Annotated in this window: 49 protein-coding genes and 1 pseudogene (1 of these 50 running past the window's edge); 23 read left to right on the top strand and 27 right to left on the bottom strand. The window is 32.0% G+C overall.

Annotation, left to right across the window (positions count from 1 at the left end; genetic code table 11):
- Window positions 1–750, bottom strand: partial view of an SPFH domain-containing protein gene (locus Q4Q35_RS05065; RefSeq protein ID WP_303276856.1) — the 5' portion only. It extends 174 nt beyond the left edge of the window; only the first 750 of its 924 coding nucleotides appear in the window; its start codon is at window positions 748–750; the stop codon falls past the left edge of the window.
- A gap of 77 nt (window positions 751–827) precedes the next feature.
- On the opposite strand from Q4Q35_RS05065, the gene Q4Q35_RS05060 reads away from it, so the two are divergent.
- The 4 genes from Q4Q35_RS05060 to Q4Q35_RS05045 all read left to right on the top strand — a co-directional run bounded on the left by Q4Q35_RS05060 (window position 828) and on the right by Q4Q35_RS05045 (window position 4,347).
- Complete coding sequence (locus Q4Q35_RS05060) at window positions 828–1,514, top strand: hypothetical protein (RefSeq protein ID WP_303276855.1); 687 nt, start codon at window positions 828–830, stop codon at window positions 1,512–1,514.
- Between the two features lie 24 nt (window positions 1,515–1,538).
- Window positions 1,539–2,657, top strand: coding sequence for a glycoside hydrolase family protein (locus Q4Q35_RS05055; protein WP_303276854.1), 1,119 nt, complete (start codon window positions 1,539–1,541; stop codon window positions 2,655–2,657).
- A gap of 169 nt (window positions 2,658–2,826) precedes the next feature.
- Window positions 2,827–3,528, top strand: a complete 702-nt coding sequence (locus tag Q4Q35_RS05050; protein ID WP_303276853.1) for a CoA transferase subunit A — start codon at window positions 2,827–2,829, stop codon at window positions 3,526–3,528.
- A gap of 165 nt (window positions 3,529–3,693) precedes the next feature.
- The gene (locus Q4Q35_RS05045) at window positions 3,694–4,347 is read left to right on the top strand and encodes a CoA transferase subunit B (RefSeq protein ID WP_303276852.1); all 654 of its coding nucleotides are present in this window, start codon (window positions 3,694–3,696) and stop codon (window positions 4,345–4,347) included.
- A gap of 469 nt (window positions 4,348–4,816) precedes the next feature.
- Here the strand turns inward: Q4Q35_RS05045 and Q4Q35_RS05040 are convergent, their stop codons facing one another.
- The 6 genes from Q4Q35_RS05040 to Q4Q35_RS05015 form a co-directional block, all read right to left on the bottom strand.
- Entirely contained in the window at window positions 4,817–6,496 is a 1,680-nt protein-coding gene (locus Q4Q35_RS05040) for an ABC transporter ATP-binding protein (RefSeq protein WP_303276851.1), read from the bottom strand.
- Complete coding sequence (locus tag Q4Q35_RS05035) at window positions 6,497–7,210, bottom strand: 3'-5' exonuclease (protein WP_303276850.1); 714 nt, start codon at window positions 7,208–7,210, stop codon at window positions 6,497–6,499.
- Between the two features lie 3 nt (window positions 7,211–7,213).
- Window positions 7,214–7,570: a hypothetical protein gene (locus Q4Q35_RS05030; RefSeq protein ID WP_303276849.1), complete on the bottom strand. Its 357-nt coding sequence runs from the start codon at window positions 7,568–7,570 to the stop codon at window positions 7,214–7,216.
- A complete protein-coding gene (locus Q4Q35_RS05025) occupies window positions 7,567–9,981 on the bottom strand; it encodes a penicillin acylase family protein (RefSeq protein WP_303276848.1) in 2,415 nt (804 codons plus the stop codon). The genes Q4Q35_RS05030 and Q4Q35_RS05025 overlap by 4 nt, the downstream gene beginning before the upstream one ends.
- 134 nt (window positions 9,982–10,115) lie before the next feature.
- Window positions 10,116–10,637, bottom strand: a complete 522-nt coding sequence (locus Q4Q35_RS05020; protein ID WP_303276847.1) for a DUF4442 domain-containing protein — start codon at window positions 10,635–10,637, stop codon at window positions 10,116–10,118.
- Window positions 10,638–10,639: 2 nt separating this feature from the next.
- Complete coding sequence (locus Q4Q35_RS05015; RefSeq protein ID WP_303276846.1) at window positions 10,640–11,113, bottom strand: methylated-DNA--[protein]-cysteine S-methyltransferase; 474 nt, start codon at window positions 11,111–11,113, stop codon at window positions 10,640–10,642.
- Between the two features lie 108 nt (window positions 11,114–11,221).
- Here Q4Q35_RS05015 and Q4Q35_RS05010 point away from each other — a divergent pair, with 108 nt between their 5' ends.
- Entirely contained in the window at window positions 11,222–13,960 is a 2,739-nt protein-coding gene (locus tag Q4Q35_RS05010) for a hypothetical protein (RefSeq protein WP_303276845.1), read from the top strand.
- 39 nt (window positions 13,961–13,999) lie between these two features.
- On the opposite strand, the gene Q4Q35_RS05005 is transcribed toward Q4Q35_RS05010, so the two are convergent.
- A complete protein-coding gene (locus Q4Q35_RS05005) occupies window positions 14,000–15,088 on the bottom strand; it encodes a CNNM domain-containing protein (protein ID WP_303276844.1) in 1,089 nt (362 codons plus the stop codon).
- Window positions 15,089–15,206: 118 nt separating this feature from the next.
- Between Q4Q35_RS05005 and Q4Q35_RS05000 the strand changes: the two genes are divergently transcribed.
- Window positions 15,207–15,446 (top strand): hypothetical protein, encoded by a 240-nt coding sequence (locus Q4Q35_RS05000; RefSeq protein ID WP_303276843.1) that lies wholly within the window; start codon window positions 15,207–15,209, stop codon window positions 15,444–15,446.
- Between the two features lie 68 nt (window positions 15,447–15,514).
- Here the strand turns inward: Q4Q35_RS05000 and hemB are convergent, their stop codons facing one another.
- The 9 genes and pseudogenes from hemB to hemA form a co-directional block, all read right to left on the bottom strand.
- On the bottom strand, window positions 15,515–16,504 hold the full coding sequence (hemB, locus tag Q4Q35_RS04995) for a porphobilinogen synthase (protein ID WP_303276842.1): 990 nt from the start codon (window positions 16,502–16,504) through the stop codon (window positions 15,515–15,517).
- Window positions 16,505–16,566: 62 nt separating this feature from the next.
- Window positions 16,567–17,469 carry an oxygen-dependent coproporphyrinogen oxidase gene (hemF, locus tag Q4Q35_RS04990; RefSeq protein ID WP_303276882.1) on the bottom strand — a complete coding sequence of 301 codons (903 nt, stop codon included), beginning with the start codon at window positions 17,467–17,469 and terminating at the stop codon, window positions 16,567–16,569.
- Window positions 17,470–17,775: 306 nt separating this feature from the next.
- Window positions 17,776–18,129, bottom strand: a pseudogene (locus Q4Q35_RS04985) (transposase); the annotation flags it as partial.
- 83 nt (window positions 18,130–18,212) lie between these two features.
- Window positions 18,213–18,755 carry a GNAT family N-acetyltransferase gene (locus tag Q4Q35_RS04980; protein ID WP_303276841.1) on the bottom strand — a complete coding sequence of 181 codons (543 nt, stop codon included), beginning with the start codon at window positions 18,753–18,755 and terminating at the stop codon, window positions 18,213–18,215.
- Entirely contained in the window at window positions 18,748–19,503 is a 756-nt protein-coding gene (locus Q4Q35_RS04975; protein ID WP_303276840.1) for an EI24 domain-containing protein, read from the bottom strand. Before Q4Q35_RS04975 ends, Q4Q35_RS04980 begins: the two co-directional genes overlap by 8 nt.
- Window positions 19,504–19,622: 119 nt before the next feature.
- The gene (gene hemE, locus Q4Q35_RS04970) at window positions 19,623–20,654 is read right to left on the bottom strand and encodes a uroporphyrinogen decarboxylase (protein WP_303276839.1); all 1,032 of its coding nucleotides are present in this window, start codon (window positions 20,652–20,654) and stop codon (window positions 19,623–19,625) included.
- A gap of 108 nt (window positions 20,655–20,762) precedes the next feature.
- Entirely contained in the window at window positions 20,763–21,065 is a 303-nt protein-coding gene (locus Q4Q35_RS04965; protein ID WP_303276838.1) for a hypothetical protein, read from the bottom strand.
- Window positions 21,062–22,642 (bottom strand): hydroxymethylbilane synthase, encoded by a 1,581-nt coding sequence (hemC, locus tag Q4Q35_RS04960; protein ID WP_303276837.1) that lies wholly within the window; start codon window positions 22,640–22,642, stop codon window positions 21,062–21,064. Before hemC ends, Q4Q35_RS04965 begins: the two co-directional genes overlap by 4 nt.
- Window positions 22,635–23,894: a glutamyl-tRNA reductase gene (hemA, locus tag Q4Q35_RS04955; RefSeq protein WP_303276836.1), complete on the bottom strand. Its 1,260-nt coding sequence runs from the start codon at window positions 23,892–23,894 to the stop codon at window positions 22,635–22,637. Before hemA ends, hemC begins: the two co-directional genes overlap by 8 nt.
- 189 nt (window positions 23,895–24,083) lie before the next feature.
- Here hemA and Q4Q35_RS04950 point away from each other — a divergent pair, with 189 nt between their 5' ends.
- The 6 genes from Q4Q35_RS04950 to Q4Q35_RS04925 all read left to right on the top strand — a co-directional run bounded on the left by Q4Q35_RS04950 (window position 24,084) and on the right by Q4Q35_RS04925 (window position 29,445).
- Window positions 24,084–24,983, top strand: a complete 900-nt coding sequence (locus Q4Q35_RS04950) for a helix-turn-helix transcriptional regulator (protein WP_303276835.1) — start codon at window positions 24,084–24,086, stop codon at window positions 24,981–24,983.
- Between the two features lie 10 nt (window positions 24,984–24,993).
- Window positions 24,994–26,025, top strand: coding sequence for a ferrochelatase (gene hemH / locus Q4Q35_RS04945; protein WP_303276834.1), 1,032 nt, complete (start codon window positions 24,994–24,996; stop codon window positions 26,023–26,025).
- Between the two features lie 3 nt (window positions 26,026–26,028).
- Window positions 26,029–26,574 (top strand): CopD family protein, encoded by a 546-nt coding sequence (locus Q4Q35_RS04940; RefSeq protein WP_303276833.1) that lies wholly within the window; start codon window positions 26,029–26,031, stop codon window positions 26,572–26,574.
- Between the two features lie 153 nt (window positions 26,575–26,727).
- Complete coding sequence (locus Q4Q35_RS04935; RefSeq protein ID WP_303276832.1) at window positions 26,728–28,188, top strand: sensor histidine kinase; 1,461 nt, start codon at window positions 26,728–26,730, stop codon at window positions 28,186–28,188.
- Window positions 28,189–28,208: 20 nt separating this feature from the next.
- The gene (locus Q4Q35_RS04930; RefSeq protein WP_303276831.1) at window positions 28,209–28,649 is read left to right on the top strand and encodes a protein-disulfide reductase DsbD domain-containing protein; all 441 of its coding nucleotides are present in this window, start codon (window positions 28,209–28,211) and stop codon (window positions 28,647–28,649) included.
- A gap of 13 nt (window positions 28,650–28,662) precedes the next feature.
- Window positions 28,663–29,445 (top strand): enoyl-CoA hydratase/isomerase family protein, encoded by a 783-nt coding sequence (locus tag Q4Q35_RS04925; protein ID WP_303276830.1) that lies wholly within the window; start codon window positions 28,663–28,665, stop codon window positions 29,443–29,445.
- A 207-nt stretch (window positions 29,446–29,652) separates the two neighbouring features.
- On the opposite strand, the gene gltX is transcribed toward Q4Q35_RS04925, so the two are convergent.
- Window positions 29,653–31,257: a glutamate--tRNA ligase gene (gene gltX / locus Q4Q35_RS04920; RefSeq protein WP_303276829.1), complete on the bottom strand. Its 1,605-nt coding sequence runs from the start codon at window positions 31,255–31,257 to the stop codon at window positions 29,653–29,655.
- A 594-nt stretch (window positions 31,258–31,851) separates the two neighbouring features.
- Here gltX and Q4Q35_RS04915 point away from each other — a divergent pair.
- The 8 genes from Q4Q35_RS04915 (at window position 31,852) to Q4Q35_RS04880 (ending at window position 42,366) form a co-directional block, all read left to right on the top strand.
- Complete coding sequence (locus tag Q4Q35_RS04915) at window positions 31,852–35,304, top strand: DUF4175 family protein (protein WP_303276828.1); 3,453 nt, start codon at window positions 31,852–31,854, stop codon at window positions 35,302–35,304.
- Entirely contained in the window at window positions 35,297–35,710 is a 414-nt protein-coding gene (ybeY, locus tag Q4Q35_RS04910) for an rRNA maturation RNase YbeY (protein WP_303276827.1), read from the top strand. Before Q4Q35_RS04915 ends, ybeY begins: the two co-directional genes overlap by 8 nt.
- Before the next feature lie 214 nt (window positions 35,711–35,924).
- Window positions 35,925–37,796, top strand: coding sequence for a tRNA uridine-5-carboxymethylaminomethyl(34) synthesis enzyme MnmG (mnmG, locus tag Q4Q35_RS04905; protein WP_303276826.1), 1,872 nt, complete (start codon window positions 35,925–35,927; stop codon window positions 37,794–37,796).
- Between the two features lie 79 nt (window positions 37,797–37,875).
- Window positions 37,876–38,727 (top strand): class I SAM-dependent methyltransferase, encoded by an 852-nt coding sequence (locus Q4Q35_RS04900; RefSeq protein ID WP_303276825.1) that lies wholly within the window; start codon window positions 37,876–37,878, stop codon window positions 38,725–38,727.
- Window positions 38,728–38,954: 227 nt separating this feature from the next.
- Window positions 38,955–39,470, top strand: a complete 516-nt coding sequence (locus Q4Q35_RS04895; RefSeq protein WP_303276824.1) for an OmpH/Skp family outer membrane protein — start codon at window positions 38,955–38,957, stop codon at window positions 39,468–39,470.
- Window positions 39,471–40,566: 1,096 nt separating this feature from the next.
- Entirely contained in the window at window positions 40,567–41,001 is a 435-nt protein-coding gene (rpiB, locus tag Q4Q35_RS04890; RefSeq protein WP_303276823.1) for a ribose 5-phosphate isomerase B, read from the top strand.
- A complete protein-coding gene (locus Q4Q35_RS04885) occupies window positions 41,002–41,919 on the top strand; it encodes a cation diffusion facilitator family transporter (RefSeq protein ID WP_303276822.1) in 918 nt (305 codons plus the stop codon).
- A 3-nt stretch (window positions 41,920–41,922) separates the two neighbouring features.
- Window positions 41,923–42,366, top strand: a complete 444-nt coding sequence (locus tag Q4Q35_RS04880; protein ID WP_303276821.1) for a GNAT family N-acetyltransferase — start codon at window positions 41,923–41,925, stop codon at window positions 42,364–42,366.
- 6 nt (window positions 42,367–42,372) lie between these two features.
- Here the strand turns inward: Q4Q35_RS04880 and Q4Q35_RS04875 are convergent, their stop codons facing one another.
- The 4 genes from Q4Q35_RS04875 to rnpA all read right to left on the bottom strand — a co-directional run bounded on the left by Q4Q35_RS04875 (window position 42,373) and on the right by rnpA (window position 46,649).
- Window positions 42,373–43,722, bottom strand: a complete 1,350-nt coding sequence (locus Q4Q35_RS04875) for a T9SS type B sorting domain-containing protein (RefSeq protein ID WP_303276820.1) — start codon at window positions 43,720–43,722, stop codon at window positions 42,373–42,375.
- Window positions 43,709–44,557 carry an OmpA family protein gene (locus Q4Q35_RS04870; protein WP_303276819.1) on the bottom strand — a complete coding sequence of 283 codons (849 nt, stop codon included), beginning with the start codon at window positions 44,555–44,557 and terminating at the stop codon, window positions 43,709–43,711. Before Q4Q35_RS04870 ends, Q4Q35_RS04875 begins: the two co-directional genes overlap by 14 nt.
- 67 nt (window positions 44,558–44,624) lie before the next feature.
- Window positions 44,625–46,259 (bottom strand): S41 family peptidase, encoded by a 1,635-nt coding sequence (locus Q4Q35_RS04865; protein WP_303276818.1) that lies wholly within the window; start codon window positions 46,257–46,259, stop codon window positions 44,625–44,627.
- 15 nt (window positions 46,260–46,274) lie between these two features.
- A complete protein-coding gene (gene rnpA / locus Q4Q35_RS04860) occupies window positions 46,275–46,649 on the bottom strand; it encodes a ribonuclease P protein component (RefSeq protein ID WP_303276881.1) in 375 nt (124 codons plus the stop codon).
- A 141-nt stretch (window positions 46,650–46,790) separates the two neighbouring features.
- Here rnpA and Q4Q35_RS04855 point away from each other — a divergent pair, with 141 nt between their 5' ends.
- Together Q4Q35_RS04855 and Q4Q35_RS04850 are read left to right on the top strand one after the other, a co-directional pair.
- Window positions 46,791–48,662, top strand: coding sequence for a glutamate-cysteine ligase family protein (locus Q4Q35_RS04855; protein WP_303276817.1), 1,872 nt, complete (start codon window positions 46,791–46,793; stop codon window positions 48,660–48,662).
- On the top strand, window positions 48,644–49,825 hold the full coding sequence (locus tag Q4Q35_RS04850) for a succinylglutamate desuccinylase/aspartoacylase family protein (protein WP_303276816.1): 1,182 nt from the start codon (window positions 48,644–48,646) through the stop codon (window positions 49,823–49,825). Before Q4Q35_RS04855 ends, Q4Q35_RS04850 begins: the two co-directional genes overlap by 19 nt.
- Window positions 49,826–49,902: 77 nt before the next feature.
- Here the strand turns inward: Q4Q35_RS04850 and Q4Q35_RS04845 are convergent, their stop codons facing one another.
- From Q4Q35_RS04845 to Q4Q35_RS04825, 5 genes are all read right to left on the bottom strand, one after another.
- On the bottom strand, window positions 49,903–50,661 hold the full coding sequence (locus Q4Q35_RS04845; RefSeq protein ID WP_303276815.1) for a thioredoxin family protein: 759 nt from the start codon (window positions 50,659–50,661) through the stop codon (window positions 49,903–49,905).
- A 12-nt stretch (window positions 50,662–50,673) separates the two neighbouring features.
- Entirely contained in the window at window positions 50,674–51,222 is a 549-nt protein-coding gene (locus Q4Q35_RS04840; protein WP_303276814.1) for a TlpA family protein disulfide reductase, read from the bottom strand.
- 206 nt (window positions 51,223–51,428) lie between these two features.
- The gene (locus Q4Q35_RS04835; RefSeq protein WP_303276813.1) at window positions 51,429–53,255 is read right to left on the bottom strand and encodes a M1 family metallopeptidase; all 1,827 of its coding nucleotides are present in this window, start codon (window positions 53,253–53,255) and stop codon (window positions 51,429–51,431) included.
- Between the two features lie 87 nt (window positions 53,256–53,342).
- Entirely contained in the window at window positions 53,343–54,950 is a 1,608-nt protein-coding gene (locus Q4Q35_RS04830) for a S8 family peptidase (protein ID WP_303276812.1), read from the bottom strand.
- Window positions 54,951–54,984: 34 nt separating this feature from the next.
- Window positions 54,985–55,845, bottom strand: a complete 861-nt coding sequence (locus tag Q4Q35_RS04825; protein WP_303276811.1) for an MBL fold metallo-hydrolase — start codon at window positions 55,843–55,845, stop codon at window positions 54,985–54,987.
- A 231-nt stretch (window positions 55,846–56,076) separates the two neighbouring features.
- Here Q4Q35_RS04825 and Q4Q35_RS04820 point away from each other — a divergent pair, with 231 nt between their 5' ends.
- Window positions 56,077–57,384 carry an erythromycin esterase family protein gene (locus Q4Q35_RS04820; protein ID WP_303276810.1) on the top strand — a complete coding sequence of 436 codons (1,308 nt, stop codon included), beginning with the start codon at window positions 56,077–56,079 and terminating at the stop codon, window positions 57,382–57,384.
- The last annotated feature ends 287 nt before the right edge of the window (window positions 57,385–57,671 follow it).

Raw genomic sequence — 57,671 nt, 5'->3', positions numbered from 1 at the left:
TGTTACAACAATAAGTGCCGATGCTTCTTGACTGTTTATACCAACTCTATTTAATACTTCAACAGACTCTTCTAAACCACGAGCAATTTCTCTTCTTTGATCTGCAATACCCTGACCTTGTAAACGCTTACTTTCTGCTTCTGCTTTTGCCTTTTCAACAATTAAAATACGCTGTGCATCACCCTCAAACTGTGCTGCAATTTTTTCACGTTCGGAAGCATTAATTCTGTTCATTGCTTCTTTTACCTGTCCATCAGGATCGATATCTGTTACCAGTGTTTTTATAATATCGTAACCATATTCCATCATGGCTTCGTTAAGTTCAGATTTAACAGCAATCGCAATATCATCTTTACGCAAAAACACATCATCAAGAATCATTTTTGGTACTTCGGCACGAACCACATCAAATACATAAGATGTAATTTGGTCATGTGGGTAATCCAGTTTATAAAACGCATCGTAAACTTTCTCTTTAATCACTTTATATTGAACAGACACTTTTAAACGTACAAATACATCATCTTTAGTTTTTGTTTCAACAATAACATCTAATTGTTGAATTTTTAAACTTAAGCGACCAGAAATGCGATCTATTAAAGGAATTTTAAATCGTAAACCAGATTGAGCAATTGTTTGAAATTTGCCAAAGCGTTCTATAATTGCCGCTGTTTGCTGTTTCACGGTAAAAACCATTGAGATTATAAATAATAATCCAAAAACAATAATAGGAATGTAATAGAAGTTCATAATAATTTTATTAAAATAGTTAGAAAATAACGAATTACTAATTTAAGCTATATTTGCACACCTAAGCCTAAAATAGCATGAAAAAACAACTTACTTTATTAGTAGTCATAATGACCTGTTTTGTTACAACTGGTTATGCACAAAAAGGAAATTATAGAATATCTAATGGCATTGGCATTAACGCAGCCATTACAAATTTTAATATAACTACCAACAATTTTATTACTTCTCAAGGCAATGGGTTTATGGGAGGATTTAGTACAATGGTTGATATTCCGCACAGATTTTATAATGTAAGTTTTGGTATGCAGATATCACAAAACAATATTGATATTTCTGCCAGGCCTTCTATGTTAAGCAATAGTGATCCTAATGCATTTATTGAATACAAAATGTTAGCAGCTCAAGTAGCCTTATTAGGACATATAAAATTGATTAAAAACTATGTTACCATTGATCTAGGCCCTATGTTGCAGTATAATGGAACATTGGAATTAAAAGACAAATCGCAAGCAAACTATTATATAAATAACTACAGTAATTTATTGGCTAGTGATATTAGCAACATCTCTCAATTCAACATTAACGGTACTATTGGTGCTTCTGCAGGGTATAAATTTATTAGACTAAAAGCGCAATATATTTATGGTTTTACCAATATATTAAGGAAATTAAATTCTCAAGATGTTGATAGTTCTGGAGGAAATTCAAGCTTTAAAGGAAACCAAAATATGTTGGTTTTTGGGGTTTTATTTCTACTTTAGCTTGGCAAATTAAAAGGGTATTTTATGAAAAGAAGAACATTTATTGAAACCTCTATAAAAGGGTCTGCAATTATAGCTACAACTGGTTTATGGTCATGTGTTTCTAATAGTCAACCTCCAAAAACAGCTTTTATAGATCGGATTTTACCTGCACCAGTTGGTGGTGGTTTTCGTGACGATGCTTATTGGATCTGGGGGTCGTCTGTAATTAAAGGAGAGGATGGTAAATACCATATGTTTGCTTCCAGATGGTCTAAAGATGTTGGTTTTGGTAATTGGGTTACAAATTCAGAAGTCGTTCGTGCGGTGGCAGATACTCCTGTTGGTCCATACAAATTTCAAGAAGTAGTACTTCCAGTTAGAGGGAAAGAGTTTTTTGATGGCATGTGCACACATAACCCTAGAATTATAAAATATAAAGACAAGTATTTATTATATCATTTTGGAACGACTTACGATTTTCCAATGCCAACAAAAGACAACCCAAAGGTTTCTGGTGAAAATTGGGATCAAGCTTGGTTGAACAAACGTGTAGGTTTAGCAATAAGTGATTCTGTTTTCGGTCCGTGGGAACGTGTCGATAAACCTGTAATAGAACCTAGACCTGGGCATTGGGATGCGTCAATTACATCCAATCCAGCTCCTGCTGTAGACCCTAAAACAGGAAAAATACTATTGATGTACAAATCTTCTGTTGATAGAAAGCCACCATTATTATTAGGTGTTGCTATGGCTTCTGGTCCTAGAGGAGAGTATAAAAGGCTAAGTGAAGAGCCCGTATTTCGTTTTGAAACCGAAGATAATAATAGAATAGATGTAGAAGATCCATACATTTGGTGGGCAGGTGACCGTTATGAAGCGGTTATAAAAGATCGGTCTGGAGAAATATGTGGAGAAGAAGGTGGAGGCATCCACGTTTGGTCTAAAGATGGTGTAAAATGGCATTTATTTGAACAGGTAAAAGCCTACAGCCGTCATATTTTATGGGACGATGGCACTAAATCATTTCAAAACCATTTTGAACGTCCTTTTGTTTTAATTGAAGACGGTAAACCAACCCATTTATTTGCTGCGGTTGGTAGCGGTCCTAAGGCCTGGAAATTTGAGAATACCTGGAATATGGTAATTCCTTTGAAACATTAATACGAAACTTTCCATAAAAGAGTACATTAAATAAATTCATAGTTTCAGTTAAATTGATAGGTTTTTTATATAAATACACAACAAATTATATGATTTAGTTTTATTGATAAATAAATTATTGTGTAATTGTTATTTATATGTAAATTTATGCAGTAAAAATTCAATAAAAATGATTAATAAAAAAGTCGCTAATGTTCAAGATGCTCTAAAAGGTGTATCAGATAACATGACACTTATGCTTGGAGGTTTTGGGCTTAGTGGTATTCCTGAAAATGCTATTTCAGAATTAATAAATATAGGAGCTAAAGGGCTAACATGTATCTCTAATAATGCCGGAGTTGACGATTTTGGATTGGGTTTACTACTTCAAAAAAAACAGATAAAAAAAATGGTGTCTTCTTATGTAGGAGAGAATGATGAATTTGAACGTCAGATGCTTTCAGGTGAGTTAGATGTAGAGCTTATCCCTCAAGGTACATTAGCAGAACGTTGTCGAGCAGCTCAAGCTGGTTTCCCTGCTGTTTACACACCTGCAGGTTATGGAACCGAAGTAGCAGAAGGTAAAGAAACCCGAGATTTTGATGGTAAGATGTATGTCTTAGAACATGCTTTTAAAGCCGATTTTGCATTTATAAAAGCTTGGAAAGGTGATACTGCAGGCAACTTAATTTTTAAAGGTACTTCCAGAAATTTCAACCCTAATATGTGTGGTGCGGCAAAAATAACAGTGGCTGAGGTTGAAGAATTAGTGCCTTTAGGAACTTTAGATCCTAACCAAATTCATATTCCCGGAATTTTTGTGCAACGTGTTTTTCAGGGAGCCCATTATGAAAAACGTATTGAACAGCGAACTGTAAGACCGAAAAGTTAAAGTGCTTGTCATTCCTGTGTGTCACACTGAGCTTAGTCGAAGTGAAGGCAGGAATTCACTTTTACAAATATTAAGTTTCAATTAAAAATTTTCGTATTCACGGGAATAACAAAAGAGGAAAAACATAATATTTCCGTCTTCGCGGAAATGAAAGAAGTATAATATATGTTAGACAAAACAGGAATAGCAAAGCGAATAGCAAAAGAAGTAAAAGATGGATATTATGTAAACCTAGGGATAGGGATACCAACTCTGGTGGCAAATTATGTGAGAAATGATATCGAAGTAGAGTTTCAAAGTGAAAATGGTGTCTTAGGTATGGGCCCGTTTCCGTTTGAAGGTGAAGAAGATGCCGATCTTATAAATGCAGGAAAGCAAACTATAACGACCTTACCGGGAGCCAGTTTTTTTGATTCGGCCATGAGCTTCTCTATGATACGCGGAAAACATGTAGATTTAACCATTTTAGGAGCTATGGAAGTTGCAGAAAATGGCGATATAGCAAATTGGAAAATCCCTGGTAAAATGGTAAAAGGCATGGGGGGAGCTATGGATTTAGTTGCCAGTGCAGAAAATATTATAGTTGCCATGATGCATACAAATAAAAAGGGGGAGTCTAAACTTTTAAAGCAATGCGTATTACCATTAACTGGTGTGGGTTGCGTAAAAAAGATAGTCACTAATATGGCAGTGCTAGAGGTAACAGATAAAGGTTTTAAACTTTTAGAGCGTGCTCCGGGAGTGTCTATTGAAGACATTAAGAAAGCAACCGAAGGAACTTTAATTATTGAAGGAGATATTCCTGAGATGGTATTGTAACTAATGCAGTCTGCTAAATAGTTTTATAATTCCAATAACAAAATTCTATAATCCAACTGTTTTCGAATAGTTGGATTTTGCTTTTTTATATGCCATATTAAGACCTCTCTATGGTTATAATAGACAAACGTCTCGATAGCTATTTGGACTCTTTAAGTAACTTTTAATTTTATATTGCAACCATAAGATGGTTTAATCGATGAAAAATGTTAAATAAAAATGTATTTCATCGATTTTTTGTGTTTTTAAACGACTATATTGAAAATAAATGTGATATTAGCTGTCCCCAAAAAAACCAAAATAAAAAAATATAGATTTCCCCAAATCTACCATAAATTAGAAACTTATGAAATTTGCAACAAATCTACCTGAACAACCTACATTAAATGAGAGTAAATTTAAAGAAACTCTTAAAGAGAACTTACGTTTTTTTAAAAGCCTACTATACTTAACAAAAAAAATATTTATGCTATAATCCTTTCGGGATAGCTTCAATTAATTTTTTAGTATACTCTTTTTTTGGTGCATTGTAAATAACATCTGCATCATCCAATTCTTCTATTTTACCTTTATTCATTACTAGTAATTGATCAGACATATATTTTACCACAGCTAAGTCGTGTGAAATAAAAATATAGGTAAATCCGAAGGTTTCTTTAAGTTCGTTTAAAAGGTTTAAAACTTGTGCCTGAACCGATATATCTAAAGCAGAAACAGATTCGTCGCATACTATTAGTTTAGGTTGCAATGCTATCGTTCTTGCAATTCCAATACGTTGTCTTTGTCCACCAGAAAACTCGTGAGGATAGCGATCAAAATAGTCTTGATATAAGCCAACACGATTTAAAATATCTATAGCTTTTTCCTTTCGTTCTTCATCCGAACTAAAAAGGTTATGAATTAACATAGGTTCCATGATGGCTTCTCCAACAGGGATTCTAGGGTTTAAAGATGAGTAAGGGTCTTGAAAAATAATTTGAATGTCTTTTCTAAGCTTTTTAATGCTAGAACCAGATAGTTTTGTAATATCAATTCCTTTATATAAAATGAGTCCAGCCGTTGCTTTATCTAGTTGAAGAATGGCATTTCCTAATGTCGATTTACCACAACCAGATTCCCCTACCAATCCCAATGTTTCTCCTTCATATAGCTTAAAGCTAACATTATTTACTGCCTTAAAAGACTGTGGTTTAGTAAACCAACCCGATTTAGTAATATATTCTTTTTCAACATTTATAACTTCTAGTAGAGGTGCTTTTTTGTATAGTTTTTCGTGTTGAATTTTACGCTGTTCTGTTGTTATAACCTCATTTGAGGTTGTACTATTTAAATAATCGTCTATAGTTGGCAATACTTTTAATCGCGTGTCTAACGAAGGGCGTGAATTAATAAGTGCCTTTGTATAAGCATGGTTAGGTGTTTTAAAAATGGTTGAAACATCTCCTTGTTCAACAATATTACCTTGGTACATTACCAGAACCCTATCGGCTATTTCAGAAATTAAAGCCAAATCATGTGTAATGAAAATAACACTCATTTTGGTTTCTGTCTGCAAGGTTTTTAGTAGTTTAATAATCTCTTTTTGAACCGTAACATCGAGTGCTGTGGTAGGTTCGTCTGCAATTAAAATATCAGGCTTACAAGCAATTGCCATGGCAATCATAACACGTTGTTTCTGGCCTCCAGAAATCTCATGCGGATATGCATTAAATACTCTTTTGGCGTCCGGAAGTTTTACTTTTTCAAATAATAAAACCGTTTCTTCTTTTGTGGCTTGTTTAGAAAGCTTAGTATGTTGTAATAAAATTTCCTGAACCTGTTTTCCACAGGTCATAGATGGGTTTAAAGAACTCATAGGTTCTTGAAAGATCATGGCAATTTTTTTTCCACGAATATTTTGAAACACTTTTGAAGAAAGCAGGGTTAAATCTTCATTATTATAATAAATACTTCCTGAAGTAATTTTTGAAATGTTTTTTGGTAATAAACCCAAAATAGCCAAAGATGATACAGATTTTCCCGAACCGGATTCTCCCACGATACCTAATATTTCATTTTTATTTAGATGGTATGAGATATTATGAATCACTTCGTTTTCTCCAAATGAAATGGAAAGGTCTTTAATATTTAAAATAGTGTTTTCTGTCATTTATATATGCATAATTTCATCCTCAGTTAAAAGCTCATCACCTCGCAATCTTAAAAATATCTGAGCCACAGCTATGGTATCTTTTTCACAATAAATAATAATTCTGTCGATATCATTATCTTCATAATAAACGCGATATACTTCGCTACCATCAATATCATCTTTTGGAGATGGAACCCCTAAAACATTCGTTAATAATTTTAATGATGTATAGGCTTTATAGTCTCCAAATTTCCATAACTCTAAAGTATCCAAATGAGGTACTTCCCAAGGTTTTTTTCCAAAAAGGTTTAGTTTGTAAGGTAACTCTATATTATTGATTATCATGCGACGTGCTATGTAAGGGAAGTCAAATTCTTTACCATTATGAGCACAAAGAAGGTGTTTTGTTTCACTAAAATGGGATATCAACAGGTTTTTAAAATCTTTTAAAATTTTAGTCTCATCTCCATAAAATGATGTTACTCTAAAGGTACGTACATCATTTAAAATATTAAAATAGCCAACCGAGATACAGATTATTTTTCCAAACTCTGCCCAAATACCTGCACGATCATAAAATGCTTCAGCGGTAAAATCATCTTTTCGCTGGTATTGAGATTTGTGTTCCCAAAGTACTTGTTTGCTTTCATCTAATTCAGAAAAATGTTGTGTTTCAGGAACCGTTTCAATGTCTAGAAATAAAATGTTTTCTAAATTTAATTTTGATATCATTAACTAAGACTTTCTTGTTAGTGCTAAACATTGTTTTCCAAAAATAGCCGCTATACCTGCAGCTAAACCTCCAATGACTCCTGAGAGTAATATTAAAAGGTATGGATTCCCATTTAAAGGAAGTAAAGTAGCTATTTTATTGGCCAATATAAAATCGTTTGTATTACTTAACCAAAAGGAATATACCATCCAAAAAAGGGCAATAGCTAAAAAAGGAATAAGGAATACGGAAAACCCTTTTAGACGAAAAAACAAACTTGACACAAAAGCAGCTGCCATAACAGACCACCAAGGCATAAATTGAGATAATATAAGTGCTATAATAATGGTTGCTATAAAATTGATACTATTTTTTTTCATTGTTTTGATGTTAAAGTTTGAGTAGCAATAATACCTTCTGTTTTATTCTGGTTTTGCATAAACAATACATTAAAATATTCTCCAGCTGCCCATTGATCTATAAAATTGTCGTAGTATTTACTTCCCGGATTTCCAGATTGACCGCCAGGGTAGATCCCTATAGCTTTTGGAGGGGAACTCATTTCCACAATCATGCGCCATGAAGGTCCCCAGTTTTTACCTGCTGCATTTACAGTATTTTTATCACCTCCTATAGGTAAATCAAACCTTGAAAAGGCTGGTAATGCTTGTAATAAATGTCCAACATAAGTGCCTTTATAGGCTTGCCAATTATAATCACCATGTTTTGCTTTCCAGTTTATTAATTTTTCTGCTGCATTTTTAAATGTGATTAAAAACAAATCGTTAGCCGTTTCTTTTTCGGGCGTATTTAATATATCCATAAAGGCATCATTTGGATGGTTTTTCAACATATAAATAGTTTGATATACATAAGGATAATCCATAGCTAAATTAGGGCCTTTAAATTCATCCCAAACGATTTGATATAGGTCTGTCCACCATGCATCCCAAATGCTAGGTGCCATTTTATCAATTTCGCTATAAAAATCCCATGACTTGATGATATTCAATACGTCTAACTCTTCTTTAGAAAGAGATGATATATCCATATGTTCAAACATATAGGGTAATAACTCAGATGCCTTAAGATTAAAGTTATTGTTTTGAAGGCTTTTAAAATCTTCAATCGTAAATGTTTCTTTCGACCTAAAGAAATTATTAATAACACGATTTCTATAGGTATCATATCCGTCATTAAATACATAAAACGGATAAGACGCATCGGTTGGGTATTGGTTAGATGAACTAATAAAACCGCGTTCTGGATTTTTTGTATGCGCATTAAATTCTTTTGGAATAAAACTTTGCCAATCATGTTTTGGGTTACTACCGTCCATTAAAAATTTCCCTTGACCTTTCCATTTATTCGGAAACTTCCCTTGGACCCATAATGCAATATCGCCACCAGTTGAAGCAAAAGCAAAATTTTGAGCTGGTGCTACATGATTCGAAATGGCATTTAGATAATCTTCATAATTTTTTCCATTGTTGAGTTTAAAGAATAGACGTGTAAAATTATGACCTATATGCCCTGCCCATTTCATGGCATAACCTTTTTTTTCATCATTGGCTTTAAATGTATGGTCGTAACTAACGGGACCATGATGTGTATAAATTACTGAATCTATGTAGGTTTTTTGTCCTTTTATTTTAATTTCTTCAAGCCTTACATGCGTATTTTTCCATGCCCCATCATATTTATATTGGGTTCGGTTTTTATCTTTAAATTCGATTTTATACCAATCTTTAACATCTCTGGTAGCATTAGTAACCCCCCAAGAAATATCATTATTAAATCCAATAATAATCCCTAATGCTCCTGGAAGTGTGGCTCCAAATGTATTTTGATTTGGAGAAGATAACTGCATTACGAACCAAATGGAAGGTAAATTGAGTCCAAGGTGGGGGTCGTTGGCTAAAATTGGGTTACCTGAATAGGATTTACTCCCTGATACAGCCCAATTATTACTTCCATTATGAGGGTTGGGTTTTACCATAGTTTCAGAAATGGAGTCTAAAGGCAATTCACTTTGAGGGGTTTCCGTAATTTCTTTATCAATAAAACTCCAATCTGTTTCTTTTGGAATTACAGGTTCGTCAAAATCAAAAAAATCTGGAAATAGTAAATCAAAACGGTCTTTGCCAAATTTGCGTAGCACATTTGTATACTCCAAATCGGTATCACCACCACATAGCATATCTGTCATATACATCAATAAATACATCGTTTTATTAATAGTCCAAGCTTCTGGTTTATAATCTAGAAGTTTATATTCAACAGGATAATCTTTAGGATTGAGTTGGTTTATGTAGGCATTAATACCATCTTTATAAGCTTCCAAATATGCCATAGATTCTTTATCTGCCTTAATAATCTCCAAGCTGTTTTCTGCTCCGAAAACCATGCCTTTTCTACGTTGGCCCCTATCATAGTTTAATGCTTTTTCACCTATTATTTCAGATAGTCGTCCGGCAGCAGCAAGGGTTTGAAATTCCATTTGCCATAAACGATGTTTTGCTGTTATATAACCTTGTGCTTTGTATAAATCTGTATTATTTTGAGCAAAGATGTGAGGGATAAGTTCTTTATCATAATGTACTGTAACATTATCCGAAAGACCTTCTATTTTATGGGTTCCAACAATAGATTCATCTTTTTCATTTTGCCAAATACCTCCAGAGGGGTCTAAAAACTTCCCTATGGGAGGGATTGCTCCCAGCTTTGTGTTAAAAGCATAAAAGATCACTATAGTAGCTATAAATGATACTATGAACTTTAAATATTTCATGTGATTATATATATAATTTTTAAATGTCACCTGTAGCATCCATACTATCATTGTTTTTAGGAATGACATTTTTAGTCATGGATGTTTCATGTTAAAAATAAAGATAAGAAAATTCGGTGCGAATAAAAACAACACTATTTTTGATTTGCTCTCAACTTCTGTTTTTCTTTATAAAAAGTTTTGGTTGCTACATAAATGGTTTTGGTTACCTCAGCAAAAACAATATTTTCTTTGTTTGTTATGTTAGATGTTTTTATCAAATTTAATTCACCATTTTTAGCTACTTGATTTTTAATATTTTCTATTTCTTCAAATGAAAACGAAAACACTGCATAAACATGTTCTTTAGCAGGGCGTTTATATTTTATAGTAGCCTCTTTATCCCAAACAATATAATTATCACCCAAAATATTCATAAGTTGAATCATATAAATAGGATCTGTAGCTGAAAACAAACTTCCTCCAAAGATTGATCCGACATAATTTTGGTTTCTGAAACTTAATGGAATTTTAATCTTAACATACATTAAATCCTCTGAAACTTCAATGATTTTTCCGGTAGATCTCCTGTACATAGGCGACCAATTAAATCCATATTTATAAATTTGAGCGTCTGTTAAAAAGACTTTAAATATTTTGGACAGCGTTTTGTACATGTTTAAAAAAGTGATTGTTGCTTATAGGGGCTTTCGTGTTGTAACAACCACTGTTTTCTATGTAGGCCTCCGGCATAGCCTGTTAGACTACCATCGGTTCCAATTACTCTATGGCATGGTACAACAATCCAAAGCGGGTTTTTACCATTGGCATTGGCTACTGCCCGAATGGCTTTTACATCTCCCAATTGTTTTGATAATTCTAAATATGAAAGTGTTTTATTATAAGGGATTTGTTCAAGCTGTTTCCAAACTTTTTTTTGAAATTCGGTGCCCTGCGGATTTAACTTAAGATCGAATTGTTTGCGTGAGCCTTCAAAATATTCGTTAAGTTGAATAACACAATCTTCTAATTCTATAGGAATAATATCTGTTGGGGTTTCCTTAGAGTTTAAAACAGTTATAGAGGCGACACCATCGATATCGCCAGTAATCTTGGTGTAACCTAAAGGCGAATTAATGATACAACTTTCCATGGAGATAATTTTATGATGACTAAATTACGAAATCAATCTTATAATCATCTATGTTAAAAGATTTTGAAATTAAGTTTTTTATACTAATTTAATGGTATAAAACGTGAAATGTTTAAAAACAAAGAAAAACGAATTTTTATACATATAAGTATATTTTTTTTAATATATACAGGATGTTATTCTCAAGTCTTACAAGACAGTCTTAATATAGTAAGATCTCATGCATCGTATGCAGAGAAAGTGTATTTACAATTAGACAAAACTCTATACACCTCAAACGAAACCATTTGGTTTAAAGCTATAGTTACAAGTGCCTCAAACCATATTCCAACAGATTTAAGTGGCGTATTGTATGTAGAGTTAATCGATCCGTATAAAAAAATTATTGACAAGCGTTTGCTAAAGCTTAACAATGGATTAGCGGAGGGTTCCTTCAGTCTTCAAAATTATAAATCAGGACAATATTTAATTAGAGCTTATACAAATTGGAATAGGAATTTTGATCAAGATTTTACATTCAATCAATATATTCAAATCCATACATTACAAGAAAAAGAAAGCCCTATAAAAACGGTTACATTAACTAAAACAGATGGCGAAGCGTCTAAACTTTCGGCACAATTAAATCCGCGATTATTAGATAATAAATACAGAGGGAAGTTAAAAGTCTATTTAACTTTAGATGGGAAAGAAGATTCGTTAGAAGTAAAAAAAGATAAAACAGGGTACTATAATTTGGATTATTCAATTCCTAAAGAAACTAAACTAACCACATTACAATTAAACTTAGACCGTTTTAAAACTTTTTCTAAAACCATCGCATTAAATAAAGATGATTTAGATATACAATTTTTCCCCGAAGGTGGGGAGTTAGTAAGTGGTTTAAAAAGTGTTGTAGGTTTTAAAGCTATAGATTATGCAGGTAAAGGAAAAGAAGTTACAGGGAACATTATTGATGAAGCTGGGCAGATAATTTCCACCTTTAAGAGCAATCTCTTAGGTATGGGAAAAGTACAATTTACACCTCAACTTAACAAACAATATTATGGAACTATAATAGGTAATCAAGGGACTGTTCTTAAATATCCTTTTCCTAAAGTTTCTTCCGTTGGTATGGTATTAAATGTTATTGAAGACGCTTCTAATATCAATGTTTTAGTAACTTCTAAAGGCTCTTTTGAAGGAGAATCAATCTCTATACGAGCACGACACAGAGGTATAACAGATTATTATTCCAATATTAAAACCAAAGGCAATACCGTTTATAAACAATTTGAAAAAGCCCTATTTCCAGAAGGTATTATAGAATTTACCATTTTTAATAGTAATCAATTGCCTGTATGCGAACGCTTATTTTTTAATAGGAACAAAGAACAACAACTAAATATTTTGGCTAAACCCAACCGAAGTATTTATGGACAACGTGACAAAATTAAGCTTGATATTGAAATAAAAGATTTTAATGACGAACCCGTAAATGCTAATTCATCAGTTCTGGTTATAAACAAAGAACAATTGGGAGATTTACAAGAATTGCGTCAAAATATACGGTCTTACTTTTTATTATCTTCTGAAATAAAAGGTGACATTGAAGATGCAGGACACTATTTTAGAGATGAAAGCAACCCTGAAGACCTAGATGTTTTGATGCTTACACAGGGGTGGCGAAAGTATCTCTATAAAAGCCCAAAAGGAGCCTTTGTGAATCAACCAGAAAAAGCACTTACTGTAAGTGGAAGAATAGGCGAAGTAATAAACGCTAAAAAACCATCAAAGCAATATGTAGAGCTAACCATGATGACTTTTGGTGATGCCGCTAAAGGTTTTTATACGCAACAAGTAGATAGTACAGGTATATTTAATTTTAGTATAGCTGACACCTATGAAGATAATTTAGAAATTGTCATTCAATCGAAAAACAAAAAAGGGAAGAATAAAGATTATACTATCAATTTAGATAAGAAAAGCACTCCTAAAGTTCATTACAATCCTAAAAAAAAGATAGAAGTTGTTGATACGATAATTGACACCTACATACAAAAAGCCATAGAAAATGAAAAAGTTGTAGAAGCTTTTAGGTTATCAGAAGGCACCATAGAGTTAGACGAGGTTTTATTGGATGGTTATAAATTAACTCCAGAACGTGAAAAAATAATGGAGCTACATGGCCCACCAGATGTAGTAATTGAAAATAAAGAATTAGTTAGCAAAATAAAAAAGTGGTCGTATGGTTTGTATAGTATTCTTCTTTTTAATTATCCAGAAGAGTTATCTGTACAAAGAACTGGCTCAGGTGGAGGGTTTTTATATGCAAATGTTCATGGTGCAGATTTTACGTTTGTTCTTATAGATGGTATACTTGTTAATCTTGATCAGTACCCATTACTTGAAAGTTTACCGACTGAAGAAATTAAAAGTTTAGAGATTCTTGAAAGCCCTAAAAATTGGTCAAAATATTTTTATGAACTTTTTCCGCCTCCAGCTTCACCTGGTATATCTTCTTTTTCAATTATTAGTATTTACACCTATGCAGGCAAAGGATTATTCAGTGTACAAAGAACCCCAGGTATGTCTAAAAAAACTATTCCTGTATTTTCTACACCTCGAGAATTTTATGCCCCAAAACATGAAAATTTAACAACTCAAGATTGGAAAATACCAGATTTAAGACCTCTGATTTATTGGAATGCTAATTTGCAAACCAATGCAGAAGGCCAAGCTATGGCTGAGTTCTATAATGCTGATAATACAGGCGATATGTTAGTTGTTATTGAAGCTATTACAGAAGATGGGAAAATAGGCTATCATGAAATGACTTATACTGTTGAAGGAAAGCTTGAAAAGTAGAGAAACAGAACTAAATTTCGAAATGAAAAATACTCTGTTTTAATCGGTGTTTTTATCTTTAAGAATACCCAACTTCTTTGCTCTGGATTCCCAGTTTTTTCTAGCTTGTACTTGTAAGTCTGAAACATTATCACTTTCGTCCATAATTTCTAAACCAAGTAATGTTTCTATAACATCTTCCATGGTTACCAAACCACTTACGGTACCATATTCATCAACAACTAAAGCCATATGATTTCTGGTTTCAACAAGATGTTCAAACAACTTTGGTATGGGCATATCACGATTTACAATAATAATATCGCGTTTTAGTTCCGATAGCTTTTTGTCACTATTATCAAGCCCCATTTCTTTAAAAACATCGTCTTTTAAAACAAGTCCTTTAATATTATCTTCGGTATCAGTGTAAACCGGAATTCTAGAAAAGCGAAGGTTGAGGTTTTTATTAAAAAAGTCTTCTACGGTAGTAGATTCGCTTTCTATTTTCATAACGGTACGTGGCGTCATGATATCCTTAGCCTTTACGTCTTTAAAAGTAAGTAGGTTTTTAATGACCTTACTTTCAGATTCTTTAAAAACACCTTCTTCATGTGCGATTTCTGCCATGGCATGAAAATCTTCTCTGCTTAAAACACTACCATGTGCTTTGCCTCCTATTAATTTTGTAGTTAGCTGTAATAGCCATAAAATACCTGTCCATTTTAAAGGAAATATTAAAAGTATTAAAGCTTTTGATGTAAAATTAGCTAAGCCTTTCCAATAGGTTGCTCCAATAGTTTTTGGAATAATTTCTGAAGCAATTAAAATTAATAACGTCATAATAGCTGAAATGATTCCAACGGTATTAATTCCAGCAAACTCTAATTTATAGGGTAGTGGTAGTTTTTCGGCTTGAATACCAACCATCATTGCTCCTAACGTATGCGCAATGGTATTTAAAGTAAGTATCGCAATTAGGGGTTTGTCGACATCTTTTTTTAAACGTTCTAAAATAAAGGCGTATTCCTTTCCTTCTTGTTTTTTAACATTGATGAATGTTGGTGTAACAGTTAATAAAACAGCTTCAAGAATAGAGCACAAAAAAGAAAAAAAAATAGAAATTGTTGCCCAAAAAATTAATGCACTCATTAAAAATTGATTTATAGCTAAAATAGTTAAAATTATTTTGTAACTTACGTAAGTAAATACCTCTAGCCGTTATAGTTTTTTTCCTTCTTTTAAATTTATATAATTTAAACAGTAAATTATGACAACTAAAAAACCATCCTATATATTCGTAAAAGTTATTTGTGAAAAAAAAGACTGTAATGAAACATATAGTGTTCTTATCTCTTCAGAATTTACTGTTGTTAACAGACCCGTTGGAGGGATAGAAGATTTATCAAAACAAAAAGAGGTTACTAAAACAAACATAATTGATGACTCTATAGACATTAAATGTAGTTGCGGACATAGCCAAAAAGTAGATTTAAAAAGAATAACATAATCCCTTTTAGTTTACCAAAGGCTAGGAAAGAGTTGCTCGTACATTTATTAATCTTCCTTTCTTTTTATTTACGAAATTAATTTCACAACATCCTTGGAAAAGTAACTGGCTATAATGTCAGCCCCAGCACGTTTAATGGCAGTAATTTGTTCCATCATTACTGCGTCGTGTTCCAACCACCCTTTTTCGGCAGCGGCTTTTAACATCGCATATTCACCAGAAACTTGATATACAGCAACAGGAACATCAACTTCATTTTTAATTTCTCTTACTATATCTAAATAGCATAGCCCAGGTTTTACCATAACTATATCTGCGCCTTCATCTATATCCATTTCGGTTTCTCTAATGGCTTCAAAGCGATTAGCATAATCCATTTGATACGTTTTTTTATCTTTTGGAATATCTATTAAATCTACAGGAGCAGAGTCTAATGCATCACGAAAAGGGCCGTAAAATGCAGAGGCGTACTTTGCTGAATAACTCATAATGCCTGTATTTATAAAACCTTCGTCTTCTAAAGCCTCACGAATAGCTAAAATGCGACCATCCATCATATCGCTAGGTGCAACGAAATTAGCACCGGCTTGGGCATGAGAGATACTCATTTCACTTAAAACATTAGCCGTTTCATCATTTAAAACCTGTCCGTTTTCAATAATACCATCATGTCCGTAAGCAGAATAAGGATCTAGTGCAACATCTGTCATAACTAACATATCGGGGCATGCATTTTTTACGGTTTTAATAGCCCGTTGCATGAGTCCGTTAGAATTTAAAGCTTCTGTGCCTTTATTGTCTTTTAAATTATCGGGTACTTTTACAAAAAGTAAAACCGATTTTAAACCGAGTTTCCAAAGTTCTTTTACTTCGCCTTCAAGTAAATCTAAGCTATAACGAAAGTAATTTGGCATGGATGGAATTTCATCTTTTACACCTTTACCTTCCACTACGAAAAGTGGTACTAAAAAATCGTTTGGAGATATAATGGTTTCGCGAACTAAAGAGCGAATGGCTTCATTAGTTCTTAGTCTTCTATTTCTTCTAAGTGGGAACATCTGAATTTATGTTTTTTATAGACCTGCCAGGTTTTTAAAACCTGGCAGGCCTTTTGATTATTTTAAACCCAATCTATGGGGTCTTTTAAAATTTTTATTAGTTTTTCTTCTTCACTTTTAGCTTCAGGATGATGGTCATACACCCACTGCACGTGTGGCGGTAAACTCATTAAAATGCTTTCTATACGTCCATTGGTTTTTAGTCCAAAAAGAGTGCCTTTATCATGTACTAAATTAAATTCTACATAGCGTCCGCGACGAATTTCCTGCCAATTACGCTGTGCTTTAGTATATTCTATATCTTTTCGTTTTTCAACAATTGGAGTGTAAGCGTCTAAAAAACTATCTCCAACTTCAGTTACAAAGTTATACCAATTTTCCATGCTCATGGTTTCTGAAGCTTTACAATAGTCGAAAAACAAACCACCAATACCTCTAGCTTCATTCCGGTGGGAATTGTAAAAATACGTATCGCAACGTGCTTTGTAGTTTTTATAAAATTCTGGATTATGATTGTCGCAAGCTGTTTTACAGGTTTGATGAAAGTGTTTAGCATCTTCTTCAAACAAATAGTAGGGGGTTAAATCTTGTCCGCCACCAAACCAACTGTCTATAATGTTACCTTGTTTATCATACATTTCAAAATAACGCCAATTAGCATGAACGGTTGGTACCATCGGGTTTTTAGGGTGTAAAACCAAACTTAATCCGCAGGCAAAAAAATCGACATCACCAACTTTAAAATAAGCTTGCATTGATTTTGGAAGTTTACCATGTACTCCAGAAATATTAACGCCTCCTTTTTCAAAAACATTCCCGTTTTCGATAACTCTGGTGCGGCCACCTCCACCTTCTGGGCGTTCCCATATATCTTGTTGGAATTTTGCTTTACCATCGATGGTCTCTAATTTGGACGTGATGGTGTCTTGTAAATCTTGTATGTATTGATAGAATTTGTCTTTCATGATGGATTTAGAGTCTAAACCTACAAGGTTCTTAAAACCTTGCAGGTTGGTGTGAGTTTCATGTCCTGCAAAGTTTTGAGAACCTTGTAGGTTGGTGTGAGTTTCTTGTCCTGCAAAGTTTTGAGAACCTTGTAGGTCTGAATTATGAGAGTAATTAAAATTATTTATATCGTCAAATAAGCTTAAAACATACTTTTTATTAGGAGAAATAAGTGTTCTCTCCTTGTTAAAATAACTATTATATGAGGAAAATTTGTAGGCTTTAAAACTTTTTGCCACTTTATGGTTTTCAGGGTTTTTATGAATGTACAAGATTAAATTCTTTAGATAATCTTCGTCTGCTATTTTTTTTCTTTTGTAATGTTTTTCAAATAAGCTTCCTGTTCTATTTTGCTGTTTATTGAACGCTTTTGCATAGGCATTAAATAAGTTGGAAAAGGCTTGGGTTACTTTAGTCTCGTCTTCAACTATTTTAACTATAAGATGAAAATGGTTGTTCATCAGGCAATAGGCAATAATATCTGCTTTTTGGGTTAAATATTTCTCAATCAATTTTAAAAAATAGCTCATATTATCTTCAGTCTTGAAGATAATACCACTATTAATTCCTCTGTTGAAGATATGATAATAATGGTCTTTTTCTATTTTTTCTTGTTTCATATTGATATTGTAATACTTTCTCTGTTTTCTAAGACCTGCCAGGTTTTAAAAACCTGGCAGGTCTTCTATGTATGTAGTATTGTTTAAGTTTCTATTTCTTTATACAATTCATATAATTCCATCTGTAAGAAGTTTTCTCCTAGAGGAGCATATTCATTTTTAAGTGTTTTAATCCATGTAAAATTACAGTTTTCGGCAACTGTTACACTGGCTATATTATCTTTATAAACAATAATTTGAAGGGTTTCTAAGCCTAAATGAATAAATGCATATTCGGATAAGGTATTAATTGCTTTAGTCATGATCCTTTTACCTTCAAAAGGATACCCAATGCAATAAGCAAACTCGCCTTGTTTTTTATCCCAGTCAAGTTCTTTTATGTAAACTAATCCAACTAATTCACCAGATTCGTCTTCTTTAATGGTAAACAGGAATACTTCTTTTAAAGCAAACTGTTTTACTTTTTTTTCTACAAAGAATTTTGATAAATCGGGTGTTAAATTTTGTTCTAATGTTTTAGGGAAATAACGTTTTATATGGTCTTCATTAGCAGCGACAAAATCACATAAACTCCAGGCATCTTTTAATTGAATGGGGTTTATATTATAACCTTTAAAACTAAGCATTTTGCAGGTTGTTTTTTAATTGCAATGCCTCTACTGTTTTAGTTGTAGCTGCTGTTACCGATAGGGGTAATACTAATATAACACCTATAACAGGTACTAATAAAAACAAAATAAACATAATACCATTACCAATGGCTAAACCACGATGTTTTTTAACAAACAACGTGCTTTCCTTATATTTAAAATGACGCTCTAGTGTATAATCCATATTACCAAACCCGGCATAATAAGCCTGAACTAAAAAGAGTAGTATGGTTGAAAATATATTAACAACGGGTATAAACTTTAACAGTAGTATTGGAATGGTTAAAACTAATTCCATAAGTAAGTTTCTTCCATTAATTCGTATGCCTCGCCAAAGTTGTTGTAGAAATGTTGTATTTCTGTGATTATGTTGTGATTTCCCTGTTAAATGGGCTTCTATTTTTTCGGATACGGGGCTCATAAATGGTGCAGATAGTGCCATTATGATGTGCTTGAAAAGGATTAATCCGATAACAATAATAACCAGCCCACCAATAACAGTACTAATTGTTGTAAAAGCATCTTTACCCCAATCCCAAATCCAGATCTTTGAAATAAATGTACCAACATTATCAGATAACCCATAAGCTGAGGCAAAAACAGCAATAGCGGTTATAAAACTTATAAGCATAGGAATTGCAAAATATTTCCAGAGTTTTAGTTTAGAGATTAAACTAAAAGCGCCAAAATATGCTTTGATTCCTAATATTATGTTTTTAATCATAAAGCCTCTCCCTAGCCCTCTCCTTTGGAAAGGGAAATTGTTTTATTTAGAATTATACTGCCTCTATTCATAAAAAAATATAATTTTGAAACCCGTATAGTTTCTCCCATTTGGGGAGATTAAGAGGGGCTTTTATACTCTTTTACAGCATCTATAAATGCCTTGGCGTGATCTAACGGAATGTTAGGTAAAATACCATGCCCAAGATTTACGATGTATTTATCTTTACCAAATTCGTTAATCATTTGGTGTACCATTTTCTTTATTTCTGAAGGAGGTGATAGTAAGCGTGACGGATCAAAATTACCTTGTAGGGTGATGTTTCCACCTGTTAAATAACGGGCATTTCTTGCCGAACACGTCCAATCTATACCTAAAGCTGATGCATTACTTTTTGCCATGTCACCAAGTGCAAACCAACAACCTTTACCAAAAGCAATTACTGGGGCATCGTCTTTTAAGGCCTCAATAATTTGGTTGATGTATTGCCAGGAAAATTCTTGATAATCGACAGGCGATAGCATGCCTCCCCAAGAATCGAATACTTGTACTGCATTAACGCCTGCTTTTACTTTTTCTTTTAAATACGCAATAGTAGTATCTGTGATTTTTTGAAGTAATTGATGTGCAGCGGTTGGGTTCGTAAAACAAAATTCCTTGGCCTTATCAAAGGTTTTACTACCTTGTCCTTGCACACAATAACATAAAATTGTCCATGGCGAACCTGCAAACCCAATTAAAGGAATCTCATTATTTAGCAATTCTTTAGTTGCTTTAATAGCTTGATAAACATAATCTAATTCTACGGTAACGTCCGGAACAACAACATTATCGACATCTTTTTGAGTACGCACAGGGTTTGGTAAGTACGGACCAAAATTAGGCTTCATCTGTACTTCAATATTCATAGCTTGTGGAATAACCAAAATATCACTAAATAAAATAGCTGCATCCATACCGTAACGTCTAATAGGTTGCACTGTAATTTCACTGGCTAATTCTGGAGTTCTGCAACGCGTAAAGAAATCGTATTTCTCACGAATGGCTATAAATTCTGGTAGATAACGCCCTGCTTGGCGCATCATCCAAACTGGTGGACGATTCACAGTTTCTCCTTTTAATGCTCTTAAAAATAAATCGTTCTTTATCATATTCTTCATTTCCCCAAATCCCGATAACTATCGGGAGGGATCTTTTTAATTGAAACTTAAATATTTTAAAAGTAGATTCCTGCCTATGCAGGAATGACAACTCTTATCTTATAATTTTTCACCTTTAACTATAAAACTAGATTTTATAGCTTCTTCTTTAAGGTTTTCAAAGCTTTTTCTTTTTTCATCATTTACAAACCTTATAAAGTCTTCATTTGTTTTGAATGATATAAAATGAATTTCATACGGTGTTTCTTCTGCTGCTGTTATATAACTTTTTTCGTTAGGTCTTATTCTATAGATTAATTTCCCACTGTAATTATTTAAAAGTGGAAGAACAAATGATTCATATTCGTTAAAAACTTCTTCTTTGCCTTCTTTTACAAACATTAGGGCCGTTAAATAAATCATGACACATAGTGTTTATTCACTAATTCAATCACACTCTCAACAGTTGGTACTTTAGCAACTCTAACGTCTTTAAATTTCTTTCTTGCTTCGGCAGCAGTCGTTTCTCCAATACAAAATGCAATGACATCTGCATCATTTTTTTTCAAATAACTCTGTACTGTTGAAGGGCTATAAAACATAACGCTTTCAATAGAATTATCAATTTTATAACTATCAAACTTCGTTTGGTAAGCTTCTACTTCATTAACCTTTATATTATTTTTTTCTAAAATATTAGGTAAGTCATCTAATCTTAAATCGCTACAAAAGTAGGTTACTTCGGTACCTTCTATATATTCAACCAAGTATTCTGCAAGTGCTTTAGCGTTCTTTTCGGCATGCGTTACTTTCCCTATTCTATTTTCTATTAGGCGTTTGGTTCTGCGACCAACACAGTATATGTTTTTGAATTGTAATTCGGAAACTGAATAGTTTGTCACTAAGGCTTCAACAGCATTTTTACTGGTGATAATTACATTTTGAATTTCATTTTTTAAAAACCTTGGATGAATTCTATTCTGGCTTATTTTTATAAAATCGTTACTTTTTGCAACTACTTTTTCATGAAATAATAAACGTTGATCTTCGGTAAACGATTTCGTGGAGAATACATTCGTTTTTTTATTAGAATGTTTTATGTTGTCCATTAAACGCTTACCACCACGTTCAATAACAAAATCGGCACAAAATTGCGCCATGTCACTATGCTCTCCTAATTTTTTAACTCTGGTAACATCTATTCTTTTAGAACCATCTTCACTTAAAAGAACACCTTTAAAGTTAATTTCTTCGTTTTTTATATAAGCGAGTGCTCCAATGGGTGCTGTACAACCACCTTCTAATTTATTTAAAAATTCGCGTTCAATTGTGGTGCATATTTCAGTTTCTTCATGATTCAATTCGGCACAGGCGGCTTTTACAAAATCGTCTTCTTCTAAAGCTGTTATCATAATAGCTCCTTGTGCAGGTGCCGGAATCATCCAATCTAAATTAATAGCTTCTTCTGGCCTTATCCCGATACGACCTATTCCAGCGGCAGCAAAAATAGCTCCGTTCCAGTGTTCGTTGTCTTCTAGTTTTTGTAAACGAGAGTTTACGTTTCCGCGTAAATCTACAATTGTATGCGTAGGGTATCTGTTAAGCCATTGTGCTTTTCTGCGTAAACTTCCTGTCGCTATTACAGCCTCTTTAGAGCTTAAAAACTCTTCATTGTTTTTAAAAACCAAGGTATCATTTACATTGCCACGTTTTAAAACGGCTGCTTGTATAATGCCTTTAGGCAAAACAGTTGGAACATCTTTTAGTGAATGGACTGCAATGTCAATCTCATGATTTAACATGGCAATATCCAGAGTTCTAGTAAAAATACCGGTAATTCCTAATTCGTATAAAGGCTTGTCCAAAACTAAATCGCCAGTAGATTTTACAGGAACTAATTGTGTTGTATGGCCTAAATTTTCAAGTTGTTGTTGTACTATTTTGGCTTGCCATAGTGCTAATTCACTATCGCGCGTACCTATTCTAATAATTTTAGACATGCGTAGTTGGTTCTAGCTGAAATACTTTTTTTATAAGTTCCAGACTCTCATCAGTAGAAGCATTATCATCTTTTAAATGATGTGCAAAGTGATTGGTTATTTTTTGAATGATGTTGTTGCTAATTAATTCGGCTTGTGCTTCATTAAAATCCGTATTCTTCTTGCGTTGCGTTTCTAATTCGGCAGCAGCAAAATGGGCTAGTTTATGTTTTAACGCTTTAATAGTTGGTGCAAATTTTCTGGTTTCTAACCAATCATTAAATTCCGTTTTTACTTCTTCTATAATAGATTCTGCCAGTGGAATATGTTTTTTTCGTTCTTCTAAAGTTTCATCTGTAATTTTAGATAAATGATCTAAATGAACTAAAGTAACATTATCTAATGCTTCAACATTCGCATCAACATTTTTTGGAATGGATAAGTCTAAAATTAAAAGCGGTTTTTTAGATTGGATTATGTGTTTATCTATAGTAGGTCGTTGTGCCCCTGTAGCAACAATTAAAATATCTGAGTGACTAATTTCTTCTTGTAAATTAGCATAATCTTTAACTATTAGATTAAACTTTCCGGCAATTACCTCAGCTTTATCTTTGGTTCTGTTAATTAAAGTAATTTGCTCATTTTTGGTATGTTTTACAAGGTTTTCACAGGTGTTTCTTCCAATTTTTCCGGTTCCGAAAAGCAAAATATTTTTGTTCGAAATATCTTCAACCGAATTAAAAATATATTGAACAGAGGCAAAAGATACCGAAGTAGCTCCAGACGAAATATCTGTTTCAGTTTTTATACGCTTACTGGCTTGAATAACAGCATTTACCAAACGTTCTGAAAAATGATTGAGTAACCCGTGTTTTTTTGAAGCACGTGCACTGGCTTTTAGCTGACTTATAATTTCAAAATCTCCAAGAATCTGGCTATCTAAACCGGAACCTACACGAAACATATGCGCAATAGCATCTTTGTTTTTGTAAACATAGGCTACTTCTTGAAACTCTTCAACCGTACCTCTGGTATTATCGCAAAGTAATTTTATTAACTGAAAAGGATGTTGTGCAAACCCATAAATTTCTGTTCGATTACAGGTCGATGTAACCACCAAACTCTCAATGTCATTTTCTTTGGCTTGTTCAAGTAAAGCTAATTTACCCTCGTCATCTAGACTAAAGCGCCCTCTTATATCTGCATCGGCTTTTTTATAACTCAAACCAATGGCATAAAAGTAATTACTTCTTGATATATTATATTTTTGCATGCTGATACCTGATATTTCAAAGCAAAAGTATATGGATGATCATAAAAAAAATAACGCTCAAAGAACTTTTAATATCGTTTGTGGTTTTTTCACGTTGTTTTTTCTAATTATATGATAAATGTCATACTTTTGTAGATTATTAGGCAGTTTTCACCTAGTTTATTTAGAACGAATCTAAATAAAATCATTATGAAAGACGAAATAAACAATAATAAAAATGTCGCTCAAAGTTCTTTTGACGAAACAAAAGTCGATGATGGTGCTTTGGTGCTTGTATTTAAAAATGAATCTAATGAAGTACAATCTCTTGCTAAAGAAATAGATAGCGATTATATCCAATTTCATTTTTGTGTAAAAGGAGCAAGTCGGTTTGTTTTTAATGAAGGAAGGTATATATTAAATATTCAGGAAGAGAATTCCTTATTATTATATAACCCGCAACGAGAGTTACCAATAAATTTACAAATAGATCCTAATTCTTGGATGGTTTCAGTTTTAATATCTATTAAAAATTTTCATGGGTTGTTTTCCCAAGAAGCGGGCTATATTACTTTTTTAAGTGATGATAATAAGGATAAAAAATATTATAAAGATGGTGCGATCTCTCCTTCTATGGCTATAGTTTTAAATCAGTTAATAAATTATAACCTGAATCAATCTATTAAAAACCTTTATTTTAAAGGAAAGGCATACGAGCTTTTAAGTTTATATTTTAATAGAAGTGAAGATGCAAACGTTGAACAATGCCCATTTTTGGTAGACGAAACTAATGTGATTAAAATTAGAAAAGCTAAAGAAATTGTTATTGCTCGCATGGCAGAGCCACCTAGCTTACAAGAACTAGCTGATGAAATAGGGTTGAATCTTAAAAAACTAAAAGAGGGCTTTAAACAAATTTATGGCGATTCGGTATTTAGTTTTTTATTTGATTATAAAATGGAAGTTGCCAGAAAACTATTGGAATCTGGTGATAATAACGTAAATGAGGTAGGGCTTAAAGTTGGTTATAGTACTTCCAGCCATTTTATCGCTGCTTTTAAAAAGAAATATGGAACAACGCCCAAGAAATACGTCATGTCGTTGACATAATAGGAATTATATGAAAGGAATTTTACTAGTAAACCTTGGGTCTCCGGATAGCCCCGAACCAAAAGATGTGAAAAAGTATTTAGGTGAGTTTTTAATGGATGAGCGTGTTATTGATATACCGTTTCTGGCCAGAACAGCTTTGGTAAAAGGCATTATTTTAAAAACCAGACCAAAACAATCGGCTGCAGCCTATAAAAAAATATGGTGGGACGAAGGCTCTCCTTTAATTGTACTATCAGAACGACTTCAAAATAAAATACAAAAACAAGTAGAAGAACCTGTTGCTTTAGCTATGCGTTATGGTAGCATGACAATAAAAAAAGGGCTTCAGGAGTTAGTAGACAAAGGTGTTAAAGAGGTCTTGTTATTTCCTTTATACCCCCAGTTTGCCATGGCAACGACAGAAACCATTTTAGTGTTAGCCGAAGATATTAGAAAAGTACATTTTCCTGATTTAAAGATAGAATCGGTTCCTGCTTTTTATAATAAACCAGATTATATTGAAGTGCTTTCAAATGCCATAGAAAATCATTTAAAAGGCATAGATTACGAACATTTATTGTTTTCATATCACGGTGTACCAGAACGTCATATTAGAAAGAGTGATGTTACAAAATCGCATTGTAAAATAGATGGTAGCTGCTGTACAACAGCATCAAAAGCTCATGAGTTTTGCTATAGACATCAATGTTATGAAGTAACCCGGTTAGTTGCCGAAAAATTAAAATTTAAAGAAGGTACGTATTCTACCTCCTTTCAATCACGTTTAGGTTTTGACCCTTGGTTGCTACCTTATACAGATAGAACTATTGAGCGTTTGGGAAAGCAAGGTGTTAAAAATATGGCCATTGTAACACCTGCGTTTGTTAGTGATTGTTTAGAGACACTTGAAGAAATAGCGATGGAAGGTCAGGAAATTTTTCATGAAATGGGAGGTAAAGACTTTACAACCGTCCCTTGTTTAAATGACGATGACGAGTTTGTAAACTTACTTTCAAAATGGATTAGTGAATGGGCAAAAGCAACTGTTAAAGTAAGTTAAGCTATGACATATTTTTATCTTAAGGCATTTCATCTCATTTTTGTAATTACATGGTTTGCCGGATTATTTTATATTCCTAGATTGTTCGTTTATCAAATAGAGGCATTCCATAAACCATCACCAGACAAAGAAATTTTAGGCAAACAACTTAAGCTTATGGCAAAACGCCTGTGGTTTATTATTACTTGGCCATCAGCCATTTTAGCTTTGTTATTTGGTTTAAGCCTGTTTTATTTAAACCCAACCTTGGTCTATCAAGACTGGATGCAGGTAAAACTAGCCTTTGTAATTGTGCTTTTTATCTATCATTTTAAAACACATCAGTATTATAAGCAACTTCAAAATGATATAGTTAAAAAAACGTCAAGCTTCATGCGTATTTGGAACGAGGGAGCTACCTTTATCCTGTTTGCTGTCATTTTTTTAGTTATTCTAAAAAATGCCATCAATTGGATTTGGGGTGTTATAGGAATTATTGTTTTAGGAGTTCTAATTATGTTAGGTTTCAAGGTCTATAAAAATATTAGAGACAAAAACCCTGAAGCTTAATCTTTAAAATTCTCATTTTTAAGTTTTCAAAATTCCAATACAAGAACATTGTATGTGGAATTTGGTAGTTAAAATTTCCGATTTAGTTTTTAAGAAAAATTTGGTTTGATTATTGCTATATTTATTGAACTTTTAAAAGGATAATATTTTTTAATGAAATTAAAAAAACTCTCTTTACGTACTCGTATTTTTTTAGCCATGATATTGCTGGTTTTATTGGCATCAGTTCTTATTTCGGCAGTAGCGATCTACCAATATAAAGAAGAGCGGCGAGAATATCACGAAGGACGTTTAAAGCGTAAAGAAGAAAACATTCAAACACATCTTAAACGTGTCTTAAATAGCAGACAAAATAGCTGGGAAGTAAAAACAGAAAACATTCCCTTAATTTATAAAGAAGAAATATATAATGTAGCAGACATTCATAAGCTTCAAATTAATTTATATGATTTAGAAGGGGGCTTATTAATATCATCTAAATCAGGCTTGCAAAACAGTGTTGCTTCTAACTGTCTGGAAGCTGAAGTTTTAAATGCTGTTTCTGATAATGTAGGGCATCGGTATGTAGCTAAGCTCGACGAAAATGGAGAAACATTTCAATCATCTTATACCTATCTTACAGATCGAAGGTCGAAATCTATAGCCATATTAAATTTACCTTATTTAGAGAAAGACGATTTCCTTTCTAAAGAACTAGAAGAATTTTTAAGGCGTATTGCTTATGCCTACATGTTTATTTTACTTATGGCTATTGGGATTGCGTTTTTATTATCTAAATACATCACAAAGTCTTTAAAAACAATTAGCGATAAAATTAATACCACAAGATTAGAAAAACGTAATGAGAAGATAGAAGTAAATGACACGAGTGAGGAGATTTCCACTTTGGTAAATTCGTATAACAGTATGATTGACGAACTTGAAGAAAGTGCTGTGCAATTAGCCAGAAGCGAACGAGAACAGGCTTGGAGAGAAATGGCAAAACAGGTAGCGCATGAAATTAAAAACCCGTTAACCCCCATGCGTTTAACAGTGCAAAGCTTTCAACGTAAGTTTAATCCAGAGGATGAAAATATTCATTCAAAATTAGATGAGTATAGTAAAACCTTAATTCAACAAATAGATACGATGAGTTCTATTGCATCGGCTTTTTCTAACTTTGCTAAGATGCCAGCACAACAAAATGAAACTTTAAATGTTGTAAAAATTGTAAAACTGGCGTTAGATATTTTTAACGAAGATTACATTTTATTTACTGCCGAAGATGATGAAATTATTGCAAAATTTGATAGAACGCAGTTAATACGGGTTGTTACTAATTTGGTTAAAAATGCGGTTCAGGCTATGCCAAAAGATCAAAAACCAAAGATCATTATTAATGTAGGAACTACTAAGAAAAATTATGTTTTCATTACTGTTGCAGATAATGGTTCGGGAGTTTCAGAAGAAAACAAAGACAAGGTTTTTGAGCCTAAGTTTACAACAAAAACAAGTGGTATGGGGCTAGGTTTAGCCATGGTTAAAAATATTGTGGAAACCTATAATGGAACCATAACATTTAAGTCTGAAAAAGATAAAGGCACCATGTTTAAAGTAACGTTCCCTAAAGAATAATTTATTTATACATCATAAAAATGAAAAAAATACTTGCATTGATTTTTTTAATAACCTCAATAGGTTACTCACAAATTTTAGAACCTGTAAAATGGTCTACTAGTGTGAAAAAAATTTCTAATTTAGAATACGATGTAATTATAAACGCAACTATAAAACCAGACTATCATTTATATGCGTTAAAAGTGCCTGAAGGCGGACCATTACCAACTGTTTTTATTTTTGAAGATAATGATGATTATGAGTTGGTTGGAAATATGACAGAACCTAAAGGTCATACTGCTTTTGATCCTATTTTTGAATTGAATATTAAATATTTTGAAACAGCTGCAGTTTTTAAGCAACGTATTAAATTGAAAACTAAAAAAGCACTGAAAATTACAGGCGAAATTGAATTTATGACTTGTAATGATGCCAGCTGTGTTACCGGATACGACGATTTTGAAATTGCGATTAAATAATTTATAATAAACTATGAGCTATACTAACATACTATTAGAAAACAATAATAATATAACCACAATAACCATCAATCGTCCAAGTAAGTTAAATGCGCTTAACAGAGACACGATTAGCGAATTGCACGAGGCTTTTAAAGAAGCAAGTTTAGACAAACACACAAAAGTTATTGTGCTTACTGGTAGTGGTGAAAAAGCTTTTGTTGCTGGTGCAGATATTAGCGAGTTTGCAAATTACAATATTGAAGAAGGTAAAATGTTGGCTGCTAAGGGGCAGGAACTACTATTCAATTTTATTGAAAATTTATCTACTCCGGTTATAGCTGCTGTTAATGGTTTTGCGCTTGGTGGTGGATTAGAACTCGCCATGGCGTGTCATTTTAGAGTAGCAAGCGACCAAGCTAAAATGGGATTACCAGAAGTGTCACTTGGCGTTATTCCGGGGTATGGCGGTACACAACGCTTACCTCAATTAATAGGAAAAGGACGTGCTATGGAACTTATCATGACTGCAGGAATGATTGATGCTAATACAGCTTTAAACTATGGTCTGGTAAATCATATAACGACACTGGAAGAGTTACTTCCTTTTTGCGAGAAAATTGCCAGTAAAATAACGCGCAATTCATCTGTTGCCATTAGTGCGGCCATTAGAGCTATAAATGCAAACTTTAAAGATGAGGTTAACGGATTTCATACAGAAATTCAAGAGTTTGGTAATTGTTTTGGCACCGAAGATTTTGCAGAAGGAACAACTGCTTTTCTTGAAAAACGAAAAGCTGATTTTCCGGGGAATTAGATTTTAAAACTGCTACTTAAATTACCATAAAAACACTCTATGGTTATAAAATAGCATGTAACTAAATAGCATGATTCTTAAAAGAAGGCTCACTTAAAAGGTGTTCAATCATTTTAGGAATCGTTTTCTATCAAACTCTAATATCTACCTTAGCAACAAATTTGTAATACCAAAGTTTGATAGAAAACGATTCATCTAATAATATAATTACAAAGCTTTTACGATATTCTCAATACGCTTAAGTGTTTCATTCTTCCCAATCATAAACATAATATCAAACACATCGGGGCCTTGTAAAGCTCCAACTAAAGCTAAACGTAGTGGCATCATAACTTTACCAAAACCAATTTCATTAGAGGTAATCCAACCTTTAATCTCTGTTTGAAGGGTTTCAACAGTAAAATCGGTATTGTTGTTAATAATGTTTATTAGTTCGGTCATTAATGCTTTTGTACCATCTTTTAATGCTTTTTTAGAGGCCTTTTCGTCATAAGAGGTAGGGGCTGTAAAAAAGAAATGGCTTAATTCCCAAAAATCTGATATAAATGTAGCACGTTCTTTAATTAAGCCAATTGCTAATGAGATATAATTTACGTCTATATCATTATTATAATGAGCTTGTGGCTCCATGGCAGAGGCTTCACTAAGCACAGCTGAAGAGTTACTAAAGGAAACATTTTCGTCAACAGTAGATTTAAACATTTCAGCTAAAGCATCATTACTTTGCTCTTGCATATAATGGTGGTTAAACCATTTTGTTTTATCAGGATCGAAACGCGCTCCAGACTTATTAACACGATCTAAGTCAAAAGATTCAATTAATTCTTCAAGACTAAAAATCTCCTGCTCTGTTCCGGGGTTCCATCCTAAAAAGGCTAAGAAATTAATCATGGCTTCTGGAAAATATCCGTCTTCTTTATAGCCTCTGGAAATATCTTTGGTTTTAGGATCTGTCCATTGTAGAGGAAATACAGGGAATCCTAATTTGTCACCATCACGTTTGCTTAATTTCCCTTTTCCTGTAGGTTTTAAAATAAGTGGTAAATGTGCAAATTCTGGAGCTTCCCAACCTAAAGCTTTGTATAATTGGTAATGCAATGCTAAAGAAGGCAACCATTCTTCGCCACGAATAACATGTGAGATTTCCATTAAATGGTCGTCAACAATATTGGCTAAATGATAGGTTGGCATCCCGTCACTTTTAAACAAAACCTTATCATCTAAAACATTGGTGTCAATTTTAATATCGCCACGAATTATATCTTTTAAATGTAGTGTTTCGTCTTGCGGACTTTTAAAACGAATAACATAATCCTCACCAGCGTCTAATTTAGCTTGAGTTTCTTCTACACTAAGCGACAAAGAATTGCTCAATTTTAAACGATTGTGCCAATTATAAATAAACGTTTTTCCTTTTGCTTCGTGGTCTTTTCTGTGGAAATCTAAAGTTTCTGCAGTATCAAAAGCATAATAAGCATTGCCAGACGCTATTAATTCATCAGCATATTTTTTGTATAAATGCTTTCGTTCACTTTGCCTATAAGGCCCAAATTTTTCGTTTTTAGAGCCTATACTGAGCGCAGTCGATGTAGGGCCTTCATCAAAAGGTATATCACACCAATTTAAAGCGTCTATTATATATTTTTCGGCACCTTCAACATATCTGGTTTGGTCGGTATCTTCTATTCTAAGAACAAAGGTTCCGTTATATTTTTTTGCAAATAAATAGTTGAATAAAGCCGTACGGACACCTCCTATATGCAAAGGTCCTGTCGGGCTTGGTGCAAAACGCACACGAACGTTTTTGGTCATGTTGTAATTAAAAATAATGTGACTGTCTCCCCGAACTTGTTCCAGGAATTCGTGTGCAAAGATACTGATAAGCACATAATAGAAAATACCAGATAAAAGATTTTTAATAGTTTTTCAGATACAAATAGAAAATAGAACTAATTAAAGGCTCATACCTTTACATTGTCGGAGAGACAAATTGTAATTATTAAGGTATGGGTTATTTTTGAGAGTAATAGCACTATATTTTGTTACAATTAAACCCCCTCATTAATTCTATTATGAAGGGTTTTCTATTTCATATATATTTCTCAAATTAGTCTGAAATTGGCATTATACAAACGATTTACTTAAACAATTAACACTTAATTATAAACGCTATACTAAAAAAATTGTAGTTTAGTATGTTATTAATATGAGGCTGTTAGAAAGAGGTCGTCTTAAAAGCTTACAATTTGTCATTTTGAGCGCAGTCGAAAAATCTCATTATACTAGCATACGGAAACTTAATTATAAAGAGATTCTTCATTTTCATTCCGAATGACACTTTTAAGACGACCTTTTTTTAATACTATTAAATTTGTTACTCCTCATATATATTAGGAAACCCATACCATGAACAATCATTTTAAAAACATACAAAACAAATTAGAGGCATTTATTAGACGTTATTATACTAATGAGTTGCTTAAAGGTGCTATTTTGTTTTTTGCTATCGGATTACTGTATTTCTTGTTCACGCTATTTATCGAGCATATTTTATGGTTAAACACCACAGCCAGAACCATTCTATTTTGGCTATTTATCGCTGTTGAAATAACATTGATTATTAAATTTGTTGCCATTCCTTTAGCTAAATTACTCAAACTTCAAAAAGGGATTAATTACGAAAATGCTTCACGAATTATAGGACAACATTTCCCGGAAGTTAATGACAAATTACTAAATGTACTTCAACTTCATCAAAATACATCACAGTCTGAATTACTTTTAGCTGGTATCGAACAAAAATCTCTGGAGCTTAGTCCGATTCCTTTTAAATTAGCTATTAACTTTAAAAAGAACCTGCGTTATTTAAAATATGCAGCTATTCCTGTTTTAATTTTATTACTTACGTTTTTAACAGGGAATTCCAATTGGTTTAGTGATAGTTATGAGCGTATTGTTCATTACAAAACTGCTTATGAGCCACCAGCACCGTTTCAGTTTTTTGTGGTAAATGAAAATTTAAATGCTATTGAAAACAACGATTTTAAATTGATTGTAAAAACAGCAGGAGAATTAACGCCTGAAAATGTACAAATAACCTATAATGATGAAACTTATTTTTTACAAGAAAAAGGAGGAGTGGGTGAATTTGAATATGTGTTTTCTCAACTTAAATCGAATGTTGTTTTTGAGTTATCGGCCAACGAAGTAAACTCTAAACCTTATGAAATTAAAGTTGTTGAAGTACCGTCTTTATTAAGTTTCGAAATGGTTTTAAACTATCCTAATTATACCAAAAAGAAAGATGAAACTTTAAAAAGCACGGGAAATGCTTTGGTTCCTGAAGGTACTAACATTGTTTGGAAACTAAAAACGAAAGCGACCGAACAAGTGCATTTATATGCTAATGATACGATTGAATTTTCTTCTAATAAATCAGGTGTTTTTGAAGCTTCTAAACGTGTTTATAAGAATTTAGACTATAATCTCAGCACCAGTAATAACAATCTTAAGAATTATGAAAATTTAGCGTTTAATATTGCTGTTGTTAAAGATGAATATCCGGAAATTAACTTAAAAGTAGAAACCGATAGCTTGGACTTACAGACACTTTATTTTTATGGACAAATAAGTGACGATTATGGTTTTAGCAAATTACAGCTCGTGTATTATCCTTCTGATAATGAAAAAAACAAGCAATATGAAACCCTTCCAGTTTCTAATTCTAACATAGCAGAATTTATAAGTGCTTTTCCGAATAATTTGAATATTGAAGCAGGTACTCCATACGAATTATACTTTCAAGTATTTGATAATGACGTAATTAACAAATATAAAGCTGTAAAAAGTAATGTCTTTACTTATAGAAAGCGCACCAAAGAAGAAGAGGCTCAAAAAAACTTAAAAGAGCAAAATGAAACCATTAAAGATTTAAATAAGTCTTTAGAAAAGTTTGAGGAACAGGATAAAAAATTAGAAGAGCTAACCAAAACTCAAAAAGAGAAGTCCTCTTTAAATTTTAACGATAAGAAAAAGTTAGAAGCATTTTTTAAGCGCCAGAAGCAACAGGATGAGATGATGAAAAACTTCAATAAAAAATTAAAAAATAATTTAGAAGAATTTCAAAAGGAAAACATAAAAGAAGATGCATTTAAGGAAGACTTAAAAGAGCGCTTAAAAGAAAACGAAGAGCAACTTAAAAAAGATGAAAAGCTTTTGGAAGAGCTAAAAAAACTTCTAGAAAAAATTAACAAAGAGGAGGAGCTAACTCAAAAGATGGAGGAGTTAGCTAAACAAAATAAAAATAAAAAACGAAGTTTAGAACAGCTACTGGAACTAACAAAACGTTATTATGTAGAAAAGAAATTGGAAAAGCTTAAGGCGGACTTAGAAAGAATTGCTGATGAACAAGAAAAATTATCTAACAAATCTGAGCAAGAAAACACCAAAGAAAAGCAAGAAGAACTTAATAAAGCTTTTGAAGAATTCTCTAAACAATTAGAAGATTTAAAAAAGGATAGTAAAGCTTTAAAAAAACCTATTGAGATTCCTCAAGATAAATTAGAAGAAAACGACATTAAAAAGGAGCAACAAAATGCTTCGGACGAATTAGAAGAAAAAGAGAAAGGACAACCTTCTGATGAAAATAAAGAAAATCAAAAAGAGAATCAAAATTTAAAAAACGCCAAAAAAAGTCAGAAAAAAGCAGCTCAAAAAATGAAAAAAATGAGCCAACAAATGCAAAGTTCTATGCAAGCAGGTGGTGGCGAACAAATGCAAGAAGATGTAGAAATGCTTAGACAGATTTTAGATAATCTCGTATTATTTTCTTTTGATCAGGAAGCGGTGATGAATCACTTTAAAAATATTAACGCCGGCCACAATAAGTTTGCATCTTATTTACGAAAACAAAGCAATTTAAAAGAGCATTTTGAACATATAGATGATAGTTTATTTGCTTTATCGCTACGTCAACCAAAATTATCAGAAAGAGTAAATAAAGAAATCACAGAAGTATATTACAACATAGATAAAGCACTAACTTTATTGGCAGAAAATCAATTATATCAAGGTATCTCCAATCAACAATTCGCTGTAACTGCTGCAAATAATTTGGCAAACTTTTTAAGTGATGTTTTAGACAACATGCAAGAGAACTTAAGCATGTCTCCTGGTAAAGGAGGAAAAGGAGATATGCAATTACCAGATATTATTATGAGTCAGGAAGAACTTAATAAGATGATGGAGGAAGGCATGAAAAAAGGTGAAAAAGGAAAACCAGATCAAAAAGGTAAAGGCCAAAAAGATGGAGAAAAAGGAGAGAAAGGAGAGAAAGAAGGCGAGAAGGGTAAAGATGGTGAAAAAGGTAATAACGAAGGTAAGCAAGGTGAAGGAAAAGATGGTAAGGAAAATGGTGGAGAAGGAGAAGGAACCAATGAAGATATGAATGGTTTATTATATGAAATTTATCAACAGCAACAACAACTAAGACAAGCATTAGAAGAAAGATTAGCTAAAGAAGGTAAGGGGAAAAGTGGTAATGGAGATGCTTTGTTAAGAAGAATGGAAGACATTGAATTGGATTTACTAAATAAAGGATTTACAAATCAAACACTTCAAAAAATGATGCAATTAAAGCATCAGTTATTAAAATTAGAGAATGCTACTTTTGAGCAAGGTGAAGATGATAAAAGAGAATCTGAAACAAATAAAAATAATTTCAATAATAATACAAACAATCAAATCCCTACTGCAAAACAATATTTTAAAACTACAGAAATATTAAACAGGCAAGCTTTACCTTTGCAGCAAGTTTATAAAAAGAAAGTACAAGAATATTTTAAGCAAAATAATGATTAATTTCAATTACGAAGAAATCGATTTCTCTTTAAAAAATGAAGAAAGAATTTCTAACTGGATTACAAATACGATATCTGAAGAAGCGTATAAATTAGAGGAAATTAATTATGTGTTTTGTGACGATAAATACCTTCATAAACTAAACGTAGAATTTCTTAATCATGATACCTTAACAGATATTATTAGCTTTGATTATTCTGTTGGAAAATTAATCCAAGGAGATATATTTATTTCTATTGAAAGAGTAAAAGAAAATGCTATGGATTTTTCTGTTTCTTTTGAAGAGGAATTACACCGTGTTATTATTCATGGTATACTTCATTATTGTGGTTATAAAGATAAAACGGACTCTGAAGCTAAAGTAATGCGGGAAAAAGAAAATCATTATTTAAAGCAATTAGGGTAGTATAAAACACTTTTTTAAAATGATACCTTTTATATTTGTATTGAAATTACTGCTCTTATAAAACCACAATATTACAAATATGTATTTACTAACCTATTAAAACTATGGGTTAAATAGGGGTTTAAATCTGTATTATTAAGAAACAACGTATATTTGCAAACTCAAATTATTAATGTGTTCCACGTGGAACATACTTGTTTTTAAAACAGAAATTATGTTTAACGAAGTGTATGATGTTATAGTTGTTGGAGCAGGTCATGCTGGAAGTGAAGCTGCTGCCGCTGCTGCAAATATGGGTAGCAAGACATTGCTTATTACCATGAATCTTCAAAACATTGCACAAATGTCTTGTAATCCTGCTATGGGAGGTATTGCTAAAGGACAAATTGTACGAGAAATAGATGCACTTGGTGGCTATAGTGGTATCGTGTCTGATACCTCTGCTATTCAATTTAAAATGCTTAATAAATCTAAAGGACCTGCTATGTGGAGTCCGAGGGTACAAAGTGACCGTATGCGTTTTGCTGAAGATTGGAGATTGCTTTTAGAAAATACTCCTAATCTAGATTTTTATCAGGAAATGGTTTCTGGTTTAATCATAGAAAAAGGGAAAGTAACAGGTGTAAAAACATCGTTAGGAATAGAGATAAAATCCAAATCTGTGGTCTTAACAAATGGTACTTTTTTAAATGGATTAATTCATATAGGAGATAAGAATTTTGGTGGTGGTAGAGCAGGGGAAAAAGCTGCAACTGGAATTACAGAACAGTTAGTAAGTTTAGGTTTTGATTCTGGAAGAATGAAAACAGGAACACCTCCAAGAGTGGACGGAAGAAGTTTAGATTATACTAAAATGGTTGAACAACCTGGTGATGATAATCCAGAAAAATTCTCTTATTTAGATATTACAAAACCATTAGAAAAACAACGTTCTTGTTACATGACTTACACCAGTCTTGAAGTACATGATTTACTTCGTGAAGGGTTTGATAGGTCACCTATGTTTAACGGTAGAATTAAAAGTTTAGGGCCTCGTTATTGTCCTTCTATTGAAGATAAGATTAACCGGTTTGCAGACAAAGACAGGCACCAATTATTCATAGAACCGGAAGGGTGGAATACTTGCGAAGTTTATGTAAATGGCTTCTCAACATCCTTACCAGAAGATGTCCAATTTAAAGCATTACGATCTGTAGTTGGTTTTGAAAATGTGAAGTTTTTTAGACCAGGTTATGCAATTGAATATGATTATTTTCCACCAACACAATTAAAACATACTTTAGAAACAAAGCTTGTTGATGGATTATATTTTGCAGGTCAAATTAACGGAACCACCGGTTACGAGGAAGCAGCTTCTCAAGGATTAATGGCTGGTATAAATGCCAGTTTAAAGGTTGAAGAAAAAGAAGCTTTTACGCTTAAAAGAGACGAAGCTTATATAGGTGTTTTAATAGATGACCTCATTACAAAAGGCACAGAAGAGCCTTATAGAATGTTTACATCTAGAGCAGAATATAGAACCTTATTGCGTCAGGATAATGCAGATTTAAGGTTAACACCAAAAGGTTTTAAACTTGGTTTAGCTAGTGAAAAACGTTTAAAAAGAATGGAACAAAAACATAACGATGCAGAAAAATTTGTAGCGTTCTTTTCTAAAACCAGTGTTAAACCAGAGGAAGCAAATCCAGTATTAGAAGCTAAAGGTTCTTCCTTAGTTAAGCAATCTGATAAGATGTTTAAAATCTTTTCTAGGCCAAATATTACGATTGATGATGTTAGAAAATTTAAAGCTGTAGAACAATATATTCAAGATAATAATCTAGATAATGAAGTTATAGAACAGACAGAAATTCAAGTTAAGTATTCTGGATATATTGCTAAAGAAAAAAATAACGCGGACAAATTAAGTAGGTTAGAGTATGTAAAAATTCCAGAGAATTTTGATTATTCTCAAATCAAATCTATGAGTTTTGAAGCTAGAGAAAAGCTTAAAAAAATACAACCTACAACCGTATCTCAAGCATCAAGAATTAGTGGTGTTTCTCCTAATGATATTTCTGTATTATTAGTTTATATGGGTAGGTAATTTTAAAGTGTTCCACGTGGAACATTAATTTAAATTTAAATTTTTTATCATTCTGAACGTGGTTCAGAATTCATACTAAATGAAAAAAAATAGCATCTACTTAACAGTAAAAGATCATTCCGTTTCTGGAGAAACTTTTCAATTAATTCAAAATACTGAGTATGGTTTTCTTGAAACAACACCACAACCTTCTTCCGAAAAATTACCAGATTATTATAAAAGCGAAGATTATATTTCGCATACAGATACACAAAGAAATCTGTTTGAAAAAGTCTATCATTTAATAAGAAGAATTTCTTTAAAAAAGAAACTAAAATTAATCAATGCATTTACATCTAAAGAAAAAAAACTGCTAGATATTGGATGCGGAACAGGTGACTTTTTACAAACAACTAAACAAGATAATTGGAATATTTTTGGAATTGAACCAAATGATCAAGCTCGAAAAATTGCTAATAAAAAAACAAATAATTCCGTTTTTAAAATTGAAGAGCTTTTAAAATTTGAATCAGAAAGTTTCGATATTATAACACTTTGGCATGTATTAGAACATTTACCAAATTTAGAAGAACATGTTGCAATCTTTAAAAAATTATTAAAACCAAATGGTACTTTAATAATTGCTGTACCTAATTATAAAAGTTACGATGCAGCATATTATAAAACATTTTGGGCAGCTTACGATGTACCTAGACATTTATGGCATTTTAATAAAATATCTGTTTCAAAATTATTTGCTAAAGTTTCAATGAAAATAATAAAAACGAAACCTATGCCTTTTGATGCTTTTTATGTTAGTCTTCTATCTGAAAAATATAAGAATGGAAAAATGAATCCAATTAAAGGTTTTTGGATAGGATTGCTTTCAAATCTAAAAGCAATTAAAACAAAAGAAGCATCTTCTTTAATTTATATCATTAAAAATGACTAAAATTCATTTTTATAAATGCCTTTTACAGTTTATTATATTAAACATACAAACACAAGCAAAAGAAATTAAAGTCTCTTAAATCGCTTTAAATGGATTCATTTTTAATAGATATTAATTATTTACGCGTATAAATACTATAAAAATTCATTATAGTTTAAATTCAAAATAATTCCGTTACATTTTTAGCTTTACTTTATTACTTTTGTTCGGTATTTAAAAACAACAAAATGAAAAATATAGTTTATCTTTTATTAGCAACATTTATTTTTACTTCTTGTCAAAAAGAAAAAAAAATAGGATTTATAGACAACGGAATTGTTATAAATGATTATCAAGAGAAAAAAGATTTAGAAACAAAATTTAAAGGAAAAGATGAAGCTCTTAAAAAGAGAACAGATAGTATTGGTCAAGCTTTTCAATTAGAAGTTCAGCAAACACAAATTACAGCTCAAAAATCTTCTCAAAAAAAGGCACAAGAATTAATGGGTGGCTTGCAACAAAAACAACAAGTATTGCAACAACAAATACAATTTGAGCAACAACAGTTAAATCAAAATTTTCAAACCGAAATAGATTCTGTAATAATTAAAGTTAAAGACTTTGTTAAAGACTACGGAAAGAAAAATGGTTATACTTATATCTTAGGAACCAGCGATGGTGCTGCAAGTGTATTATACGGTACAGAAGAAAACGATTTAACACAAACTATTTTAGATGCTTTAAACGAAGCATATAAAAAGTAAATCATTTATATAACAACTTTATTAAATCCTGGCTACAGCCGGGATTTTTGTTTTTAAATAAGTTCCTATTAAGATCTTTACTATTAAATAAACATATAAGTTTTTTCTTACTTTTTATATAATACAAAATATTTAAAGAAAAACGGATTAGTTAAACTATAAATATCTAAAATCCTCTATATTAAATTTGTTTACTGTAATACTTTCAAAATAACATAGAAGAACCTAATAGATACAATTTATCTTAACATGAATCATGTTTAAGAGTTCTAATACGTCACTTTAAATAAATCTCTGGAAGAATTTAGCGCTCGACTTACTTTGGGCTTCCTTCATCACAGATCGCTCTATGAAACTATCAAGAAGCTTTTTAACGAAAGTTTACGTTAACTAAATTTCTTTAGAAATACTATATCTATTTAAATTATCAAATAGATAGTATGGTTAAACTATTTGAAAATATAAAATCAAAGAAACTAAAACGTATTTTTTATAGTTATCCACATTATATATTATAATACTATTTTCTTTTAAAAATTTAAAAAAATAAATGATGGTTATTATAGTCTGTTAATATCTGGTATAACTTTTTTAAGTTTTATTTTGATTACAATTAATTTACTTTCTATTAATAGTTAATTAACAATAGAAATTATTTTAATAGGTTCATTTTTAATGAATTTGAATTTTATATACACACTTGTTAACAATAGAAATTAACAGCTTTTTCTAATAACTATTTTACTTTTTTGTGTTTACATCTTCCTTTTTTAGTCTGATAACATTGCCAAAAAAAATGATTTAAATTTTTGGAAAAGTCATACAGGTTTTTGATTGAAAAAATAAATGAATAATCAATATTTTTCTTTTAGAAAGTAATGAACACTTATTAACAAGTAATGAATAATAAAGTAAAAACTATCTTAATAATAATAAATTTTATAAGAGAATATTTGTTTGTATTTAAGTTTATTAGTTAGTATAAATTAAGTATGAGCCCTAATAGCATAGAGCTCTTATATGTAACTAAGTACATTAATGATTTTTTAATATATAGTTAGTACCTTTATACCATATAAAATAAGATAATAACATCATGACAATTTCTATAGGAAACGACCACGCAGGAACGGATTATAAATTTGCAATTCAACAATATTTAGAAGACAAAGGGTACACTGTTAATAACTATGGAACCGATGCAAATGATAGTGTAGATTATCCAGATTTTGTGCATCCGGTAGCACAAGATGTTGAAAATAAAAAAGTAGATTTTGGTATTTTAATATGCGGTAGTGCGAATGGTGTAGCTATGACTGCAAATAAATATCAACAAGTACGTGCTGGATTGTGTTGGACTAAAGAAATTGTAGAACTAATCAGGCAGCACAATAATGCGAATATTTTATGTATTCCAGCTCGTTATACAGCTATACCACAAGCTTTACAAATGGTTGAAACTTTTTTAAATACAGAATTTGAAGGCGGTAGACATCAAAACAGAATAGATAAGATTCCGCTATCTTGTTAAATGAGTCATTCACATACCCATAATCACTCACATACGCATAACGACCTTAAAGGACGAAATCTTTTTATATCCATTTTATTAAATATTATAATTACTGCAGCGCAAGTTATAGGTGGTGTTGTTTCCGGTAGTTTGGCATTGTTAAGTGATGCATTACATAACTTTAGTGATGTTCTTTCTTTAATTGTAAGTTATGTGGCTAATAAATTATCGAAAAAGAAAGCATCCATTAATAGAACATTTGGTTATAAACGTGCAGAAATTTTAGCAGCATTTATAAATGCATCAACTCTAATAATTGTAGCAGTTTTATTAATTGTTGAAGCTATTAAAAGGTTTCAAAACCCACAAGAAATAGAATCTAATTTAGTCATTTGGTTATCCCTTATAGGTATTATAGCAAATGGTTTAAGTGTCCTTTTATTAAAAAAAGATTCTAAGTCTAATATGAATATGAAAAGTGCATATCTGCATTTATTAACAGATATGATGGCTAGTATTGCAGTATTGATAGGAGGTCTGTTAATGAAATATTACCAGGTATATTGGGTAGATAGTGTACTAACATTTGCTATAGCCGTTTATTTAATTTGGATGGGATTCGATTTATTAAAAACTTCTACAAAAGTTTTAATGTTATTTACGCCAGACGATATTCCTATAAAACAAATAGTTGCCGAAATAAATGCTTTTGAAAGTATTAAGAATGTTCATCATGTACATGTTTGGCAATTAAACGAAGAAGAAATTCATTTAGAAGCTCATATCGATTTTAAAGAAGACATTACCTTATCTCAGTTCGATATTATTTTACATAAGATAGAAGATTTGGTATTTAATAAATACGACATCAATCACGTAAATATTCAGCCAGAATTTGGTAAAGATGATGTTAAAGATGTGATAGTACAAGATTAAAACATGCTTAAAATACAAGTAAAAACATTTGAAGAATTAACAAAACAAGACTTGTATAGTTTATTACAATTACGAAGTGAAGTGTTTGTAGTAGAGCAGAACTGTGTATATCAGGATATAGACGGAAAAGATCAAAAAGCATTGCATGTTTTAGGTTTTAAAGAAGGTAAATTAATAGGCTATACACGAATTTTTAAACCGGGTGATTATTTTAAAGAATCTAGTATAGGCAGGGTTGTAGTTGCTAAACACGGACGTGCATATAAATATGGTTATGACATTATGAAAGTGTCAATTAAAGCTATCAAAGAAAATTATAATACATCATTAATAAAAATATCTGCACAGGTTTATCTAAAAAAATTCTATACTAATTTAGGTTTTACGGCTACAGGAGAAACCTATCTAGAAGATGATATTCCACATATTGCTATGATTAAAGAATAATAAAAATTAACGCTTTAAAGCAAAATGACCTCTAATAATTTCTCCAGAGTTTAGAGTAATAACATACCAATAATCATCAGTATTCATAAGTTTTCCATTAAATGTGCCGTTCCAACCTTGGGAATTTTGAGGTAACGATTTTAAAAGCTTTCCATATTTATTAAAAATATGTATCACTTTTATGGAATTATTACTGTCAAAAACTTGCCATAAATCGTGGCGACCGTCATTGTTTGGCGTGAAGTATTTTGGGATATAGTAATCATCATCAATAATTAATACGCTAAAACTAGATTCATTACTATCGCAAGCAGTTTCATTATAAATATAAATGATTCGTGAGCTCGTAATAGCATCTCCTGAATTAAATGGTATACCATTACCTCCAGACAGGCTAAAATACTCCCCATTTGTTAAATTAGGTAAAGTATAAGATGTACTAGTTATAACATCATTAAGAGTATCTACATTAACAAAATTATTGCAATCGTTTTGAGATACTACATAATTTGAAAAAGAAACAGGTTGCCAAATGGAGTGATCTCCAGAAGGGTTATCAACAACAATACAATTCAAATCTAAATTAGAACTAAAATCTACTAAAGTCATATTACCGTTATTACCATTTCTAATATTTAATCGGCATAAATCATTGAAACTGCAATCTAGTTGTGTGATGATAGAATTACTGGAAATATCTAATTCGGTTAATAGATTGAAACTACAATTTAAATTGGCAAGTTGAGCATTTAGCGAAACATCTAAACTCGTAAGTTGATTATTTTCACAAGTCAAAAAAGCTACATTTAGATTATTAGAAATATCAAGATTTGTTAGTAGATTATTACCACATTGAAACCTACTTAATGTACTATTTTGAGACACGTTAAGGGATGATATTTGATTGTTTTCACATACCAATACATTTAAATTGGGGTTTTGAGTAACATTCAAACTTGTAAGCATATTATTTCCGCAAACCAAAGAAATAAGGTTTGGGTTTTGAGTAACATCTAAATTTGTTATCTGGTTAGAATCACACCATAAAATTTGTAAGTTCGAATTTTGAGTAACATCTAAAGCTGTTAGTAAATTATTGTCACAATAGAGTTCCCTTAAAGCACTAAAATCTTCTATTCCGCTTAAATTTTGAATATTATACCCTCGAACATCAAGAGATAATTCCGAATTAATATCTGTTGTTAAAACGCTACTATTAATAGTGCCATCAGTATCAATTCCTAAGTCAATAAGTGCTTGTTCAAAATTAGGATCTGGAATAGTTGTTTGAGAAAAACCAATACAGTTAAGTAAAAAGAATACTAAACTATATAGATATTTTCTATTTACCCACATAGGTTATTAAAATTTCAACACGTCTATCAAATTTTGGATCGCCTCCAAGTGGAAATTTTCGACGCATCCCTAAATGACGCATCCGTTTTTTATTAACTCCTTTTTTAACAAAAAAATCATAAACATATTTTGCCCGGGCTTCAGATAAGTTTCGTTTTTTAGTCTTTCTATCTACAGCATCTCTACTATTTTGCGTACAACATACATGACCTTGTATCGTAAAATAAATATCCTTGCGCTCAACAAGGGCTTTGGCTATTGCGTCTAGTATTTTTTTAGAGCTTGGTGTTACAGTACTGTAACCGGTTTTAAATAAAATATTTTTAAAAATAATTTTATCGCCAACTTTTACATTGCCCTTTATTATTTCTGGGGTATCTTTTTTCTTTACAACTTTTTTAATAGGTTTTACCTCGACAGGTTTCGGTGGTTTGGGTTTTACTATAATTTCTACTTTTCGGTTTAAACCTCTTATTTTTAGTATATTTTTTTCTTCGACAATTTTCAATAATATTTCGCCTTTACCGTCAACATTTGTAATTAAGTCATCACTTATTTCATTACTTGAAAAAATGGTTTTTATAGCATTTGCTCGTTGTTGAGAAAGCTTCAAGTTATAGGTGTCGGCTCCTATGTCGTCACAAAATCCGAATATAGATATGCTTTCAATATCGACATCTGTTAAGGTTGAAATAAAAAGAAGTAGGCGATTTTCTTCTGTTGGAGGAAGGTTATATTTATCCGTGTCAAAATATACCTCATGTGTTAATTCTTTTTGAGAAAACGCAAGTACACTATTTAGTGTTAAAAATATAAATACCAATAATTTATGCATAGTAGGGTAATAGAACAGGTATAAATATACTATTTTTTAATTTTTTTGATGTAGAAATAAACAAATCTTAATTCAAATAATCTTGATATATAGAAGCATCAGCAAGTATTTTGGCTGCTTTTTTAATTTTAGGATCATTTACTATGTAATATTCGTATAAGCCTTCTCTGTAAACATATCTTTTTACTATATCTTCAGTTAATAATTCTAATAAATAATCTTTGTTCTCATCTATAACACTGGTTTTAGAAACCTCTAAATTAGTTATTAGAGTATTAAAGTCTTTTTCAATATTATCATTTAATTCTTCATTAGTTGCTGCTTCCAAAGCTTTATAAAGTGCTTTTTCAGTATCCGTTTTAAAAGAAAAATTATTAGTTTTTAAATAGTTTTTAAAATTGGAAAAGTCTGTATCGGTAAGCTTTAAATTTTTAATATTATCTAGTTTGTGCTTATAATAATAATCGGTTGCATAGTTAAAAATTAAATCGCTTTGTGTAATGGCGTTTGTAATGGCAGAATTTTTAGAAGCGCTAAAAACGACATCTGGAAATACACCGCCTCCGTCAAAAACTTTACGTCCGTTTTTGGTTTTGAACTCATTGTAGTTTTCTTGTTTTACACGAACTGCTTCTCCTTTTTCATTTCTGTTCCAATAATCTAAAGATTGAATACATCTACCAGAAGGTGTATAATATCTTGAGATGGTTATTTTAACCTGAGTCCCATAGGTAAGTTGTTTGGGGCGTTGTACCAAACCTTTACCAAAACTTCTGGACCCAACAATAACAGCACGATCTAAATCCTGTAACGAACCCGATACAATTTCACTTGCCGAAGCACTCTTTCCATCAATTATAACTACCAATGGAATGTCTGTATCTATAGGTTCTTTTTGTGTATAATATGTTTTATTATACTTTTTAACTTTAGATTTTGTGGTAACAACCAATTGCCCTTTTGGAACAAAAAGATTCACAATTTTAATAGCTTCGTTAAGTAGTCCACCCGGATTTCCTCTTAAATCCAGAATAATCTGCTCGGCACCCTGAGCCTTTAAATCGCGTAAAGCATAATTGGTTTCGGCATGAGCTTTATTATTAAACCTACTTAAAACAATATATCCGGTTTTGTCGTTAACCATCGAAAAATGAGGTACAGCCTTAATTTCTACCTCAGCTCTTTTTATTGTAGTCGTATGCATTTTACCTTGGCGTTTATAAGTCACTTCTACAGGTGTGTCTGATGCGCCTTTTAATAAACTACCAGAATCTTCTTTATAAGTTTCGATTAAAATATCGCCAACTTTAATAATTTCGTCTCCGGCCTTTAATCCTGCTTTATCGGCAGGATAATCTTTATAAGGTTCTACAATAACCAATTTATCCTTAAATGTTTTTACTCTAGCACCTATGCCTGTATAATCACCAGTATTATTAATTCTGGCAGCCTCAACATCCTGCTCGTTCATAAAATTGGTGTACGGGTCTAAATCTGCCAGCATACTTTTTATCGCAGTATCCATTAAATCACCAGGATTAGTCTCATCAACATAATTCATGTTGAGCTCTTTAAAAAGCGTTGTAAATATTTCTATTTGCTTCGCAATTTCGAAAAAATCGTTTTTAAAAGCTGTTCCTGAAAAAAAGATGGTACATGCCAATATGGGAATTAAGACTTTCTTTTTTAGTAAGTATTTCATAGTGGGTGTATGTTATTATTGAGAAACTTTGTTGGAAAATTTTTCAAACAAAAGTTTCATTCTCGATTCTACTTGGGTCATGGTTGGTTTGTCTTTGCCAATGTACAAAATCATAAACGCATATTGTGTTGTAATGTTGTTAAAATACACGGCTTTATTTAACCTGTAAACCTCTCTTAATAATCGTTTTATACGGTTTCTATCAACAGCAGTTTTAAAATTTCGCTTACTTACAGAAACCCCTGTCTTTGCAACTACGTCATCATCAAAAGAAGTTGGCATATAAACTAAACGCAACGGAAAAGCAGAAACAGATTGTCCTTCGCTAAACAATTGTTCGATAAGCTTTTTGCTTTTAAGCTTTTCTTTTTTAGGATATGATACAGACATAAATTGATATAAGAATACAAAAGTAGCAATAACAATTAACTCCTCGATTAAGTAATGCATTGGTATGATAAAAATCATATTTAAATTGGGTGAATCGCAGTAATTTGACGCTTTAAAAGAAACACTAAAAGAGTATTAAAAATGGGCGATTTAAATGTAACAAAACTCAAGACTAAAAAAGACAGAGCTAATTATATCTATCATATATTAAATGACATCAAGGCACTTGATATAATGATTGAAAAAGGCATGATTGAAGAGGATGTTTTTAGAATAGGTGCAGAACAGGAATTTTGTTTAGTAAACAATCAATTTTTACCAGAAAGTAAATCTTTAGAGCTTTTAAAAGATATAGATGATAAACATTTTACAACCGAAATAAGCAATTATAACCTAGAGATAAATTTAGACGCTTTAAAACTGGGAAACACATGTTTTTCACAATTGCACAAACAATTAGAGACGCTATTAAAAAAAGCAAAAAAAGCAGCATCTAAAAAAGGCATTAAAATAGTATTAACGGGCATATTACCATCGCTTTCTATTAACAACGCAAACGAGCAGAATATGACTAATGTAGAGCGCTATTCGGTATTAAACGATGCTATAAAAGGTATAAGAAGGCAAAATTTCGATATACATATTAAAGGTGCAGACGAATTAAATTTGTTACATGATTCTGTTATGCTAGAAGGCTGCAATACAAGTTTTCAAATGCATTTACAATTAAACCCGAAAACTTTTGTAGATAGTTATAATTGGGCCCAAGCCATTTCCGGACCTATTTTAAGTGCCTGTACGAATTCGCCATTATTATTTGGTAAAGAACTTTGGAGCGAAACCCGAATTGCCTTGTTTACGCAAAGTGTCGATACCAGAGCGAATTCCTATTTATTAAACGAAAAACAGTCTAGAGTTAGTTTTGGTAATAAATGGCAAACCGGATCTATAACAGATATTTTTAAAGATAATATTTCCAGATTTAGAAGCTTTATCACTACCAATTTTATTAAGGATAGTGTCGATATGTTAAACAATAATCAGGTTCCAAACTTAAAAGCTTTGGGTTTACACAACGGCACTGTATATCCCTGGAATCGGGTTTGCTATGGAAAAACAGATGGTAAACCAAACTTAAGAATTGAAAACAGGTATATCCCATCGGGCCCAACACTCACTGATGAAATTGCAAACATGGCATTTTGGGTGGGTGTGATGTTAGGAAAACCAAAAAAATATAACAACATACATACACAATGGGATTTTAAAGATGTAAAATCAAATTTTTTCAATGCTGCCCGATACGGCATGGCAACACGCTTTTATTGGAACGGCGCATACATTTCTAGCTATAAATTAATATTAAACGAACTCTTACCAATGGCATATAAAGGTCTTTATAGTGTTGGTGTATCGCCTCAAGATGCAGAGAGTTATTTAAAAGTAATTAAAAATAGAGTACAAGCCAGCAGTGGTTCTGAGTGGCTTGTTAGAAACTACAGGCAGTTGTTAAAAAATCATAAACGCTATGAAGCCATGCAAATATTAACTTCTAAAATGTATGAAAAACAAGAAAAAGGATACCCTGTTTCTACCTGGAGAATGTTAGACGAAGTTTATGAGTTTCCTTTTATAAAAGAACAAATTGTAAAGCATATTATGAGTTCTGATATTTTTTCTGTCGATAAAAAAGACAGTGTCGAATTGGTTTTAAATATCATGAAATGGAAAAATATTCACCATATGCCGGTTATAAATAGTGATAGAGAGTTAATTGGTTTAATAAGTTGGGAAGACGTTAAATTGTATTTAGAAAACACCAATCAACAAAACGATTCGGTTAATAAAATAATGAAAACAGATGTGATTACTACAGAAGAGTACACCCCAGTTGAAGTCGCAAAAAAACTAATGGATCATCATAATATAGGTAGCCTTCCGGTAGTAAAACAAAACAAATTGATAGGCTTAGTTACAAGAAATGATTTTAATACATGTACGATAACGGAATAACCGTAAATAGAATACTTGGTGTGATTGAAGGATCTAAACCAGGGCCAACGATGGTGTTTTTTGGTGGTATTCATGGTAATGAAACATCAGGTATTTTTGCCATAAAAGATGTTTTAGAAGCTGTTGATCCGTTTCAAGTTAAAGGAACCATTTATGGTATTTCGGGAAACTTAAAAGCACTTCAGTTAAACCAAAGATATATTGATGAAGATTTAAATAGACTTTGGACTAAAGAACGTATTGAAGCCATTAAAAAAAAGAAGGTTTTAAATGACGATGAGGTAGAATTATTTGAGTTATTAAGTATTTTAAACCAAATTTTAGAAACAGAAAAACCACCATTTTACTTTATAGATTTACACTCTACATCTAGTAAAACACTCCCTTTTATTACCATTAATGATGCGTTGATAAATAGAAAATTTTCCAAGCAATTTCCTGTTCCTATTGTGTTGGGTATAGAAGAGTATTTAAATGGCCCATTGTTAAGTTATATAAACGAGTTAGGTTATGTGTCTTTAGGTTTTGAATCCGGTCAGCATGACGATTTAAGTTCTATTAACAATAACACGGCGTTTATTTATTTAGCTTTAGTGTTTGCAGGTGTTTTAAAAAAAGATGATGTCGCCAGTTTTTTAAACCATTATAAACAACTACAAACACAAGCTGCTCATATTGTTGATGTTTTTGAAGTTATTTATCTTCACAAGATACAACCCGACGAAATATTTACTATGATAAATGGTTTTAAAAGCTTTCAAGCCATAAATAAAGGTACTCCAATAGCAATAAGTAATAATAAAGAATTAAAAGCAAAGTATTATGGGCGCATTTTTATGCCTTTATATCAAGTTAAAGGTGCCGAAGGTTTTTTTATTATAAGACATATAAAACCGTTTTTTTTAAAACTGTCGGTCTTTTTAAGGCGTATTCGATTTGATGGCTTATTGATCCTTTTACCAGGTATTTCCTGGTTAAATAAAACCGAAGGTATTTTACAAGTTAATTTAAAAGCTGCTAAGTTTTTTGCTAAATCGTTTTTTCATTTGTTGGGTTACAGAAACAAACATATTACAGGTACTCATTTAAGGCTCAACAATCGTGAACGTGTAGCTAAAACAGAGATGTACAAAACAGAAAGATGGTTTAGAAGTAATGTGTAAAAAAGCGCAAGCTTTAATGACTTGCGCTAAAATAACTGTTTTTTTATGTTGTGTTGATATCTTTAGTCTAACTAAAATTAAACCCTATTAGCTTTAATAGGGCACCCAATAGCTTTTGTTAAACTTGGATTAGGTTTTTCTCCTTTTTCCAATGCTTCTATAGCATTTTCAAGATATTTAATTTTTACATTTTCGGAAGATCTTGCATTATCATCAATAGTACCGATGTATTGAACTTTACGCTCTTTATCTAATAAAAATACATGAGGAGTTCTAACGGCTCCATATTTTGGATATATTTTTTGACCTTCGTCAACTAAATAAACAAATGGAAACCCTTTTTCTTTAGCTCTTTTTTGCATTGCTTCATAACCTTCTTTTTCATTTTCAGGATTATTAGGGTTAATAGCAATTACAGAATACCCTTTAGTAGCATACTTGTTATGTAGTTCGATTAAACGGTCTTCATACATTTTTGCAAAAGGACATTCGTTACAAGTAAACGTTACAATGTATCCTTTTGCATTGTCGATACTTGCTAACGAAACCATTGAGCCATCTACATTTTTAAGATTAAAATCGGTAGCAACCTCTCCGATTTTATAGCCTCCAATTTCTTCTAATGTCTTTGTTTGTTCTGGACCATGACCACCAGGAGGTCCTTTTCTCTCTCCGTTATGTGGTGGACCTTTGCGGTCTCCAGGAGGAGGCCCTTTTCTTTCTGGTTTATCATTTTCTGCAGAAACATCTGTGTTCTCTTTTGTTTTATTATTACAGGAAACAATGACACTTGATACTAGGCCAACTAAGGCAATACATAAAATTAATTTTTTCATAAATAGATTATTTTAAAGGTTTAAGGTTTTAGTTATTGTATTTTCTAAGTCTTCTAAACTAGAGAAAGTATGTTCGAAAAAGCCTCGTTTTTTATTATTAAAAATGATAGTGAAAGGGATAGCTCCAGACCAATTAGGGTCTATTTTATCTATCCAAGTATTAGAATCAGGATCATCTAATAAAATGACTTTAGACGTAATATTTTTTTCCTTTAAAAAAGGCTTAAGCTTTGTTTCAATATCTTCTGGAAAATCAAGACTTATGAGTATTATTTCTGCATCTGGATTTTTGTTAGCATATTGCTGAATATATGGTAACTCTTTAACACAAGGTGCACACCACATGGCCCAGAAATTAATAATGTATGTCTTATTGGTTTTAGTGTAAAGGAGAGGTTCTAATGTATTAAAATTGTAAATCGGAATATCATTACTAATTTTAGAAACATTTTTTGTTAGGACATCTGTTTTTTCATTTTTACAACTTACACAAAAAGAAATTATTAAAATAAGACATAAAAAAAGCTTTTTTTGTCGCTTATAAAATATAGCTGTAAGCAAAATTAAAGTTGTTTAAATTTGTTAGACTGATTAGCTTATTGAAAGTTTAATGGAAAAGAATTTTTTGATGTTTTTTCTTGGGGTTTTCAATGTTATAAAATTTGGGATTGAGTGTAATGTTCATATATCAGTAAATCTAAATCCCGCTTTTTAGTGGGATTAGTTTAATTTACAATCTTCTCAAAATGGAGCTACATTAATAAGATTTACTTCGTATTATTCTTTTTATCTATATCCGCCATCATTTCTTTTGGGTCTATTTGAACACTTTTAACAGCTTTACCTACTTCAAAAGTGTAAGTTGGATATGCCCAAGCCCAATCTGCTTTTAAAGTTGCTGACGTTGGTTTTTCACCACGCATCATTTGTAATGGGATATAGAAATTTTCGGTAGTATCATCTGTATAAGTTACCGTTAGGTCTATAGGCATTGGCATCTGCCCTATTCGCTCTAAAGTGATGGTTTTTTCTTCTATATTTTTTACACTATAATCAATAGTATTGGTGGTTTGTGCAAAATCCGTTACATACCAATCTAATTCTAAACCAGATACTTTTTCGGCAGAACGAATAATACTATTAGGCGTTGGGTGTTTAAAAGCAAAATCGTTAAAATATTTTTTTATGGTTTTCTTTAAGTTGTCTTCACCAATAATATAACCTAATTGTGCTAAAAACACAGCGCCTTTATTGTATGCAGAAATACCATAAGCTTGATTAAAATGATAACGATCTGCGTGTGTAGTAAGCGGTTGTTCTTTTCCAGATTTAGCTAAGTAAATATAACTTCTATAAGTACTAGAAACAGGGTTTTCTCTATTACGATTCATAATGTCGTTTTCGGCTAAATTACTAATATAGGTGGTGAAACCTTCGTCCATCCATTCGTGCTTTGCTTCATTAGTGGCTAATAAAAACTGAAACCATGTATGTGCCATTTCGTGTGCTGTAACACCAAATAAACTACCAAAACTTCTATTTCCGGTTATTAAGGTACACATGGCATATTCCATACCACCATCGCCACCTTGTATTACAGAATACTGTTTATAAGGATATGTGCCAATATGCTTGCTAAAATATTGCATAAGTTCTACTGTTTTTGGTTGCAGTTTTTTCCAGCTTTCCTTTTTATCAGCGTCTAAGGTGCTTTTATAGTAAAAGTGTAATAATGGGCCATTAGGAACCTGTGCGGTATCGTGAATATAATCTGGATCTGCCGCCCAGGTAAAATCGTGTACTTTTGGTGCTGTATAATGCCATGTTATTTTTCCATTATTGGCTACGGCATCAGGGTTTTTCAGATATCCTGTACCGCCAACAACGTAATTTTCATCAATGGTTAATTTTACATCAAAATCTCCCCAAACACCATGAAATTCGCGTCCAATATAAGGGTCGGCGTGCCAGCCTTCAAAATCGTATTCTGCCAGTTTAGGATACCATTGCGTCATGGATAATGCAACCCCTTCCCTATTGTTTCTTCCTGTACGACGGATTTGAAGAGGAACCTGAGCATCAAAAACCATATTAAACGTGACACTTTCTCCAGGTTGTATAGGTTTTGCCAAATCGACTTCTAAAACGGTACCAACTGTTTCATGTTTTAAAACAGTACCATTTTGTTTTAATGAGTGTACTTTTATATAACCTATTTCGTTGGGTTTTAATTTGCTAATTCTATCGCCAACTCTTGGGTCTGGATCTGCGATGGTAAGAGAACGAACATCCATTTCACTTCCCGGTTGAAAAGCATTAAAATATAAGTGGTAATACACCCGGTTTAAAACATCGGGTGAGTTATTGGTATATACTAAAGTTTGATTCCCTTTATATTGATAGGTGTTTACATCCATATCAATATCCATTTTATAATCTACATGTTGTTGCCAATAAGTAGTTTTTGATACCGATTGTGTTGTCGGTGTTTGAGGGGTCGTTGCAACAGGTGCTTTTTGTGTAGCTATATTTTTAGAACTGTTACAGGAGATAAGGACAGTTAGGCCTAACACGGAAATAAGGAGTCGTTTCATAGTATAGATAGAATATATAAGTTAAAAAAATAAAAAAAGAGGCAATACATAATCGCCCCCCTTTTTTTACCATATAAATTTAATAATTTATTTTGACATTTTTGCTGCCATAATTAAAGCATTATAAGCATTAACCATTTTTGACGATTTTGTTAAATCGGCAAACGGTCTTACATCATCAGTATTACCACCCACAACGACTTTGGTTTTTACAGCTAAACCAGAATCCATAAGTATTTGTTTAACTTGAGCAGCGCTTAATTTTGGATAGTAAGAACGAATTAAAGCAGCAACACCTGCCACAGCAGGAGCCGCCATAGAAGTTCCTCCTTTTGTTTTATATTCGTTTTCTGGCGTTGTAGAATACACTTTAGCACCAGGTGCAAAAACATCTACGTTCTGTTTTCCGTAATTAGAAAAACCAGCTATTAATCCAGAACCATATTTTGGAGCTAAAGCCCCTACTCTTATATAAGTATCGGAAACCTCTTGACCGTTTATATTATCATCTGGAAAATTAGGTTCGGTATCTACATCTTTACTGTCGTTTCCGGCAGCATGTACAAAAAGCACATCTTTTTTTCCTGCATAAGCAATGGCATCACGTACCCAATCACTGTGTGGTGAGTAACTTTTACCAAAACTACCGTTTATAATTTTCGCACCATTATCTACAGCATATCTAATAGCTAAAGCGATGTCTTTATCGTACTCGTCACCATTCGGTACAGCTCTTAAGCTCATAATGGCCACATTATTGGCTACACCATTGGCTCCTTTACCATTATTACGTTCTGCAGCAATAATACCTGCCACGTGTGTACCATGACTTTCACTTTTCTTAATTGGTTTTACATTACCATTACCGTAAGATGTTGTAGATAAATTGTCTGGATCATCACCATTAACACGTCCTTCAAACGTTTTATTTAGGTTATAATTTAGCCTTTCATTAATGCTTTCTAAACCGTTAGAGATTTCTTCTTTAGCCTCAGCCAAAGAGTCCATGCCGTTACTAAACATGTATTTAGCAACCTGTACAGCTTGTTTAAGTGCGGTATCTTCTGTTTTAATAGCGTTAACCTCTTCTTTGGTATAATCTTCCTTTCCTAAGTGTTTTGTTAGAGCCTCATCGGCAGATTTTATTTGTTGAAAGATCTGTTCGTAGTTTCCTTTGTAGCCTGAGTATTTTTGATATTCTTTGTCATATTCGGCTAGAGCTCTGTTATAATCGGGGTGGTTAGTGTCTCCTTTAGCTAAAATTCTAACAAACTCTAATTGTTCATTATAGCCGTCACCTAAAAAATTCCATCCGTGTATATCGTCTATATAACCATTGTTATCATCATCTTTTCCATTGTTTGGTTTCTCTTTTGTATTAGTCCATAACACATCATTTAAATCTTCATGATCAATATCGATTCCAGAATCTATAACAGCTACAATAACTTTTTTGCCTTTTCTTTTCTTGATAATTTCAGCATAGGCTTTATCAACACTCATACCGGGAATGGTATCTTTTACCAAATCCAAATGCCCCCAATTGTGTTTTTCTGCTTCAGTTAATTCTGAAACTTTTAAAGGCGTATTATCAATATTTTCTACAGGTGTTGATAGTATTTCTGCTGTGCTACCACATCCGGAAATTAGTATAGCCGCAAAAGCAGAAGCCGTCATTGTTTTAATTGTTCTCATTCTCTAGTTTTTAAATTTTAGTCTTAAATTTTTATTAATTAAATATCTCTTGAGTTGTATATATATTTTTTAACCTCACGCCTTTCCCTGTGTTTTGTACAGTAATTATTTCATTATGGGGATCGTGTTCTAAAAACAAGTAGTAATTATTTTCGGCAGCGATATTAAGAAATTTTTCTTTTTCGTTAAGTGTTAACAAGGGTCTGGTATCGTAACCCATAATATAAGGAAGGGGTAAATGCCCAACAGTAGGTAATAAATCTGCCATAAAGGCAATGGTTTTATCTTTATACTTAATAAGGGGAACCATTTGCTTATCGGTATGTCCATTAGCAAAAAAGATATCGAAACCAAGCTCTGAGTTACGAAGCAAATCATCTTTTGGAAGCGATGTAAACTTTAGCTGCCCACTTTCCTCTATAGGAATAATGTTTTCTTTTAAGAAAGAGGCTTTTTCACGTCTGTTAGGTTCGGTAGCCCATAACCAATGGTCTTTATTACTCCAAAAGTGTGCATTTTTAAAAGCAGGTTCGTAACCCGTTTTATTTTTATTCCATTGAATGCTACCTCCGCAGTGGTCAAAATGCAAATGTGTTAAAAAAACATCGGTAATATCATCGCGATGAAACCCATGTGCTTTAAGTGAGCTATCTATATTATAATTTCCCCAAAGGTGATAGTAACTAAAAAACTTTTCAGATTGCTTGTTACCCATGCCATTGTCTATTAATATAAGCCTGTTGCCATCTTCAATAAGCAAACAACGCGTTGTAAGCTCAATCATATTATTAGCATCTGCAGGGTTTGTTTTTTGCCACAAAGACTTAGGTACCACACCAAACATAGCGCCCCCGTCAAGTTTAAGATTTCCTGCATTTATGGGAAATAAGTTCATAAGGCGTAAAATTAAACAAATCGCAATGAAAACCGATATTTGTTATGAATTTATTAAGAAAAATTTCTAAAAAATAACTTAAGGGAGAAAAAGTTTTTGGCCTTTTACTTTAAGTAAAAATGCCATGAGAAGCATAAGTAATTGAGTATATTTGGATGTATATAATAGATATATGGTTAATTATTAACTATATATCTTTGTTGTACACCATTTAAGAAACAAAAATCACAAATGAAAAAGATACTTTCAATCTTCATATTTATCTCGTCATTTCATGTAAATTCTCAAAATAAGCAAACAATAGATTGGATAACTAATAACTCTATAGAAATTGAAGATGCGAGTCCTGATTCTAAACTAACTATTTTTGAACAAAACATTCCCGATAAATTTGATAATGCTAAAATTTATGGTTTTGGAGAAGCTTCTCATGATACAAAAGAATTTTTCGATATCAAGACCAAATTTTTCAAACATTTAGTCAAAACCCAAGGCGTCAAAACGTTTATTATGGAAGCATCTTATCAAGCTGAGTCTGGAATAAACGAATGGATAAGTGGCGGAAAAGGAGATATCAATACTATCAGTAAAAATTTTAGTTTTAGGTTTTTGTATTATAAAGAAATAACAAATCTTTTACTATGGATAAGGCACTATAATATAGAAAAACCTGAAGAAGAGCAGATTAGATTTTACGGCATGGATATTCAAATTGGAAAAAAAATTAATCAAGAAATTCGTGGTTTTGTAAAGAAATACAATCTTCCTATAAGCAAAGAACTTCTAATCATTGCTGATAGTTGCTCAAACAAAAAGATAAATTATGGCAAACCTGATAATTGGGCAAAAACTCAAGTTCCAAAACTAAAAAAACTAGAACAAGCTATTCTTAACTCAAAAACAAATAAAAAGATTTATCAGAAAGATTTAAAGTCCGCTATAAGAAGTCTAAATTACTTAATAAAGTATACACAATATGTATCAAACACAGTAGGATTCAAAGAATCGAGTGAATTTAGAGATTTAAAAATGTTTGAGAATGTTAAATGGATTTTAGAGAATGAATCTAAAAATGGAAAAGCTTTTATATGGGCTCACAATGAACATATAAACAAAAAAGAAATGAATTACTCGGGAAGTGAAATAATCAATTTAGGTTGTTTATTGAAAGATTACTACAAAGAAGATTATTATAGTGTTGGATTTGACTTTGGAACAGGAAACATTAAAGGCTATTTAATAGATAAAAAACAAGGTAATCATTGGAAAACATATCACATAGAAAAACCGTTTAAAAAAACATATGCTAATACATTAATGAACGTTGGTAAAGACATCTATTTTGTAGATTTAGATAATGCTATCAAAAATGAACCGTCAAAATTCTTTAGTAAAAAATCTAAACATTTATTGATAGGAGGTGGTGGGTATCAACCTAAACAATTACACAGAATTATGGTTAGCAAAATATATGCAGAAATATATGATGGATTAATTTTTGTTAAAAAAATATCATCTCCTAATTATTTAAACAAATAAAAAAACGTTGTACAACAACGTGTCCTATGTAATTGCTTGTTCTCACCTACTTTGGAAAACCCTCGTGGATTTTTAGTTTGGTGCGTACTTACATAATTAAATGCTAACCCACGTAACTGCCCATAGCTGAAACCGTTAGCGGTAAGTTTGACTCGTCCTGAATAAAGGCTACATAATTTAACACAATTATGTACAAAAATGACAAAGTAATTAGACGTTACAGCGAACCTTTCAAATTAAAAATTTTAGACGAACTTAGCATTGGAAAACATACAAAGAGTGAACTT

It is taken from the genome of Flavivirga aquimarina, assembly GCF_030540835.1.
In the GTDB taxonomy this organism is placed as follows: domain Bacteria; phylum Bacteroidota; class Bacteroidia; order Flavobacteriales; family Flavobacteriaceae; genus Flavivirga; species Flavivirga aquimarina.
The sequence above is the reverse complement of the archived record's forward strand: the minus strand, read 5'-3'. Positions and strand labels throughout refer to the sequence as shown.

Bases quoted from the DNA above. Each gene is read 5' to 3' on its own strand.
- Q4Q35_RS05060 (WP_303276855.1), top strand. From the start codon at position 828: ATGAAAAAACAACTTACTTTATTAGTAGTCATAATGACCTGTTTTGTT.
- Q4Q35_RS05055 (WP_303276854.1), top strand. From the start codon at position 1,539: ATGAAAAGAAGAACATTTATTGAAACCTCTATAAAAGGGTCTGCAATT.
- Q4Q35_RS05050 (WP_303276853.1), top strand. From the start codon at position 2,827: ATGATTAATAAAAAAGTCGCTAATGTTCAAGATGCTCTAAAAGGTGTA.
- Q4Q35_RS05045 (WP_303276852.1), top strand. From the start codon at position 3,694: ATGTTAGACAAAACAGGAATAGCAAAGCGAATAGCAAAAGAAGTAAAA.
- Q4Q35_RS05040 (WP_303276851.1), bottom strand. From the start codon at position 6,496: ATGACAGAAAACACTATTTTAAATATTAAAGACCTTTCCATTTCATTT.
- Q4Q35_RS05035 (WP_303276850.1), bottom strand. From the start codon at position 7,210: ATGATATCAAAATTAAATTTAGAAAACATTTTATTTCTAGACATTGAA.
- Q4Q35_RS05030 (WP_303276849.1), bottom strand. From the start codon at position 7,570: ATGAAAAAAAATAGTATCAATTTTATAGCAACCATTATTATAGCACTT.
- Q4Q35_RS05025 (WP_303276848.1), bottom strand. From the start codon at position 9,981: ATGAAATATTTAAAGTTCATAGTATCATTTATAGCTACTATAGTGATC.
- Q4Q35_RS05020 (WP_303276847.1), bottom strand. From the start codon at position 10,637: ATGTACAAAACGCTGTCCAAAATATTTAAAGTCTTTTTAACAGACGCT.
- Q4Q35_RS05015 (WP_303276846.1), bottom strand. From the start codon at position 11,113: ATGGAAAGTTGTATCATTAATTCGCCTTTAGGTTACACCAAGATTACT.
- Q4Q35_RS05010 (WP_303276845.1), top strand. From the start codon at position 11,222: ATGTTTAAAAACAAAGAAAAACGAATTTTTATACATATAAGTATATTT.
- Q4Q35_RS05005 (WP_303276844.1), bottom strand. From the start codon at position 15,088: ATGAGTGCATTAATTTTTTGGGCAACAATTTCTATTTTTTTTTCTTTT.
- Q4Q35_RS05000 (WP_303276843.1), top strand. From the start codon at position 15,207: ATGACAACTAAAAAACCATCCTATATATTCGTAAAAGTTATTTGTGAA.
- hemB (WP_303276842.1), bottom strand. From the start codon at position 16,504: ATGTTCCCACTTAGAAGAAATAGAAGACTAAGAACTAATGAAGCCATT.
- hemF (WP_303276882.1), bottom strand. From the start codon at position 17,469: ATGAAAGACAAATTCTATCAATACATACAAGATTTACAAGACACCATC.
- Q4Q35_RS04980 (WP_303276841.1), bottom strand. From the start codon at position 18,755: ATGCTTAGTTTTAAAGGTTATAATATAAACCCCATTCAATTAAAAGAT.
- Q4Q35_RS04975 (WP_303276840.1), bottom strand. From the start codon at position 19,503: ATGATTAAAAACATAATATTAGGAATCAAAGCATATTTTGGCGCTTTT.
- hemE (WP_303276839.1), bottom strand. From the start codon at position 20,654: ATGATAAAGAACGATTTATTTTTAAGAGCATTAAAAGGAGAAACTGTG.
- Q4Q35_RS04965 (WP_303276838.1), bottom strand. From the start codon at position 21,065: ATGATTTATTTAACGGCCCTAATGTTTGTAAAAGAAGGCAAAGAAGAA.
- hemC (WP_303276837.1), bottom strand. From the start codon at position 22,642: ATGTCTAAAATTATTAGAATAGGTACGCGCGATAGTGAATTAGCACTA.
- hemA (WP_303276836.1), bottom strand. From the start codon at position 23,894: ATGCAAAAATATAATATATCAAGAAGTAATTACTTTTATGCCATTGGT.
- Q4Q35_RS04950 (WP_303276835.1), top strand. From the start codon at position 24,084: ATGAAAGACGAAATAAACAATAATAAAAATGTCGCTCAAAGTTCTTTT.
- hemH (WP_303276834.1), top strand. From the start codon at position 24,994: ATGAAAGGAATTTTACTAGTAAACCTTGGGTCTCCGGATAGCCCCGAA.
- Q4Q35_RS04940 (WP_303276833.1), top strand. From the start codon at position 26,029: ATGACATATTTTTATCTTAAGGCATTTCATCTCATTTTTGTAATTACA.
- Q4Q35_RS04935 (WP_303276832.1), top strand. From the start codon at position 26,728: ATGAAATTAAAAAAACTCTCTTTACGTACTCGTATTTTTTTAGCCATG.
- Q4Q35_RS04930 (WP_303276831.1), top strand. From the start codon at position 28,209: ATGAAAAAAATACTTGCATTGATTTTTTTAATAACCTCAATAGGTTAC.
- Q4Q35_RS04925 (WP_303276830.1), top strand. From the start codon at position 28,663: ATGAGCTATACTAACATACTATTAGAAAACAATAATAATATAACCACA.
- gltX (WP_303276829.1), bottom strand. From the start codon at position 31,257: ATGACCAAAAACGTTCGTGTGCGTTTTGCACCAAGCCCGACAGGACCT.
- Q4Q35_RS04915 (WP_303276828.1), top strand. From the start codon at position 31,852: ATGAACAATCATTTTAAAAACATACAAAACAAATTAGAGGCATTTATT.
- ybeY (WP_303276827.1), top strand. From the start codon at position 35,297: ATGATTAATTTCAATTACGAAGAAATCGATTTCTCTTTAAAAAATGAA.
- mnmG (WP_303276826.1), top strand. From the start codon at position 35,925: ATGTTTAACGAAGTGTATGATGTTATAGTTGTTGGAGCAGGTCATGCT.
- Q4Q35_RS04900 (WP_303276825.1), top strand. From the start codon at position 37,876: ATGAAAAAAAATAGCATCTACTTAACAGTAAAAGATCATTCCGTTTCT.
- Q4Q35_RS04895 (WP_303276824.1), top strand. From the start codon at position 38,955: ATGAAAAATATAGTTTATCTTTTATTAGCAACATTTATTTTTACTTCT.
- rpiB (WP_303276823.1), top strand. From the start codon at position 40,567: ATGACAATTTCTATAGGAAACGACCACGCAGGAACGGATTATAAATTT.
- Q4Q35_RS04885 (WP_303276822.1), top strand. From the start codon at position 41,002: ATGAGTCATTCACATACCCATAATCACTCACATACGCATAACGACCTT.
- Q4Q35_RS04880 (WP_303276821.1), top strand. From the start codon at position 41,923: ATGCTTAAAATACAAGTAAAAACATTTGAAGAATTAACAAAACAAGAC.
- Q4Q35_RS04875 (WP_303276820.1), bottom strand. From the start codon at position 43,722: ATGTGGGTAAATAGAAAATATCTATATAGTTTAGTATTCTTTTTACTT.
- Q4Q35_RS04870 (WP_303276819.1), bottom strand. From the start codon at position 44,557: ATGCATAAATTATTGGTATTTATATTTTTAACACTAAATAGTGTACTT.
- Q4Q35_RS04865 (WP_303276818.1), bottom strand. From the start codon at position 46,259: ATGAAATACTTACTAAAAAAGAAAGTCTTAATTCCCATATTGGCATGT.
- rnpA (WP_303276881.1), bottom strand. From the start codon at position 46,649: ATGTCTGTATCATATCCTAAAAAAGAAAAGCTTAAAAGCAAAAAGCTT.
- Q4Q35_RS04855 (WP_303276817.1), top strand. From the start codon at position 46,791: ATGGGCGATTTAAATGTAACAAAACTCAAGACTAAAAAAGACAGAGCT.
- Q4Q35_RS04850 (WP_303276816.1), top strand. From the start codon at position 48,644: ATGTACGATAACGGAATAACCGTAAATAGAATACTTGGTGTGATTGAA.
- Q4Q35_RS04845 (WP_303276815.1), bottom strand. From the start codon at position 50,661: ATGAAAAAATTAATTTTATGTATTGCCTTAGTTGGCCTAGTATCAAGT.
- Q4Q35_RS04835 (WP_303276813.1), bottom strand. From the start codon at position 53,255: ATGAAACGACTCCTTATTTCCGTGTTAGGCCTAACTGTCCTTATCTCC.
- Q4Q35_RS04830 (WP_303276812.1), bottom strand. From the start codon at position 54,950: ATGAGAACAATTAAAACAATGACGGCTTCTGCTTTTGCGGCTATACTA.
- Q4Q35_RS04825 (WP_303276811.1), bottom strand. From the start codon at position 55,845: ATGAACTTATTTCCCATAAATGCAGGAAATCTTAAACTTGACGGGGGC.
- Q4Q35_RS04820 (WP_303276810.1), top strand. From the start codon at position 56,077: ATGAAAAAGATACTTTCAATCTTCATATTTATCTCGTCATTTCATGTA.